Below are 57671 nucleotides of genomic sequence, written 5' to 3'. Positions count from 1 at the left end.
CAGTAGCGACGAAGAGTTATCCATTGTCGAGACTAATCGAACCGCTTTATCCGATAATTCATAGCGTTGTAGCAACTCAATATTACCGATGATTCCATACAGCGGTGTTCTTAATTCATGGCTAACGGTCGCCAAGAACATGGATTTGGCTTGGTTCGCTTGTTCTGCGGCATCCGCGACGTCCTGTAATGATTTCTCCATCTGAACGCGGATGCTGATATCAATCAGTACACAAATCGCTACATCTTCATTTTGATAACGTGAATTCACGAAACTAATCTGTAAATGGGTACCATTCGTCGCCACAACATCAATGTAGTTGCTGGATTTCTGGCGAATAATTGTCAAAATGCGCTGCTTATCATCATCATTGAGCAAACGAAAATAGTTATGAGCAAGCTCATTACTCAGAATATTTCCGCCATCACTTAGTCTTAAGATAATGATCCCAACAGGTGCTGATGCCACAATTTTGTGGTTAAATTGCTCATGCTCCTCCAAGCGAATCGCCGTATTTGCCGCTGGCTCTAACATACGCCGTTCTAATAACCAAATTAAAAAGAAAATCAACGCACCTGATAAAATATTGATCAACAGTGCATAAATGATTGAAGTTTTAAGATTATCGATTAAATACGACGTTGAAATAGAATAAATAACAGTAAGCTGTGAAGGTGCTAAACGTTTCTTGAAAAAAAGTTTTGTGTAATCAGAGTTAAAACCAAAGTAGTTTATTTCCCCTGACGTCAGTAAGGGTGAGTTTTTAATGTTCACATCTGACGAGGTATAAAGGACTGGTTGATTTAAGTTGTTAATTAACGTGATTTCAACCGCTGCATTATTACGCAAATTGAATTGGTTTAAATTAATAGTACGCTCTATACCAATAAATCCAACAATTATGCCTTTCTCATAAATAGGGATCATCAAATAAAGTTGACCATTTGATGGCTGAGAATTGTGAGTGATGGTATATAAATTTCGCTCTTGACCCTGCTGCTTTAATTGCTTGTAGAGACGCGTGTTGTCATAAACGACTTTCTTTAACACGTCGATATCAGAAACCGCAGCACGAATAGAGTAATCCATCATGCAATAACTACCTGTACCAAAGACAAATACGTGATTTACCCCTTGAGGGATCGCAATACTGTCTTTCCAAAACATATTGAGTTGTTCAAAGGCAGAAAGATAGTTTCTCGTTCTTTGCTTAAAGACTTCACAGTCGGCTGTTGGGCTCAAGGGATATAAAGCATATGAGGCAGATGTCGGTAGCGTAATTTCTTCCTGTTGAATACCCATTTTTTGTTGATATTCTTGGTCTTTAAGTTTCTGTTGCCTCGTCATCGAGTGAATTAGACGCAACGTAGCATTGGACTGTTGAATGTAAACTTGCAGATTTTCATAACCGGAATGGAATTGTTGGCGTAGGTCCGATTTATGCTCATTGAATTGCGTATAGAGGAAAAATAGCGTGATGAAAAGCCCCATTCCCCATAGCATAATGCCTAGGACACGAAAAAGATCTCTAGATAATCTGAGGGATGTCTTAAACGAGGGTAAATATCTCAATCCGTTACCTACAAGTACATTATCACTAACCCTGAGTATACTCGATTAACTCAATGAAAAGCGACAACCAATAACTTCCATGTATATTGCCAGTGTAAACATATAAAAACGGGCGGATAATCCGCCCGTTTAATTTGTGTTTTATACTTACTCTTCAGTGTCTACGCTGGTATCAACATCACCGTCAACATCAATACCATCTTCATCGGTATTTTCATCGTCTTCAGTTTCAGCAACACGTTGCAAACCAACCACTTTTTCATCTTCAGCAGTTCGGATCAGAGTAACACCTTGGGTATTACGCCCTACCACACTCACTTCGGAAACACGAGTACGAACCAAAGTACCTGCATCCGTAATCATCATGATTTGGTCTGTGTCTTCCACTTGGATTGCACCCACCACATGACCATTACGCTCGCTCACTTTAATGGAGATAACTCCTTGAGTTGCACGAGATTTCGTTGGGTATTCAGCCTCTTCTGTACGCTTACCGAAACCATTTTCAGTGACCGTCAGAATATGCCCTTCACCACGTGGGATAATTAAAGAAACAACTTTGTCGTTGTCCATTAATTTAATACCGCGAACACCTGTCGCTGTACGTCCCATCGCACGAACCGCATCCTCTGCAAAACGAACGACTTTACCTTGCGCAGAGAACAGCATGACTTCGTTACTGCCATTGGTTAAATCAACACCAATGAGTTCATCGCCTTCATTCAAGTTTACCGCGATAATACCCGCGCTTCTTGGACGACTGAAATCTTGCAGAGGCGTTTTCTTCACAGTACCGCTCGCGGTAGCCATAAAGACATAATAGCCTTCTTCGTACTCACGCACAGGCAATATAGCCGTAATGCGCTCATCTTGTTCCAATGGTAGTAAGTTAACAATTGGGCGTCCACGAGCACCACGGCTAGCTTCAGGCAATTGATACACTTTCATCCAATATAAGCGACCACGACTTGAGAAACACAAGATAGTATCGTGGGTATTGGCAACCAGCAGACGCTCAATAAAGTCTTCTTCTTTAATACGTGCTGCGGACTTACCTTTACCACCACGACGCTGTGCTTCGTAGTCAGACAATGGCTGATACTTCACATAACCTTGGTGAGATAACGTCACAACCACATCTTCTTGGTTGATCAAATCCTCAATATTGATATCTGCGGTATTTTCTGTGATCTCAGTACGACGCGGGTCATTATAAGCATCACGAATTGCTTCTAACTCTTCACGAATGACTTCCATCAAACGCTCTGGGCTACGCAGAATAAACAGTAACTCTTCGATTTGTTTCAGAAGTTCGCGGTACTCTTCCAGCAGTTTTTCATGCTCAAGACCAGTTAATTTCTGTAAACGCAGATCCAAAATAGCTTGAGCCTGTTGTTCAGTCAGGAAATATTGACCTTCATGAACACCATATTGTGGCTCTAACCACTCTGGACGTGCAGCATCATCACCAGCACGCTCTAGCATGGAAGCAACGTTGCCTAAGTCCCAAGAACGAGAAATCAGCCCTGCTTTAGCTTCCGCAGGTGTCGGTGCTTTACGGATCAATTCGATAATTGGGTCGATATTCGCCAGTGCCACCGCCAACGCTTCAAGGATGTGCGCACGGTCACGGGCTTTACGCAGTTCGAAAATAGTACGACGTGTAACAACTTCACGACGATGGCGAACAAACGCGGCAATAATATCTTTCAGGTTCAAGATTTTTGGTTGACCCTGATGCAGAGCCACCATGTTGATACCGAAAGAAACTTGCAGTTGAGTCAGTGAATACAGGTTATTGAGCACCACTTCGCCAACAGCATCGCGTTTAATTTCAATAACAATGCGCATACCGTCTTTGTCAGACTCATCACGCAGTGCACTGATGCCTTCAACACGTTTTTCTTTAACTAATTCTGCAATCTTTTCAATCAAGCGCGCTTTGTTCACTTGATATGGAATTTCGTTGACAATAATGGTTTCGCGACCATTTTTCTCATCAACTTCGACCTCGGCACGTGCACGAATGTACACCTTACCGCGACCTGTACGATATGCATCGATGATACCACGACGACCGTTGATAATTGCAGCTGTCGGGAAATCAGGTCCCGGAATGTGCTCCATCAGGCCTTCAATGCTAATATCTTCATCTTCTATATAAGCTAAGCAACCGTTAATCACTTCCCCTAAGTTGTGAGGAGGAATATTGGTTGCCATCCCGACAGCAATACCGGAAGAACCATTCACCAATAGGTTAGGTATTTTGGTTGGCATCACTTCAGGGATTTGCTCTGTACCATCATAGTTAGGAACAAAGTCTACGGTTTCTTTTTCTAAATCAGCCAGCATTTCATGGGCAATTTTTGCCATACGGATTTCCGTATAACGCATTGCAGCGGCGGAGTCTCCGTCAACTGAACCAAAGTTCCCCTGACCATCTACCAGCATGTAACGCATAGAGAAAGGCTGCGCGAGACGGACGATTGTCTCATAAACGGCGCTATCCCCATGTGGATGGTATTTACCGATGACGTCCCCGACGATACGGGCAGACTTTTTATAGGGTTTATTCCAATCATTTCCCAGTACATTCATCGCAAATAAGACTCGGCGATGTACTGGCTTCAGCCCATCTCGAACATCTGGAAGTGCACGACCGACGATAACGGACATTGCATAATCCAAATAGGAACTTTTCAGTTCTTCTTCGATATTGACTGGGGTGATTTCTCTGGCAATCTCGCTCATGGAACCACTGTCCCTCATAACTTCAGATTCAAAGAGTAAACTATACCACAACTCCCTTATTTAATTAAGAGATAAGAGAAGTGAGTATTTGTCTTTCAAGCTATGTATAATAGCGGAAAAATGAGCTTATGTGTCCGAATCTTGTAGAATTTCAAGCAATAGTCTCTCAAGGATTTTCATATTTGGTCCATAATCCCAATAAATCAACTCACGGGCGGCTATCGTCCCATTACTGATTTAAGCCTATATCTGCATTTTGCAAATTAAATATAGTTCAATAGGTAAAAATAAGTAATGCGCGGATAGAAATAGATATAGGAGTTCCTCAGATGAATGATACCCAAGACCAAACGTATTTAAATGTCGATAAACACGAAATTGAAAAGTTTGAATCGATAGCGTCGCGTTGGTGGGATCTTGAAGGCGAATTTGCCCCACTGCACCGAATTAACCCTCTCCGTTTGGGTTATATCATGCAACGCGTAGACGGTATTTTTGGTAAAAAAATTCTCGATGTGGGCTGTGGTGGTGGGATTTTATCTGAAAGCATGGCGCGTGAAGGTGCAGATGTCACGGGGTTAGACATGGGCGCAGACCCTTTAATGGTCGCTCGGCTACATTCTCTGGAATCAGGGATCCCTGTCGAATATGTTCAAGAAACAGTGGAACAACACGCTGATAAACATCCACAGAGCTACGATATTGTCACCTGTATGGAAATGCTTGAGCACGTTCCTGACCCTGAATCTGTCGTTCGTGCCTGTGCGAAGTTAGTCAAACCGGGTGGGCATGTCATATTCTCCACCATTAACCGTAATAGAAAAGCATGGTTAATGGCTGTCGTGGCAGCAGAATATGTGATGAAAATGGTTCCGAAAGGCACCCACGATGTCAATAAATTTATCCGTCCATCTGAATTAATCAGTTGGGTCGATAAAACGCAGTTAAAAGAACAACATATGATGGGATTACATTATAATCCAATCACCGATAAATTTTGGTTAGGACCTAACGTTGATGTGAATTATATGCTTCACACGGTCAGCGAATAAATAGCAAGCGGTACGTTTAAGAAAACAGCAAACGGTCTCAACTTTACAAAATAATTTTTAGGTTAATGTCGGTAAGTCAATTTTTAGCAACTCCACTTCTCATGCAGCTTACCGACATGATCAATTTTTCTTATCCAGTTGTTATCCACAAAAACTATCAGATTTGTACACTTGATAAAATCACACATTAACATTATCTTGTTATTAGATTCTTAACAAACTACTACATATAGTGGTACTCACAAATTTAATATACAAGTCTCATGATCATCCATCATGAGCTTTTTTACGTTTGGGACCCTCTATTTGTAACCCAACCAAGGTGTACTTGCTCATGAACCAGAGTCTGTTAGTCACAAAACGTGATGGACATAAAGAACGCATTGACCTAGACAAAATCCATAAAGTTATTACATGGGCAGCGGAAGGTCTTAGTAACGTATCAGTTTCACAGGTGGAGTTACGTTCTCAGATTCAGTTTTATGATGGGATCAGAACTTCTGATATTCACGAAACGATGATTAAAGCTGCTGCTGACTTAATCACCGGTGAAACACCAGATTACCAATACCTTGCTGCACGTTTAGCGATTTTTAACCTGCGCAAAAAAGCCTACGGCCAGTTTGAGCCACCAAAATTATATGCCCACGTAAAACATCTGGTTGAAATGGGTAAATATGATAAGCATTTGCTGGAAGACTACACCGAAGCAGATTTCGAGCAAATGGATGGTTTTATTGACCATTGGCGTGATATGAATTTCTCCTACGCAGCGGTTAAACAGTTAGAAGGGAAATATTTAGTTCAAAACCGAGTCACCGGTGAAATCTACGAAAGTGCCCAGTTTTTATATATTCTGGTTGCTGCATGCTTGTTCTCTCATTACCCACAAGCAACCCGTTTAGATTACATCCGCCGCTTCTATGACGCGGTATCAACATTCAAAATTTCTTTACCTACGCCAATTATGGCGGGGGTACGTACGCCAACACGTCAGTTCAGTTCTTGTGTCCTGATTGAGTGTGGTGACAGCCTTGATTCTATCAATGCAACCTCAAGTGCTATCGTAAAATATGTGTCTCAGCGTGCGGGTATCGGTATCAACGCAGGTCGCATTCGTGCACTGGGTAGCCCAATCCGTGGTGGTGAAGCTTTCCATACGGGTTGTATTCCATTCTATAAACACTTCCAAACTGCCGTAAAATCTTGTTCACAAGGTGGCGTACGTGGGGGTGCAGCAACTCTATTCTACCCAATTTGGCACTTAGAGGTGGAAAGCTTACTGGTTCTGAAAAACAACCGTGGTGTTGAAGGTAACCGTGTTCGCCATATGGACTACGGTGTTCAGCTCAACAAGTTAATGTATGAACGCCTGATCAAGAACCAAAACATCACTTTGTTTAGCCCTTCTGATGTCCCAGGCTTGTATGACGCATTCTTCGCAGATCAAGACGAATTTGAACGTTTATATGTGCAATATGAACAAGATGAGACAATCCGCAAATCCAGCGTGAAAGCGGTTGAGTTGTTCTCATTAATGATGCAAGAACGTGCGTCAACAGGTCGTATCTATATTCAAAACGTTGACCACTGCAATACCCACAGCCCATTTGACCCACAGATTGCTCCTGTCCGTCAATCCAACCTGTGTCTGGAAATTGCGCTGCCAACAAAACCATTAAATAACGTCAATGACGAGAATGGTGAAATCGCACTGTGTACGCTGTCTGCCTTTAACTTAGGTGCGATTGAAAGCCTTGATGAATTAGAAGAATTAGCAATCTTAGCCGTTCGTGCGTTAGATGCACTGTTAGACTACCAAGATTACCCAATCCCAGCCGCGAAAAAAGGCTCAATGGGGCGCCGTACTCTGGGTATTGGTGTGATTAACTACGCTTACTACTTAGCGAAACACGGTGTGCGTTACTCCGATGGTAGCGCCAATAATCTGACGCACAAAACATTCGAAGCGATTCAATATTACTTACTGAAAGCGTCGAATGAATTGGCTAAAGAGCAAGGCGCTTGCCCATGGTTCAATGAAACCACTTATGCACAAGGCGTGTTACCTATCGACACTTACAAACGTGAACTCGACAAGTTAACCAACGAACCACTGCATTATGACTGGGAAGCACTACGTGCAGAGATCAAACAGTATGGTCTGCGCAACTCGACGTTGTCAGCATTAATGCCATCAGAGACCTCGTCTCAGATTTCGAACGCGACCAATGGTATCGAACCACCACGCGGTTATATCAGTATTAAAGCATCAAAAGACGGTATCCTGCGCCAAGTGGTGCCAGATTATGAAAACCTAAAAGGTGCTTACGAGCTATTATGGCAAATGCCTTCTAATAGCGGCTATTTGCAGCTAGTTGGGATCATGCAGAAGTTTATCGACCAGTCGATTTCTTCCAATACAAACTATGACCCAACCCGCTTCTCAAATGGAAAAGTACCAATGAATCAGCTGTTAAAAGATTTATTGTTAGCCTATAAGTTTGGTGTGAAAACACTTTACTATCACAACACCCGCGATGGTGCTGAAGATGTTCAGGGGGATCTGGAAGAAGTTGTAGAAAGCGCAGATTCTGATTGTGAAGGCGGGGCTTGTAAAATTTAATAGGGATGGTTATGTCACATTCATACACGATTTTTTCTCAGAAAAAGAATAACCAGTTGCTGGAACCGATGTTTTTCGGTCAGCCTGTAAACGTTGCTCGATTTGATCAGCAAAAATACCCTATTTTTGAGAAACTGATTGAAAAGCAACTCTCATTTTTCTGGCGTCCAGAAGAAGTTGATGTGGCTCGCGACCGTATTGACTACAACGCGTTGCCTGATCATGAGAAACACATTTTTATCAGTAACCTGAAATACCAAACGCTGCTTGACTCTATTCAGGGTCGCAGCCCTAACGTGGCATTTTTGCCACTGATTTCAATCCCAGAGTTAGAAACTTGGGTTGAGACTTGGTCATTCTCAGAAACTATCCACTCACGTTCATACACGCATATTATCCGTAATATCGTGAATGACCCGGCGATCATCTTCGACGATATCGTTGAAAACGAAGAGATCCTCAAACGTGCCCGTGATATCTCTGCGTATTACGATACGCTTATCGAGATGACCAACTATTACCATATGTTTGGTGAAGGAACGCATACCTTTGAAGGTAAGGAAATCACTGTTTCACTGCGTGCACTCAAGAAACAGCTGTATTTATGCTTAATGAGCGTAAACGCTCTCGAAGCTATCCGCTTCTACGTCAGCTTTGCGTGCTCTTTCGCTTTTGCAGAACGTGAACTCATGGAAGGTAACGCGAAAATCATCAAACTGATTGCTCGCGATGAAGCTCTGCACTTAACGGGTACTCAGCATATGCTAAACCTGCTACGTTCAGGACAAGATGATCCTGAAATGGCCGAGATTGCTGCTGAGTGTGAAGAGGAATGTTATCGACTGTTTGTGGATGCCGCAGAACAAGAAAAAGAGTGGGCTGAATATTTATTCAGCGAAGGCTCTATGATTGGTCTGAACAAAGATATTCTGTGCCAATATGTGGAATATATCACCAACATTCGTATGCAAGCAGTAGGTCTGAAATTACCATTTGAAGCGCGCTCCAATCCGATTCCGTGGATCAACGCATGGTTAGTGTCTGACAACGTTCAAGTGGCACCACAAGAAGTCGAAGTCAGCTCTTATTTAGTCGGTCAGATTGACGCTGAAGTTAATACCGATGATTTGAGTGATTTCGAACTGTAATTATGGCAAGTCATAAAATCACCCTGCGTCTTACGCAGGGTGTGCAAGTTCCCTACCATACCGATGTTCACTCAAGTTTATTGGAAGCACTTGAAGACAGCCGAGTCCCCGTTGAATACCAATGTCGAGAAGGCTATTGTGGCTCGTGTCGCGTAACATTACTCAAAGGTAAAGTCGGCTATAAACGTAAACCCATTGCGTTTATTCAAGAAGGTGAAATTCTACCTTGTTGTTGCCACCCACTTTCCGATATTGAAATCGAGTAGCGATGCTAGTAATACTGTGTATCTAGCCATAACATAATAAAAAGCGACTGCTTTGATAACTCGAGCAATCGCTTTTTGCTTATAAAATAATACCCAAAATAATTCGAGTTACAGGTCGGCTGCAAACGAAGCTAGACGGGAAGCACCCGACTAGCTAAGTGAAGCTAACACCCCTGCGGCTTTAAGTATGATGGGGATTTTTATAAATAACCGTACATCGCGGCAAAAATCCATCCAAACACACAGGATACACCTACCCCAATTAAGCCTGGCAGGATAAAGCTATGGTTGATAACAAATTTACCAATACGTGTTGTACCCGAACGGTCAAACTGGATAGCAGCAAGGTCACTTGGGTAAGTCGGTAGGATGTAATAACCATAACACGCTGGCGCAGATGCAATAATATACGCAGGATCAACACCGATACCCAATGCAATTGGTACTACTGCGGCTAATGCTGCAGCTTGTGAGTTAACAAACTTAGAGACTAATAATAAGATAACCGCATAGGCCCATGGGAAATCTTTCACTAATGAACCTAAAGTGCCTTTTATTTCATCCATATGGGCACCGAACATGGTTTCAGCCATCCATGCGATACCATACACGGCAACAATCGCTATCATCCCTGAACGGAACACTTCGTTCTTAGAAATCTGCCCTGGATTGGTTTTACAAATAATAATAATCAGTGCACCCGCCAGCAGCATAAACATCTGAATGACCAGAACCATGGATAATGGTTTACCGTTAATCAATGGCCTTAATTCCGAGAATGCCCCCAGCAATGCCACGACGACGATAGACGCTAAGAAAATCCACATTGCTACCCAGTTGATTTTCGGTAACTTTTTATCTAGTAGCGTGACGCTATCGCCATAAACGTAATCATGGTTTTCAGGAACAGAAATAAACTCTTGAAAAACAGGGTCTTTATCTAAATCCTTCCCACGGAACCAACTAAAGATACCAATGGCTAAAATACCAATTAACGTTGATGGGATGGTAATCGCGAGTAAATCTAAGAATTCTAAAGATTTACCATTGATAGAAACGCCATTTAGCATCGCAACTAATGAAACAACTGCCACAGAAACAGGGCTGGCAATGATCCCCATCTGCGCACCGATACTACTCGCCGCCATCGGTCTTTCAGGGCGAATATTATTTTTGATCGCTGCATCATAAATGATGGGCAAAATGGTATACACCACATGCCCTGTACCACACAAAATGGTTAAGATGCAGGTGACAAAAGGTGCAACAATGGAAATGTATTTTGGATTTTTACGCAGTAAACGTTCTGCTATTTGTAGCATAACGTCCAAACCGCCTGAGGCTTGTAAGGTTGCTGATGCGGCAACAACAGCAATAATAACTAACATGACGTCTACAGGCGGTTTTCCTGGCGGTAAACCAAAACCAAAGACGAGAATAACTAGGCCCACACCACCTAGCAGTCCGAGCGCCATCCCCCCTTTTCTTGCTCCGTAGAACAAGCAGACAAGAATAATGGCAAGTTGAATCATAAAGTCCATAGGTCCATCCTTTATTTATAGGTTTCCACTATTATCCAGATGGTCTTAACTTATTAATTTGATTTATATTAATTTAAAAAACAATATTGTTTTATTTTCATTCGCAATATTTTGCCTCCATCACAATATTTGCCTTTAGTTGCTGCCATAATGCTCAGTTAAATAACATAATGAGTAAAATCAATCTAATACACTCTTATTTTTAACATTTAAAATCTATAAATTTCACATAAATTCCGCTTCATTAACCCGCTTTTACACTTCACGATCAACACACTTTCCGACGCAATCATTAAGGAATCTTGTCTCTTATTTTTAATGTAAATAATACATTACACTAGCTGTAATTCAGATTTGACAGGATAAACGCAATCGCATAATCTGCTTAAATTATTAATAACCCGAATTCAATCAGAGGAATTTGTGAAGAATCGTACCCTTGGCAGTATTTTGATCGTAGCAGGAACAACAATTGGTGCAGGAATGCTAGCAATGCCGCTAGCGGCAGCAGGTGTTGGCTTCACTGGAATAGTCTGTTTATTAATTGGTTTATGGATGCTGATGAGTTACACCTCATTGCTGCTCGTCGAGGTTTATCAACACAATCCTGCCAATATGGGTCTCGGTAGTGTCGCGAAAAAATACCTCGGTCCTGTCGGTCAAATTGTCACTGGCTTGAGTATGCTGTTGCTGATGTACGCTCTGACGACTGCCTATATTGGCGGTGCGGGCGTGCTGATCGCTGATAGCCTATCTTCTTGGTGGGGAATTACTGTTTCGACTCAAAGTGCCATTATTATGTTTACTGTTGTGGGTGGTGCAATAGTCTGTGTGGGTACGCATTCTGTTGATTTCATTAACCGCATTCTGTTTACAGCCAAAACGATTTTCTTAGTGATTATGCTTGCCGTCATGATGCCCCATGCAGAGGCGATTAACTTAAGCACTATGCCGCTAGAAAAAGGTCTTGTATTAGCCGCGGTGCCAGTCATTTTTACCTCTTTTGGATTCCACGGAAGCGTACCAAGTTTAGTCAATTATATGAATGGTGATGTACGTAAGCTGCGTATCATTTTTATTACAGGGAGTGCGATCCCGCTCGTCGCCTACATTTTATGGCAAATTGCAACCCTTGGTGCTATCCCATCCGATACTTTTATGGGTATCTTGGCACAATCTTCCGGATTAAATGGGCTATTAACGGCAATCCGTGATGTCGTCGCGACTCCTCGAGTGAACATGGCTGTTGCACTGTTTATGGACTTAGCATTAGCGACTTCATTCTTAGGCGTTGCGTTGGGCTTATTTGATTACCTTGCAGATTTGTTTAAGCGTAGTAATAACTTTGCTGGTCGCGCGCAAACGACGCTATTAACATTTGTACCGCCGTTACTCGCAGCACTATTCTTCAGCAGCTTTGTACAGGCATTAACTTACGCCGCAGTCGCATTATCTGTCCTCGCATTAATCATCCCAGCACTGTTAACGATACGAGTTCGTAAATTAGAGGCCAAAGGAGTTTATCGCGTCAAAGGTGGCACACCAATTTTAGGTTTAGTTCTGCTCTGCGGTATTGCGGTCATCGCTATCCAATTCGCCATCGTGGCCGGCTTCCTACCGAATGTTGGTTAATCCCCACAAAATTTCACTCATAAAAAAACACCCCAATATGGGGTGTTTTGCTTTTTAAGCTTTTAAAAAAATGTCTCAATCTATTTTTCAAAATAGTTCATGTTGTAGCTAGGCGGCAAACGCGCTAATCCCTAGGAGCATACACAAGTATGTGACTAGGGTTAGCAAGAGCAGCCAACAACGCTACAACGTGAAGTATGAAGAAAAATTAAAAGGACAGGCCGGCACCTACATACCACCCGTCTGCTAACTTCTCATTACGATCATCATGTGCACCTTTCATTTCAATCAGGCGGTAACCTGCATCCACTGAAAGTGGTTTAAATACGGTGTAACGAGCACCAGCTTTCGCTTCCATGTAGGATTTGCTACCTGAAGTCAGTGATTCTGGTGCGCCGTACGCTTCACCATAGAAACTTAAAGATGGCAGAGCTTGCCAGCTTAAACCACCGCCTAACGCTGCAGCCGCACCATTGGAACCATCTTCAGGAGATAAATAGAGTGCTTTACCACCGACATAGGCATTGAATGGTCCTAATGGCAGACCGAAAGTTGCCCCTAGGCTACCTAACTCACCATTGTGGTCACTGCGCGCCCAAGAGCCATTAAAGGCTAAACCTGAACCTTGAGTTCCTAAACCAGCACTTAATTCTGTAAAATGTTCACCCGCGCTGAAATCAGCAGAAATGGCTTGAGCAGCACCCATGTAAAATGCAGAGGTCGCTGCAACAGCTAAAAGAACTTTGCGCATCATTATTTCCTTTATTATTAAAAATTGAAGTATCGTGACGATGTTACGTGATTTACTGCCCACACTCAGTCTTTTTTGCTTAAATTTACGTTAGAACACCTTGTAACGCACAATAAGTGAAATTGATCAGTAGTTTACTTCAATCTCGCCCGCCTTTTTCTGATAAAACCTCGGACTATGATTACAGTGATTGGTCAGAGCGATTAGCTAATTAATTCTTTGCTTATTATACTCTTCATCAAGTTTATTATAGAGATGAAGTGATATTCTACAAATATTCATCCAGTTAGTTACTTTTGTGTAGTCTATAAATCTAATAGCTTGGGAGTATTGTGATGAAAAAAAGAGGTCTAACTACCGCTTCAGGTGCACCTGTTGTGGATAACAATAACGTGATGACTGCAGGTAAGCGTGGTCCGATGTTATTGCAAGATGTGTGGTTTTTGGAAAAGCTCGCCCACTTTGACCGTGAAGTGATCCCTGAGCGTCGTATGCACGCCAAAGGTTCAGGTGCATTCGGTACTTTTACGGTAACCCATGACATTACTCGCTATACTCGCGCTAAATTATTTAGCGAGATCGGTAAGAAAACGGATCTGTTTATTCGTTTCTCTACCGTTGCTGGTGAGCGCGGCGCTGCCGATGCAGAGCGTGATATTCGTGGCTTCGCGATGAAGTTTTATACCGAAGAAGGTAACTGGGATATGGTCGGTAACAACACCCCAGTCTTCTACTTACGCGATCCACTAAAATTCCCTGATTTAAACCATGTGGTAAAACGCTGCCCTTATACCAACATGCGCAGTATGGCGTACAAATGGGACTTTTTCTCTCATTTACCCGAGTCTCTTCATCAGTTAACCATTGATGTCAGTGACCGTGGACTGCCAAGAAGCTATCGCTTCATGCACGGCTTTGGTAGCCACACCTATAGCTTTATTAACGCTAACAATGAACGCTTCTGGGTAAAATTCCATTTCCGCAGCCAACAAGGCATCGAAAACCTGATGGACGACGAAGCTGAAGCATTAATTGGTAAAGATCGCGAAAGTTCTCAGCGTGACCTATTTGAATCAATCCAACGTGGTGACTACCCTCGCTGGAACTTACAAATTCAGATCATGCCGGAAAAAGAGGCATCTACCGTACCTTATAATCCATTCGATTTAACCAAAGTTTGGCCACATAAAGATTACCCATTAATTGATGTGGGTTATTTTGAATTGAACCGCAACCCAGACAACTATTTCTCTGATGTAGAACAAGCGGCATTTAGCCCAGCAAACATCGTTCCGGGGATCGGTTTCTCCCCAGATAAAATGTTGCAAGGTCGCCTATTCTCTTACGGGGATACTCAGCGTTACCGTTTAGGTATCAACCACTATCAGATCCCAGTTAACGCACCACGTTGCCCATTCCACAATTATCATCGTGATGGTGCAATGCGTGTGGATGGAAATAGCGGTAATACCGTCACTTACGAGCCAAACAGCGCAGGAATGTTCCAAGAGCAGCCAGATTACAGCGAACCCCCATTATCCATTGAAGGGGCAGCCGATCATTGGAATCATCGCGAAGACGAAGATTACTTCAGCCAACCGCGTGCTCTGTATGAATTACTGGATGATGCGGAACATCAGCGTATGTTCCAACGTTTAGCTGGTGAGTTGATTGAAGCATCAGAAGAGACACAAAAACGTCAAATTGACCTGTTTAAGAAAGTGCACCCTGAATATGGTGCTGGGGTTGAAAAAGCGTTGAATGCACTGAAATAATCTTGTGTTTTAAACATACCAAGCGCTAGAATTCTCTAGCGCTTTATTTTTTCATACGGTACGTTGAGCCAAAACCCACCGCTTAACTTGCTGGCGAGACACTTTAATTCCCCCCGCTTTCAAGTCAGGGTCTAAACGGTAAAATGCCATCGGAAACTGGTAGGGTGCTAATTTATCTTTTAGCCAATCCGCCAGCATGTTTAAGTCAGTTGATTCATCAGCTTCAATCACCGCAACAGGTCGTTGTCCAAATTGCACATCATCAACCGGAATAATAAAGCTTTGGTGTACATCAGGATACCCATTAATGACTGCCTCAATATCTTCAGGCTGGACACATTCTCCACCACTGATAAACAGATTATCTAGACGCCCTAAAATCTGATATTCACCCTCTATGAATGCGCCTTTGTCATTCGTTTTAAACCAGCCATCAACCCGTTTTAGGGGATGCAGTTGCCCGTCAAACCAATATCCTAATGATTGACTATCTGACTGGATTTGGATTTCCTCATCCACAAGGCGAACTTGCTTACCTTTAAGTGGTAAGCCAACCCCTTTTTTACCATCCGCGCGTTTCGCGCAAACCGTTGACGCCATTTCTGTCATGCCATAGCCACTCCAGCAGACAATGCCATGCGAAGCAGCCAGTTCAGTTAATGTCGTTGGGATCATTGCCCCACCAAGTAGAACTTCTTTTAATGCGACTTGCTCAGGCATTGTATCATTCAGCAATCGCCATAATTGTGTCGGCACTAATGATGCATGACTCACACCTTGTAACGCTTCGGATAATGGTGTTGAACGTACGGCAATTTTTGCCCCTCTGAATAACCAGCGCCACACAATGCCTTGACCAGAAACATGAAATAATGGCAATGAAAGTAACCAACAATCATCTTGTTGATAATTCATGGCATCAAGGACACCTGCTGCGCTATTGAGATGAGCTGAAACACTGTGAACGGCCGCTTTAGGTAACCCTGTCGAGCCAGAGGTTAAAATTAACGTTGCAGGTTGTTTATAGGTATTCTGAAAACAAATAGAAGGAAAATCATCATACTCAGTAAAATGAGCATGCAGTTGATAATCCAAGTGCCGATAATCCGATAACACATTGTGCTCATTCGTAAAATCAATCACTGCGCTAATATCAAGATGCGGAAGTAAGTCATTTAACAACCGCTCAGGAAGACGGGGATTAAGTGGTAACACCCTCACCCCGCAAGCGATCAGTGCTAGCTGGCTGAGTAACAAATCTACCGAATTTTTACCACGTAACGCCACACATTGCCCTTCGCTCACCCCTTGCATGGCAAAGTAAGTCACTAAATCAGCAATATGTTGGTTTAACTCATGCCACGAGACTGATTCAGTGTCAGTCAGTAATGCCGTTGCATTTGGCTGAAGACTGGCCCAGTGCTGCCAAGGCCAGTCAGTGAATGGTGTAATCGTGGATTCTGTTACAGTAGATGGGGTTAACTCTGCCATACAACCGTCAGTTCATCTAACTGTTGAACAGGAATTTGGCACCCAGGCCATGGTCGAATCAACTGAGATTGGATCAGTGAAACAGTGTCTAACCCCGGAATGGTATCAGGCGTCAGCCAATTTGCGATGCGCGCTAACTGAGTTAAACCAAAGCTGGATTCAATGGACGAGCTAATGACGGCCTGCATACCTAACTGATGCGCTTGCTCCACTAAACAACGACAATAACTCAAACTGCCAGTTAGTGTTGGTTTAATGATGATCGCAGCAACACCCGCTTGTGCTTCCACTTTAAAACCGTCTTCTCGTACACTTTCATCCCATGCAATGGCAATGCCGGTATCCGCAGAAAATTGCAAAGACTCCTCTCGGGTTTTGCAGGGTTCTTCAAGAAAAGCAATCCTACTACGGTAATCAGGATTCACATATTTGGCGAAGCCATCCGCTTTTGCCCGAGTCCAACTGCGATTAGCATCTAAACGCAATTTGAGTTCAGGAACGGCTTCCAATAACAAGTTAGCCACCATACCATCACGTACAGCTTCATAGAGCCCCACCTTCACTTTAGCCACCTTTTCCCCTTCCATGGCATCAAGGCTGAGGATTAGATCGTCAGGGTCACCGCTACATAACGGCGCTTTACGATAGTCGGCTTGTTGAGGAAGTTCGCCCGTTAATTCCGCTAACGCGCAGCTACAGCCAAAGGCGACAGAAGGTAAATGGCTTGACGTCATTGTGCCTTCATTCACCCATCCATTTAGCCATGCGATGGTTTCAGCAGTTGCTTCCTCCAATGTTTCACGGCTAAATTCAGGTAAAGGAGAAATTTCCCCCCAACCTTCGCTATCCCCATCTTGTAAACACACTAATAACCCATCTCGAGTTTTCAGTCGTTGATAGCGAAGGATAACGCCTGCCTCCATGGGCAGGCTGAACGAGTAAAGTTTGGCTTTTCTCATTATGGATTACGCTTATATTTAGAGAAATCTGGAGCACGTTTTTCGTTGAATGCGTTACGACCTTCTTGACCTTCATCCGTCATATAGAACAGCATAGTCGCGTTACCTGCTAATTCTTGCAGACCGGCTTGACCATCACAGTCAGCATTCAAGGCAGCTTTCAGGCAACGTAATGCCATTGGGCTGTTTTCCAACATTTCACGACACCAACGCACAGTTTCTTTTTCGAGATCAGCATAAGGAACAACGGTATTGACCAGTCCCATATCTAAGGCTTCTTGTGCATTGTATTGGCGACATAAGAACCAAATTTCACGTGCTTTCTTTTGACCGACAATACGCGCCATATAAGATGCGCCCCAACCGCCATCAAATGAGCCTACTTTTGGACCTGTTTGACCAAAAATAGCGTTATCAGCCGCGATAGTTAAGTCACACATCATGTGTAAAACATGACCGCCACCGATAGAGAAACCCGCAACCATTGCTACCACAGGTTTCGGACAAGTACGAATTTGACGTTGGAAATCTAATACGTTCAAATGGTGTGTGCCGCTTTCATCACGGTAGCCGCCGTAGTCACCCCGGATTTTTTGGTCACCGCCTGCGCAGAAGGCTTTTTCGCCTTCGCCAGTGAGGATAATTGTGCCAACATGGTCATCATAACGCGCATCAGACAATGCTTGGATCATCTCTTTTACGGTCTGTGGACGGAACGCATTACGCACTTCAGGGCGATTAATGGTGATTTTAGCAATCCCTTCAGGGGATTTATGATATCGAATATCTTCAAAACCTTCTGAGCAATCTTGCCACTCAATCGGTGCGTACAATTTTTCTTCGCTTGGATAAATCATTATCAAGTTCCTTTAACCACAGTGTGATAAAAAATGGTGAAGTGCAATCACATAATGTTGGGGGTTTTCCCGATGCGCATTATGCCCTGCATTCTTAATTAGCGTAAACGGCAATGCATATTGTTGCGAAACGCTTCGAAATTTTTGGTCCTTTTCACCGCAAAAATAGCAGTAAGGGACCGATAAATGCATCAAGGGTTCGACTAAAAACGGCTGTTTGGATAATGAGGTATTTTCCAACATATCCGCTACGGCTAAGGGATTATTCAGGGCGCGTAATGCAACCAAATTAGCACGTTGTTCGTCGGTAAGATCGGCAAAAACGGCTTGCTGATACCAGTCATTCAGTACTCGCTCAATAGGTTGGTGGCGAAAACGTTCCGCCCATTGATGATCATGACTCTCACGAGCTTGGCGTTCTTGTACATCCTGTAGACCCACATTCCCACCTTCAATCACCAAGCCTTGTAATCCTTTATGATTTGCAAAGCAGGCAAAATGCATCGCCAAACGAGCACCGAGTGAATAACCAACTAAAACAAACCGTTGAACGGCGTACTGCTCCAGCAAGCGAGACAATTGCTGATTAAAATCACTAAAACCTTGGCAAGTAATGTGACACGAGTCACCATGCCCCGGTAAATCAACGACTAAACGGGGGTAATTAGGGCAAGCCTCCACAATGGATGACCAGTCATCCGCACTTCCCAGCAACCCATGTAGAAACACTAACCAAGATGTTTGGTCATTTTTTTCTTGGCTGGGATAACAGTGCGCGGCTAACACGGCAAACTTTCCACTTCTTGCAGTAATTTTTTCAGAGTGCGAGCCCCTTCATCACCGTCAACCACCAGCTCAACAAGCAGCGTTCCGTGCTGGTTATGCCAAAATTCATCAAGCGTCTCTTTTAAGCTTGTCCAATCTGTCGGGGCGCAATATTGCAGACCAAACATCATCGCAGCTCCAGCAAAACTCACATTTTGAGGCATGCAGTAATAATTTTGTCGAGCCTCAGGTGACGTTGGCAACATGGAGAATATTTGCCCACCATTATTATTCACGATAATCAAGACGCTCGGTGCAGAAGGCTCACGTAATAACGCTAAACTATTTAGGTCATACAGCGCTGAAATGTCACCAACGATACCTAATGTCGGTTTAGCGGTAGCGCGTTGCACCCCTGCCATCGTTGAGATCAGCCCATCAATACCACTTGCGCCACGGTTACTGAACACAGGATATCCTGCCGGTAACTGGGCGAAGGCATCAATTAAACGAACAATTAAACTGTTCCCCACAAAAAGTTGCCCACGAGGAGGAAGAAGATCGGGCAATTGATGCGCGACAGCAGCTTCTGAAAATTGGTTTTTCAACTGTATTTCAATATGTTGTGAAGTACGATTCGCTAAATCAGCAAGATCTGCACACCATGGGCTACGTGGCTGAGTTGGGTGTTGTTCCAACCATCCTTTAATGCTGCACGTGAGCTTGCGCCCCTGATGATTGGCTGGGTCTAAACGTCCCGGTATTGAATCCACTATCCAATACTCTTGGGGATGACATTGACTTTGCCATTGCAATGCGCGTTTTCCAGTCAGGCTTGAACCAAATTGCACCACTAATTCAGCCTCATCTAGCCAAGCCTTAGCGTTCGGGTGCAGTAACCATAAATCAGCACAAGGGTAAGGCTGCCCGGTTTGAGAAAGTACGTCACCAATAAGTGGCCACCCCAATTCGGCAGCCCATTTAGCCACGAGCTCGCCATCACTGCTGCTCATACGCCCAGCGACTACCACGCCTTTTTTCTGACGCCAGAAATACCAATCAGCAACCAGAGCTACAGTATGGGTCAATGGCTCAATCAACCATGGATGGGATGATTGCCACCAATCACCTAAACTTGCCTGCCAGTCAGTATCGCCTTCTGTTTCTCCGTACAATGGCTCAGCAAAAGGGCAATTCACATGGAATGCACCATGTCGCAACTGATTCATCCCATTATCAATCGCAGAAACCAGCCATTTTGCGGAAATATCACGGGTTGGTCTTGGCAACATTAAATTTTCGAAAGGATGACTCGCAAAAATATGAGTTTGGCGAATAGCCTGATTCGCCCCGCAATCAATCAACTCAGGCGGTCTATCGGCGGTGAGAAAAATAACTTTTTCCCCTGTTAATCCAGCTTCAATGAGAGACGGATAGAGATTGGCTACCGCAGTCCCTGAAGTCACAATAACGCCAACAGGCTCGCTACTCGCCTTCGCAAGCCCTAGCGCAAGGTGCCCTAATCCGCGCTCGTCAAAGTGCGTATGGCAATGAAGTTTCGTGTTATTGATCGCTGCCAATGTCAATGGTGTGGAACGAGATCCTGGTGCAATACAGATATTTTTCATTCCGTGACGGGCGAGCGCCTCAATAATTACCTCAGCCCAACGGAGATTAAATGCTGAATTAGACATAATGTGCTCGGTAAATTATTCATGATGCTGAGTGTAATAGGATTAAGAAAAATTTCTTGATCTCAGAACAATTTTTCATGAACTAATTGAAAATAAAAAAGAAATAACCATTTTAGCTATAGGGTTTTTAGTGTGTTTTGAGTAAGGACTTTAGCCCAGCAGCTTTGTTTTCAATTTCTTCCCATTCTTGTTCAGGATCTGAATCTCTCACAATCCCCGCGCCTGAATAGAGCGAAATTTGTCTATTATCAATTTGAGCACAACGCAGCGAAACCGCAAATTCACTTCGATTCAAGCTGACAAAACCTCCCGTTCCCGCATACCATCCTCGAGAAAACGGTTCATGCTGAGCTAAAAACTCACGTGCCACTGAGCGAGGTAAACCACAGACCGCAGCCGTTGGTTGTAAACGTTGTAAACAGTCGCTATCCGAAGGCGTTAATAATGTCGCCGCGATAGAGCGATACAAATGCTGGATTTTTCGAAGGCGGATAACTTTTGCAGATGAAACGTCAATACCTGTAACTGCACCTTGTAGCTGTTGGCAAATATCATCAACCACCACCAAATTTTCATGTTGGTTTTTACTGTCTTCCATTAACCACTTAGCATTTTCAGCCGCAATCACATCATCAGTATGATTTGCGACGGTTCCGGCTAATGCTTCTGAGTTAAGTTGAGTTCCTTGGCGCAAATAAAGGCGTTCTGGCGTCGATGACATAAACCCTGAGTGAGCACTAAAGGCCATCATGAAATGGTAGCAATGATGATTGACCTTTTGGCTGGCGGATAAAAATTCAGCGACAGTAATAGGCTGGGTTAACGATAATTTCGTTTCCCTCGCCATCACGACTTTTTCCATTTTACCTGCGCGCATATCTTGGATAGCGCCAGTTAATCGCTCACACCATTCATCATGATCGGGGATATGTTGCTGCCCAATAATCTCAGTTGATAGTATAGACAACGTATTCGATGTTGATTTCAGCTGCTGTAAAAATGCCATTGCATGCGTTATGTCTTCAGCACCGTCGATGTTTAATGTCACCGTAACGGCGGAACGTAAACGAAATATTTCTAAGCGAGGTAAAAAATAGAATGCGGATTCCCGTTTAAGCGCATCGCTAATCCCTTCACCCACTGCGTTCCAACCATTCAAACCCCATAATCGCATATCCGGCATTTCTGCATGTTCAGCGATAAATTGTTCGGCATCAGTAATGGAATTAAACGATCTTACCGTCCCCAGAGCACTGCACTCTTCGGAACCGGTACGATGATACCAATAAAACTGAGGATAGCTATCTTGGGCTGATAACCATGCTAACCCTGGGAATACCTCTTTCGTGTCCATTTGCCACACTAAACGGGTATATTCGTGAGGATTAAGTACTAATGTCGACAAATGATTCAGAATTTCAGTTAATAATTTATCAATTTTTGTTTTTGTCACTTTAGATTCCCACTGCTACATCACAACGACATCGATTTACTTATAATTATTATATATCGCAATGTAATTTATTAACACATTCATTATTAATGACATAATCCGTTCAAAAAACAGCCACAAAGAGAGCGAAAGTGATACTTTGCAAGTCATTTAAGATCACAAAAATTATTGATTATCAAAATGTTAAGTAAGCTTTTTTCTCGCTATCTCACTTTAAATGAAAATCTCAGAAACAGATAGAAAATATAAAATAGCAATAATTTATATTATAAATTATTTTTATTCTTATCTTTTTTTAGAGGATAGACTTTCTATTTCAGTACTTTTAATTTGAATATAGAAATCTATTTTTTTACATGATTCGCATTTTTACCTGTCTGAATAACGGTAACTAGATTAATTGTTAAATATTAAAAACTACAACCAAGGAGTTATTTTTTAGCGAGGATTTTCATTTTTTAATATCAACGTAAGCTCTACGTTTCTAGTAGGTTATGAACTATAAACTTGAAAGAGTAAATCCTCCTGATCATGACCATTAAAAACTCATTATGATTAGAAAATTACAACTATTAACAATGAAATATTCAAAAAACAAATCGTCATATAAGTGAAAAGATAATTAGTTTTCTAATTTTATCATTCTATCTTCATTCAATTAATTGGAAATCCACAATGAATACTCAGTTTAATTATGACAGAATCATTGAAAAGGAAAGTATTGGTGACGCAACTCTCGCATTATTAACCAATCAAGATTCTCTATCCGCAAGATCAGCGGGTATATTCACCCTTGAAGACCTCATCAGTATTCATCGGCATGTTCAATTCGCATTGGCACTTCCGGTAAAAGACAGTGACATCTTAAAATGGTTTGGCATTAATGATGAAAATAGCGCATCACTTCCTGCAATTGAACTAATGGATATCATCATTGATATTCGCAAGCATGCTAATTCCTGGAATAATGTCGAATTGAAAGTTAAAGAACAATCCGTCGATTTATCGCTAACAAGTCGAAATATCATGCAAACTGGCGGTCAAGTTCTTGAATATATTAATCACATGCCGATTATTAAAAAAATTTCTGATACCTTAGAGGATTTATCTGAAGAAAGTTTAAGTCAGATTACTTATCAAAATGATGACCAACAAATTGCCACTGAACTTTTAAGTATTTTACATTTAATTAAAGGAGATATAAAACAACAGTCAATTAAAACCATTCATATTAAAAATACAGTCTCTGATTTTCGCGCCTATATTACTGGTGGATATCTTTCAGACTATACCCATGTAGAATCATTACTTTTCACTTTAAAAGGACTATATCAACAATTAGAATCTAAAGAGGATCCAAGTAATAATGAGTCATTCTTAAAAGAATTGATTACTTTTAAGAAAAATGAACTGCACCAACTCGAGCAAGAATATAGCCACTTTGTCAAACTCTGCTTTACAGGACTTGCAGGCGGCATTATAGGTTTAATCATCACAGGCAGTATTTTTGGTTCAAAAGCAGAAAATATTCGTCATCGAAAAAATATGCTGATTAAAGAGATTGAAGAAATAAACCATAAATTGCATCAAGAGCAGTTATTACAAAAAACCATTTTCGATATCCAAATTAATTTACAGAAAATTGATGGCTTATTTAAAGATGCTCGTCTCGCAATTGACCATTTAGATTATATGTGGCTGGTGATCCTCACAGAAATCAAACAATCTATTGATATATTTGCAAGGATAAATAATGCAGAAAAACTGATCCAATTTATCACGCAATTCAAACGTATCATCATGTCTTGGTCCGCTATTCAAGACTATTCAATTCATTTGATTAAGCTATTTGACGAGCTACAAATCAGTGAAAAAAATTCACAATAAAAGGCGTTAATATGCATGGTAATCTTGATTTACCTATGTTACCCTCCATTGATATTTATCAATTAAGGTGTATTTCAAATAGTATTAGCTCTTTCAATAAAAATATTCTCAATTATGATTATATCATCTATGGTCGAATTCAAAAAATTGCTGCTAAAGTTGAAAGGCTTAATGAACTCATTCGCAATTCAGTCCCTATTCTGAAAATAAAACTAAATTACATTATAAAGAATGATGCCTATGAGTTACTTACATTAGAGGACAATAATGATGACTACTCAGACATTAGACGGAAGATAGTCATGACTGGCTTTATTGATGACTTATTAGATATTAAATCAGAGTTGGAAAAGCTTATTGCAAAAACCCGCTATGCTCTAGAATCACTACTAGTATTCCATTTAAATGAACCTAATAAATTGAAACATTCTCAATATCTGAAACAAAAAGAATTTTTGGTTAATTCTAAAAATGGAAAACAATCAAAAATTAATGAATTAAACAATCATCTTTCGATTATTCTTGCAGCAGAAGAGATTATCTTAAAGCATAGAATTACAGACTTCTTCGATAAGTATTTTCAGGGTAAAGAGCTAATTGATTCTATTGATATTCAACCCAATAAAAAAGATATTTTAAAAGCCGCTATTAGTTATATACGTAACCTACTCACTATGGTTGATGATGGGCTTGAGTTTTCCCAACTTGTGGATGTCAGAATCTATGTTAGTGACCAAATTATTGAAGCACGTGAAGAAATCAATACGATTGATAATAATATATTTCGGATCTCCCAAATCATAAGCTATGCCAATGATATTAGCCAAATTGAGAGCCACAAACAAACCATTATCACACAGACTGGCGCTTTAAAATCCTATTGGGAATCTTGGTGTGGTTTTATGAGTGAAAAGATATCTGAAGAGTGCCTAAATCTTGAACATATTAAAACCATGAGTCAAATGTTCATGACCTATTTAAATGACATTGAATACCAATATCAACGGCAATTACCGGATTAAAAAAAGCCTCGTTACTGTAAAGTAACGGGGCTTTTACTTGAAGCAGATAAGAACTTAGTTCACTGCCGCCATTGTTAATGTTGCAATATTAATAATCGGTTGTGGCCACAGACCAAACACAATCACCGCAATTGCACACACAGCAGCAAACACTGTGCCTAATGTCATTTTTTCTGGGCCAGTATAACGATCTGCATGCTCTGCATCACGGCTATATAAGCTCGCCATAAAGCGCAGATAGTAGAATAACCCTAATGCACTACCTACCACGATAGCACCCGTTAACCACCACAGTTCCGCATAAACCACAGAAAGAATCGCGTAAAACTTACCGATGAATCCGAGTGTGATTGGAATACCCGCCAGAGATAACAGCATTACCGTCATGACCAACGCTAATACCGGCTTATGCCAGAATAAACCACGGAACGCACTAAAATCATCTTGGTCATCACCACGGTATGGGCTTGAAATCACGCTGACCACACCAAATGCCCCCAAACTTGCCAGTAAGTAGCTCACCAGATAGATAGCAATAGTGACTTGTGCTAATTGAGCATCAACACGCATTGCCACTAATGTCACCAATAGGTAACCCATATGTGCGATGGATGAATAACCGAGTAAACGTTTTGCGCTCTTCTGAGTTAGTGCTAATAAGTTACCAAACAGAATCGAAGCGACTGCAATCACACCGACAACCACTAATAATGTGTCGGTTTGCGCCAGTCCATCTGTATGGGCGATTGGTGCTTCTAAGAAGATACGAACCAATACGGCAAAAATAGCGATTTTACTGCCCGTTGCTAAGAAAGCTGCAACCGGTGCTGGCGCACCTTGGTAAACATCAGGTGTCCATAATTGGAATGGGAACAGCGATAATTTAAAGCCAAAGCCCACAATCATCATTCCTAAACCAACTAAAATCAGCGGAGCATGAACACTGCTATTCGCTAAACTTTGACCGACGACGCTAAAGCTTAAGCTGCCTGATTCTGCGTATAACAAAGCGATACCGAACAGCAGGAATGAAGAGGCTGCTGCGGATAACACCATGTACTTGATACCCGCTTCTAAAGTGCGACTACGTTCGAAGGTATAAGCCACTAAACCGAACAGTGGGATAGAGATCAATTCAATACCGATAAACATCGACGCCATATGGTTCGACATCCCCAGTAACACTCCACCGGTTACTGCAATGGTCAGTAATAAGTAAAACTCTTCTTTGTTATCATTAAAACCTTCTAACCAATGATAAGCAAAGATAGCCGTACCCATACCCGCGATCAGAACCAATCCTGAGTAGAACAGTGCAAAACCATCAACTAACAGCAGTGAAGTCACTGCTCTTGGTAGGAGTGTTTCTTCGCCTAGCTCTGTCGGAAAGGTATAACCGTAAACCCAAATCAGTGAAACTAGCGTTAAAAGAAAGCCAACCACTGTTATCGCGGCACTGGTTAAATGATCGCGCCGCCACGCAATTGACAGCATCACAATCACTGCAGTTAATCCAACGAGGATCAACGGCAGCATTGCTAACAATTCTAAAGGTGTTATTGTCATGGCGAATTACTACCCTTGTGTTGAAAGTGAAGCAGAATACAGGTTATGCAGTGTTTCCATCGAGCCCGCTGATGTATCCAAGATAGGCTGAGGGTAGAAACCAATGATAACCAATAAAGCCGCCAGAACCAGTAGAACACCAAACTCACGGGCGGTTAGCCCTTTCAGTTCAGTGTCTGATTTCGGCGTTCCGTAGTAAGTCTGCTGCATCATCCATAGTGCATAGATAGAGGCAAACACCACACCAAATACCATAATGCAGGTCACTAATGTGAATTGGCTGAAGCTACCGAAGAAGATCATGAATTCACCGATAAAGTTACCTGTGCCTGGCATACCTAACGTTGCTGCTGCAAAGAACAAGGATAAACCCGGTAACCATTTGATGCGCTTCCATAACCCACCCATCATGCGCATATCACGCGTTTGAGTACGCTCGTAAAGCTGACCACTGATAATAATCAGCGCTGCACCGGACAGACCGTTTGTGATCATTTGGACCACAGCGCCTTGATACGCCAGCGTTGATCCTGCGTAGATAGCCACAGTGACAAATCCCATATGAGATAAGCTACTGTACGCCGCTAAACGCTTAATATCTGTCTGTTTAAACGCTAACCATGCACCGTAGAAGATACTGATAACACCCAGTGTCATCGCCACAGGTGTAAATTGCAGTGACGCTTCTGGGAACAGAGGTAACGTAAAGCGTAATAAGCCATATGCCGCTGTTTTCAGCATGATACCGGAGATATCCACGGAACCCGCAGTTGGCGATTGTTCTTGGGTATCTGCCATCCACCCATGGAATGGCACTAATGGCATTTTGACGGCGAAAGCAATAAAGAAGCCCAGCATCAGTAAGAAGCTAGTCGTTCCAGACAGCGCGCTTTCCGTACCCAGTAACAAGTTATAGTCGAATGTCAGCTCACCGGACTCAATAAAGTGAACGATAACTAAGCCAATAATCGACACCAGCATGATCAAACCGCTGACTTGTGTATAGATAAAGAATTTTGTCGCGGCATTCACATGCTGACGGTTACCTGAACCTTTGTGTCCCCAATTCGCAATCAGGAAGTACATCGGAATCAGCATCATCTCCCAGAAGAAGAAGAATAAGAACAGGTCAACCGCAGTAAAGATCCCCATCACACCCGCAATAATCCATAGCAGGTTAAAGTGATAAGCACCTTGGTTTTCTTGCTGTTCGCTCCACGAACTGAGGATGGAGAACGCCCCCATAATGGCCGTTAATACCACCATTAGTAGAGATAACCCATCCACCGCTAGCGAGAAGTTGATACCCAGCGCAGGGATCCACTCAGTTGAGTATGTATTCTGCCACTCTGGAATACCTTGTGGGTTTACCAGCGAATAGTCCCCTTGCAGCCAAAATAGTACTGCGAGGATCAGCGTCGTTCCCATTGTCCCCAGCGCAACCCAACGAGGTGCGCGGTGACTGAATCGGTCAGCCTGCCAGCTTAGCAGGGCACCGATAAAGGGAATAAGTATTAGCCAATATAATTGCATGGCGCAATGTGTCCCTTAATTAAACCAAAAGCAGCAGAGCAAGAATCAGCACTGCACCCAGCCCCAGAGAGGCAACATACCAACGGATCTGACCGTTTTCACTCACTGCTAGCCCTTTATTTGCCCAACGTGAAAGATGTGCAGGGATATTCATCAGTGAGTTAATCGGATCGCTTTCGAGCAACCATGCGATACCTTTGAATGGTTTCACAAAGATAACGTCATACAGCCAGTCGAAGCCCCATGCGTGATACCACCACGTTGAGAAGAAACGACCAATCGCTGTCTTAGCAATCGCATCAACGATAGAACGTCTAAACAGGTAGAGGAACGTCGCAATCAGCAGACCAGCGATAGCAAAACCACCCGAGATAGCTTCGATAAACAGTTTACCGTCTCCAGCTTCCATTGGTTTTGCAGGGAAAACGCCCTCTAATGGCTGATGGATCATCGCACCCACAAAGGTCGCGAGGATAGCCAAAATAGCCAGTGGTACGGTGTGAGTGATGCCTTTAACTTTATGCGCTTTGATTTTTGCTTCACCATGAAACACGATGAAAATCATACGGAAGGTATAAATAGCGGTCATCAGAGCACCGATGATACCTGCCCATAACAGCACAGTTTGTCCATCCACTTTCGCGCCCCACAAGATGGCATCTTTACTGTAGAAACCAGAGGTAAACAGCGGCAACGCTGCCAATGCACTACCACCGATTAACATTACAATATAAACGAATGGAATTTGCTTACGCAGCCCACCCATCTTGAAGATGTTTTGCTCGTGGTGACACGCGATGATCACCGAACCTGCGGACAGGAACAGTAACGCTTTGAAGAAGGCGTGTGTCATTAAGTGGAAAATTGCCGCATCCCATGCTTGAACACCCAGCGCCAAGAACATGTAACCAATCTGGCTCATGGTGGAGTAAGCAAGAACACGTTTGATATCCGTTTGTACCAGTGCAGCAAAGCCTGCAAACAGTAACGTTACTGCGCCTATGACACCCACTAAATGCAGAATGTCTGGCGTTAACAGGAATAACCCATGAGTACGTGCGATTAAGTACACACCTGCCGTTACCATGGTTGCGGCGTGGATTAATGCAGAAACTGGTGTTGGACCTGCCATTGCATCGGCTAACCATGTTTGTAATGGTAACTGAGCCGATTTACCCACAGCACCACCCAGTAACATCAGCGTTGCCCAGTTCAGCATGGATAAGCCTTCTGGTGACAGCTGAGTTGCACGTTGCGCCATTTCGCTGAAGTTTAATGTGCCCAGTTCGTTGTACAGGATAAACATGCCGATAGCCAAGAACACATCACCGATACGGGTCACGAAGAAGGCTTTCATCGCTGCTTTGCCATTTTCTGGGTTGGTGTAATAGAAACCAATCAACAGATAACTGCACAGCCCTACCCCTTCCCAACCGAGATACATCAGCATCATGTTATCGGCCAGCACTAATACCACCATGCTCGCGATAAACAGGTTAGTGTAAGTGAAGAAACGTGAGTAACCTTCCTCGCCACGCATATACCAAGAGGCATACACATGAATAAGGAAGCCCACACCCGTTACCACACCTAACATGGTCAAAGAAAGACCATCGAGGGATAAGCTAAATGGGATAGTGAAATTACCCACAGACATCCAAGTCCATAACATTTGTGGATAAACATACCCAGCTTCATGAGTTAGAAACTCAGAACCAGCATAAAATGCAACTAGAGCGGCGAGACCCACTGAGCCTGCGCCGATAATCGCGGATACATTTTCTGACCAACGACCGCGGGAAAATGCGAGAAGCACAGACCCTAACAGCGGGAACAGAATCGTTAAATAGAGTAAGTTCATTCGCGCATCTCACTGACTTTATCAATGTTCAGGTTTTGACGATGACGATGGAGTTGCAGTAACAACGCCAATCCAATACTCGCCTCCGCTGCCGCCAGAGTGATTGCCAGAATATACATAATCTGACCATCTGGTTGCCCCCAAAAACTGCCCGCGACCACAAAGGCTAATGCCGTTGCGTTCACCATGATTTCCAGTCCGATCAGCATGAAAAGCAGGTTGCGGCGAATAACGAGGCAGCTAAGTCCCATTACGAAAATAATTGCCGCTAAAATCAGACCATGTTGAAGAGGTATCATTGTTTCTCCCCCGCATTACGGCTGTTGCTGACAAGATCAGCACTGTTTTCTGAACGGTCACGACCCACATGGAATGCAACAACCAAACCTGCGAGCAACAATAACGATGCCAATTCAACCGCTAAGACGTAAGGACCAAACAAACTGATACCCACTTCTTTCGCCGTGATAATTGCACCTTCCGTTTTATCTTGGTGAGAAAGGCTAGTGATCCCGTAAACTAAAATGCCCAGTAAAACGGCAGATAGCACTGCGGGACCTATCCACGTTTTCGGTGTTAACCAAGCGCGCTCTTGCTCTTGTACAGAGCGCCCTAAGTTCAACATCATCACCACGAAAACAAACAGAACCATAATGGCGCCTGCGTAAACGATAATCTCCAACGCACCCGCGAAATACGCGCCTAGCGAGAAGAACACCATTGACAGTGCCAGCAGAGAAACCACCAGATACAGTAGCGCATGCACTGGATTGGTATTGGTTATCACCCTCAAAGTTGCTAAAACAGCAACCAGACCGGCGATATAAAAAGTAAATTCCATGAATATCGCTCCTTACGGCAACAGGTCTTTGACGTTGATTGGTTTGGCTTCGTTATCCGCTTCACCTTTATCTTTACCTGCAATCGCCATACCTGATTTACGGTAAAAGTTATAATCAGGATATTTACCCGGACCCGAAATCAGCAGGTCATTCTTTTCATAAACCAGATCCTGACGACGCCAATCTGCCATTTCAAAGTCTGGCGTTAATTGGATTGCCGTCGTTGGGCAAGCCTCTTCACACAGACCACAGAAAATACAGCGAGAGAAGTTCACGCGGAAAAATTCTGGATACCAGCGTCCATCTTCATGTTCCGCTTTTTGCAGTGAGATACATCCCACAGGGCAAGCCACCGCACATAAGTTACACGCAACACAACGCTCTTCACCGTCAGGATCGCGCGTTAGCACGATGCGTCCACGGTAACGGGGTGGCAGATAAACCGGCTCTTCTGGGTACATCTGCGTTTCCCGTTTATCGAACGCATGTAGACCCACCATCCAAATACTGCGTACTTGGGTGGCGAAACCGACCAATAACTCTTTTAATGTCATGGTTCAATCACCCCTTACTGAGCGTTGTATAAAATCACTGCTGCGGTACCCAGCAGGTTAAGCAGTGTCAACGGCAGGCAAATTTTCCAACCGAAAGACATGACTTGGTCATAACGTGGACGCGGTAAAGATGCACGGATCAAGATGAACATCATCATGAAGAATGCTGTTTTAATCGCAAACCACAGGAAAGCAGGCAAGAATGGACCATGCCAACCGCCAAAGAACAGTGTCACAATCAGAGCAGACACTGTCACGATACCGATATATTCACCCACGAAGAACAGACCGAATTTCATACCGGAATATTCAACGTGATAACCGTCGGCAATTTCTTGTTCCGCTTCGGGTTGGTCAAATGGGTGACGGTGACACACCGCAACACCCGCAATCGCAAACGTAATGAAGCCAAAGAATTGTGGGATAACGTTCCACATGCCCGCTTGGGAGTTCACGATGTCAATTAAGTTGAATGACCCCGCTTGCGCGACGACACCCATCAATGACAATCCTAAGAACACTTCATAGCTGACGGTTTGAGCGGATGCACGCATCGCACCCAATAATGAGTATTTGTTGTTACTTGACCAACCTGCAAATAGCACCGCGTAAACAGCCAGACCCGCCATCATCAGGAAGAATAAAATTCCGATGTTCAGATCCGCAACATGCCAAGTCGGGCTGACTGGCACAATCGCAAATGCTAAAAACAGTGAACAAAATGCAATAACTGGCGCCAGCGTAAAGATTTTCTTATCCGCAAACTCTGGGATCCAGTCTTCTTTAAACAGCATTTTGAACATGTCGGCAATCAGCTGCCCCATACCAAATGGGCCAACACGGTTAGGACCGTAACGGTTCTGGAACAAACCGAGAATACGGCGTTCGCCGAGACTCATGTATGCCCCGCAGGTCACGACAACCAGCAAGATGACAACCGATTTAAGGATGGAAATCAGGACTTCCATCACCGCCGGAGAAATCCAATCCATCATGCGCCCCTCCGCAGATTATTCACTGACACGCCAGCCATAACAGGTGCAATTCCCGGCATACCAAGAGGTAAACCGATTTGACCCACTGCAAGGTGCTGGCTGATGCGTACTGGCAGATTAAACGTTTGACCTGCATGGCTAAACTCAGCTTTTACGCCTGCATTTAAGCCCAGTGTCGCCGCATCTTGTGCATTCAACATGATATAAGGCTCTGGCATACGTTGCTGAATCACATCGGCACGTTGTGATGTTTCATCACTGCCAAATAGATGATAGTAAGGTGCAACGACCCATTGAGATTCACCGCCTTGGTAAGCCGCTGGGATCTCAGTGAAGTAAGCCAATTTACTGTCTTTGGAATTGAATAAACGCACGCCTGGGTCACCAAATAACAGGTGTCCACCCACTTCCGCTTGGAACTTGTTCCATGCTTGTGGTGAGTTCCAGCCCGGTGCCCATGCAAATGGAATTTGCTGACGTGGTGCTTTCGGTTGGTTATTCCCTTCCATTGAGAACGCAAATGGTGAGTCGATATCTTGCGGTTGACGCGGTTCATGAACCGATTTGTCCGCCAGCATTGCCGTACGACCGCTGTAACGATGCGGTTCACGCGCCAATTTCTGTCCACGAATGCGGAAAGAGGCTTTTGGTGCGGTATCTCTGATACCTGCAAATTGCGGCAGTGCAGCCACACACTCTTCAATAACGTGATCTAATTGCGACCAATCCGCATCACGTTGCTGCGCTTCAGTTTGCAGTGAATGCATCCAACGCCAGCTTTCGTTCATCACAATGCTGTTATCGTAGTAAGTTGGGTCAAACACTTGGAAGAAACGTTGAGCACGACCTTCTTGGTTGATAAGCGTACCATCTGCTTCAGCAAAACTGGCCGCTGGCAGCACTAATGTCGCTTTATCCATAATGTCAGTGTGCTGGTGGTCTGCCACAATTAAGTGTTTCAATTTCGCTAATGCGCTATTGACGGCATCCACGGTGCTATGACGGTAAAGGTCATTTTCCATCACAATCGCAACATCGGCTTCTTTGGCTTCAATGCGAGCAAAGGCGTTTTCTAACGGCAGTGCGTTCATCATCGCCAGACCAAAGCTATTTGCATGAGATGCGACATAAGACAGACCGACGTTTGCACCTTTCGCTTTCAGCGCAAATGCCACGTTCGCTGCGGCTTCAATCATCGCATCACTAGCGCTATGGCTACCACTGATAATCAGAGGTTTTTTCGCACCTGCTAAGGCCTGAGCCACAGTTTCTACTTTCGCTTTCACATCAGCCGGTAAATCATTCACCGCTGGTGCGTCACCGTTGATCAGGTTAGCAATCGCAAAACCGAAACGCGCTTGGTCAGCCACTGGCGCACGGTAATTGTATGCCGCGACATCATCTAAACGCGTGTCATCCACGTTGGTGATAAACAGTGGATACTTGGCGTGTTGACCAATGTTTTGAATCGCTGCGATTTGCCAGTCAGCGACTTTCTGTGCCGCTGCCATTTCACGGGCTTTGCCCTTCACGGCTTGGCGAACAGACAGCGCCATACGCGCACCCGTCTGGGTTAAATCTTCACCCAGCACTAACACCGCATCATAACCTTCGATTTCACGCAGTGTTGGGGTGTAGATGCCACCATTTTGCAGGATATTTTGCATCAACGATAAGCGACGTTGCTCGTCCGCAGAAATGCCCGAATAGAAGTTTTCCGCACCAACCAGCGCACGCAGAGCATAGTTACTTTCAACGCTCGCACGCGGAGACCCGATACCAATCACTTTTTTCGCTTGATTGATAATCTGCGCACCGCTTTGCATCGCTTCAATTGCTGAAATCACTTGCTGCACGCCATCTTTAGTGAATAGTGCTTGGCGAGGACGGTCTTTGCGGTTTACATAACCATAACCAAAGCGACCGCGGTCACACAGGAAGTAATGGTTTACAGAACCGTTATAGCGGTTTTCAATACGGCGTAGTTCACCATAACGCTCACCTGGGCTGGTATTACAACCGATACTGCATTGTTGGCAGATACCCGGTGCAAATTGCATATCCCATTTACGGTTGTAGCGTTCTGAGTGAGTTTTGTCGGTGAATACTCCTGTTGGACACACTTCGACGAGGTTGCCAGAAAATTCGCTTTCCAGCGTACCGTCTTCAGTACGACCAAAATAGACATAGTTATGCGCCCCATACACACCTAAATCAGTGCCATCCGCATAATCTTTGTAATAACGAACACAGCGGTAACACGCGATACAGCGGTTCATTTCATGACTAATGAAAGGACCAAGATCTTGGTTAACGTGAGTACGCTTAGTAAAACGATACTTACGCATCGTATGACCAGTCATGACCGTCATATCTTGTAAGTGGCAGTTACCCCCTTCCTCACAGACTGGGCAGTCGTGTGGGTGGTTGGTCATTAGCCATTCAACAACACTTTCACGGAATTGTTTGGCTTCTTCATCATCGATTGAGATGTAAGTGCCTTCCGTTGCCGGTGTCATACAAGACATTACGAGGCGACCACGAGTGTCATCTGCGTTTTGATACTGCTTCACCGCACACTGGCGGCAAGCGCCAACGCTTCCCAGCGCCGGATGCCAGCAAAAATAAGGAATATCTAGCCCCAACGATAAGCAGGCTTGTAACAGGTTTTCTGACCCGTTTACGTCATATTCTTTGCCGTCTACATATATCGTAGCCATAGTCAGCATGCTTCCCAAAGGCCCGCGTTAGCAGGCGTTAAACATAAATACGTTCTTCGTTAAAAATTCGTTTAGCGGTTGCTCAATCGCTAAATGCTTACCAACGCTGCTTCAGCAGGTTTGGTTGGATCCCGGCAATCTGCACGATGTTACGCAGATCTTTTTTCGAGATACCCGCTTCGAACTCTCCACGGAAATATTTGATGGCGCTTTGTAATGGCTCAACCGCACCCGGTGCGTGTGCACAGAACGTTTTACCTGGACCTAAGAAACGGCAAAGTTGCTCAAGAGTTTCGATATCCCCTTCTTGACCTTCGCCTTTTTCCAGTGCTTGTAAAATTTTCACGCTCCATGGCAAACCATCACGGCATGGCGTACACCAACCACAGGATTCACGTGCGAAAAAGGTTTCTAAGTTACGCACTAAAGAAACCATATTGATTTCGTTATCCACTGCCATTGCCAGTGCAGTCCCTAAACGGCTGCCCGCTTTTGCAATATTTTCGAAATCCATCGGTAAATCGAGGTGATCGTTGGTCAGGAAGTCAGTTCCTGCACCACCCGGTTGCCATGCTTTGAGTTTTAATCCATCGCGCATACCGCCCGCGTAGTCTTCTAAAACTTCACGCGCTGTCGTACCAAATGGCAATTCCCATAAACCTGGATTTTTCACACGACCTGAGAAGCCCATCAGCTTAGTGCCTGCATCTTTACTCTTACCAGCACTTAAATTGATATACCACTGGTCACCGTGCTCTAAAATCGCAGGAACGTTACAGATGGTTTCCACGTTATTCACGCAAGTCGGTTTACCCCAAGCCCCAGAACTCGCAGGGAATGGTGGTTTAGAGCGTGGGTTTGCGCGGCGACCTTCTAATGAGTTAATCAGTGCGGTTTCTTCACCACAGATATAACGACCTGCGCCCGTGTGCACAAACAGCTCAAAATCAAAACCTGAACCAAGAATATTTTTACCTAACAGACCCGCAGCTTTTGCTTCTTCAATGGCGCGACGTAAATTTCTTGCCGCTTCCACATATTCACCACGTAGGAAGATGTAACCGCGATATGCTTTAAGTGCATATGCGCCAGTAATCATCCCTTCAACTAAAAGGTGAGGAAGTTGCTCCATCAGTAGGCGGTCTTTATAGGTGCCCGGCTCCATTTCATCCGCATTACATAAGAAATAACGCAGTTTCATGTTTTCGTCTTTTGGCATCAGGCTCCATTTCAGACCCGTTGAGAATCCCGCACCACCGCGTCCTTTCAGACCCGCGTCTTTAACGAGATTAACAACTTCATCCGGTGCCATGCCTTTAAGTGCACGCTCAAGACCTTTGTATCCGTTTTTACTGCGATACTCATCTAACCAGACTGGCTGCGCATCATCACGCAGGCGCCAAGTTAGTGGATGAGTTTCTGCAGTTCGGATCACTGGATTAACAGAATTTGTCATGGATACTGCTCCAGTAGCTTTTGAATATTTTCAGGCTGGACGTAACTGTGGGTATCCTCATCGATCATCATCGTAGGCCCTTTGTCACAATTGCCTAAGCAACAGGTTGGCAGCAGCGTAAAGCGACCATCAGCCGTTGTTTGTCCTGGGCGAATATTCAGCTGTTTAATAATTTCAGCTTCTAAGCCTTGGTAGCCGGTAATATGGCAAACAACGCTGTCGCAATAACGAATAATATGGCGACCAACAGGTTGGCGGAAAATTTGGCTATAGAATGTCGCAACCCCCTCAACATCACTTGCGGGGATACCTAAAACATCAGCGATAGCGTGAATTGCGCCATCTTCAACCCAGCCACGGTTCTTTTGCACAATTTTCAGCGCTTCAATCGACGCTGCGCGTGCATCTTCGTAGTGATGTTTTTCGCCTTCAATTTCCGCACGTTCGTGTTCAGTTAACACAAAACCGTGGTTCACTTGCGGTTCAAAGACATTCACAACGTCTAATTGCTCGTGTTTATTTTGTTCATTATGCATGGTTAGCGATCCACATCCGACATTACAAAATCAATACTACCCAGATAGACAATCAAGTCAGACACCAAGCTACCTCGAATAACCGCCGGAATTTGCTGTAAGTGCTCATAGCTCGGGGTACGAATTCGTGTACGATAACTCATGGTGCTACCGTCACTGGTCAAGTAGTAGCTGTTGATCCCTTTGGTTGCTTCAACCATCTGGAATGATTCGTTCGCTGGCATCACCGGTCCCCACGACACTTGTAAGAAGTGGTTAATCAGGGTTTCGATATGCTGCAATGTACGCTCTTTTGGTGGCGGCGTAGTCAGTGGGTGATCCGCTTTAAATGGACCTTCTGGCATATTCTTCAAGCACTGCTCAAGAATACGGATACTTTGACGCATCTCTTCCACTTTGATCATCACGCGGTCATAACAGTCACCGTTGTGAGCGATTGGGATGTCAAATTCAAAGTTTTCGTAGCCAGAATATGGACGCCATTTACGCACGTCGAAATCTACACCTGTTGCACGTAAACCTGCCCCTGTGACGCCCCACGCTAACGCTTCTTCTTTGGTATAAGACGCTACGCCAACAGAACGACCTTTCAGGATGGAGTTTTTCAATGCAGAGGTAACATAAGATTCTAGGCGCTTCGGTAACCAATCGAGTAATTCGCGCAGCAGTTTGTCCCAGCCACGAGGTAAATCATGAGCTACACCGCCAATACGGAACCATGCTGGATGCATACGGAAGCCCGTGATAGCTTCAATCACGTTGTACACTTTTTGTCTATCGGTAAACGCGAAGAAAACTGGCGTCATCGCACCAACGTCTTGGATATACGTACTGATATATAGCAGATGGCTATTAATACGGAAAAGTTCTGACATCATGACACGGATAGTTTTTACGCGATCCGGTACTTCAATACCTGCCAGTTTTTCAACCGCTAAAATATAAGGCATCTCATTGACACAACCGCCAAGATATTCGATACGGTCTGTGTAAGGAATGTAGCTATGCCATGATTGGCGTTCACCCATTTTTTCTGCGCCGCGATGGTGATACCCAATATCTGGCACGCAGTTAATAATTTCTTCACCATCGAGTTGCAGAACAATACGGAATGCACCGTGGGAAGATGGGTGGTTTGGACCCAAGTTAAGGAACATGAAATCTTCGTTTTCATTTCCTCGAGACATGCCCCACTCTTCTGGTTTGAAAGTCAATGCTTCCATTTCCAGATCTTGTTTCTGCTTAGTTAGCACAAACGGGTCGAATTCAGTGGCACGCGCTGGGTAATCTTTACGCAGTGGATGACCTTCCCAGCTTGGTGACATTAGAAGGCGGCGCAGATTCGGGTGACCTTGGAAGGTAATACCGAACATGTCCCAAACTTCACGTTCATGCCAGTTAGCATTAGGGAAAAGAGAAACCACGGACGGCACGTTTAAGTCATTCTCGTTAAGAGCCACTTTCAACATGATATCGCGATTTCGGTCAATAGATATGATGTGGTAGAACACACTAAAATCTGCTTCAGGCAGACCTTGGCGATGGATACGCTGGCGTTCATCGACTCCGTGTAGGTCGAATAACATCACATAAGGTTTAGGCAGTTTCTTTAAGAAATCTACAATTTCCAGTAATTGTTCACGGCGCACCCAAATCACTGGCATGCCAGTACGGGTCGCTTGAACAGAAAAGGCATCCGGGCCAAATTGATTGCGCAGTTCCAGAAGCACAGGATCATTAATGTGATCCTGTGTCTGCCATTCTGGCTGGTTACGACTCGCTTGCGCTATCTGATCTGTCATCATTCTTCACCATAACGCTTGATCAGGTTTATTATTTCGCAACAACATTGCTCTGTTACGCTGTATGGCTAAAAGCCTTAAATTTCGTCTGGGGTACGCAGGTTAGTCACTGCGATACGTTCACCGTGTTTTCTTTCTCTTTCTGACTGCATGTTCGCACGATAAACACCCTGATCACCGACAACCCATGAAAGTGGGCGACGTTCTTTGCCGATGGATTCTTGTAACAGAAGGAGAGCCTGCATATAGGCTTCAGGGCGTGGTGGGCAGCCTGGAATGTACACATCCACGGGAATAAATTTGTCGACGCCTTGCACTACAGAGTAGATGTCATACATCCCACCCGAGTTTGCACATGAACCCATGGAGATAACCCATTTTGGTTCAAGCATTTGGTCATATAGGCGCTGAATGACGGGAGCCATTTTAGTAAAACAGGTTCCCGCAACAACCATGAAGTCGGCTTGACGAGGAGAAGCACGTAGTACTTCCGCACCAAAGCGGGCTACGTCATGAACAGCCGTGAACGACGTCACCATTTCTACATAGCAACATGAAAGACCAAAGTTGTATGGCCACAGGGAGTTCTTACGACCCCAGTTCACCACATCATGAAGTGCATGGGATAATTTCCCCATATACACACTGTTTTCAACTTGCTGCTCAAGAGGATCAGTAACGATTTCTTGAGTTTGCAGTGGGTAACGGTCGTTCTCACCGTTCGGATCTATGCGGGTGAGCGTATAATCCATTGTATATTGCCTCGCTTTTTACTGCGGATGACGATTGCTGATTTTAATAACTTCACTAGGACCTTTAACTGCGCGACGTGAACGGATTGGAGTCCAATCCAATGCACCAACGCGGACCAGATAAAATAATCCCGCCAACAATACCAAGATAAAAATAGCGGCTTCGATGAAACCGACCCAACCCGCTTCGCGGATGGCGACAGACCATGCAAATAAGAACATAGCCTCCACATCGAAGATCACGAAAAACATCGCGACCAAGTAGAACTTGGCTGACATACGAAGACGAGCACTACCGACTGAATCAATACCTGACTCATAGGGAACGTGTTTTGTTCTGGCTTTGGCGCGGCTACCCAAGAAATGACCAGCGGTCAACATGAAAGCGCAAAGACCAATAGCGCCGAGAAGGAATATAGCAAAGCCCCAGTTATGGGCTAACTCTAGGATTGATGTAGACATACTCGTTGCTTACTCATTACTTATGATGCGTAACTGCTCTTTTTAACAACATGGCAGTGTTGCAGCACAATTGCCCAGTTAATCGAGAAGAAAGACCAATATGATCCCCAAACTGCAAGATCACCAAACTAAAATCAGTCTAACGACTGCCGTTTGGTTCGTCCTCTCCCACTACATTTTATTTTGCTCAAATGAACAAAATAACCCGTACTTATTACAAAAAATTCACACACAAAAAACATCAGCGAAACAAAAAGTACTCATTATCTGCTAAAACGTGTCAGTGTTACTATACACAAATAAACACGCAAAGTAGTCTAACTGATTATTCGTTTTTACTACACCATTATCTCAGGAAAAACCTGTCTTAACAGACGAAAAAATGTGCTTTTTATTTGATCTAACGCACAGATTTATTGAAAAAATACTCAATTTGTTTACATAACATCCGAATTTAATTTAAGAGGCAATAACGATTTTTTATTCATCATGCCCACTAAGCCACTGAGTACTCTCAGCTATTTTATCAATTCAGCAAAAAATTATTGTTAACGACGTAACAAATCGTTAACTAACTAATGAATTTCATGTTATGCCATATACATCACAATTATTTCATGCTCTTACGCGTTAATCCATACTTAATAAGTGGGTAATACGTGTGTTTTATCACCTATTGAACAGAAACTTTGTTCACTTTTTTATCATCTCACTCTTAAGTAAAATATCGTACGACTAAAATTGACTTAAGTCTCTATTAACCACTTGATGAGTAAGGAGAGAAAATTGGCATTAAGATCATTTTGATAACAATCGAGAGGCAGTATTGCGCAGAGGAAAAAGCAATAAGTAAAAAATAAAAACGGCCGAATCAGACACACTGATCCAGCCGGATAAACATAATACTGTTTTGCCACTTACCCTTGATAAAAAACCTATTTTATCGATAAGGACAAAGAGTGATCTTATTGACCACTGTTCTCTACTTGCTCAGCCGCAGGGGCTACTGCATAAGGGATTTTTTTGTTTTCAATCGCGCTAAAGACGGTAAGCACAAAATCTTTTTGCTCATCCGCATTTTTGTATAACCAGTATTGGATATCTGGTAAACGCGGTAAACCATCCGCTTCACTCAAAATACGAAGATCCGCATTTTGCATTTCCATTGGACGTGCCGTCACACCGACTTCAGCATTCACAGCAGCGCGAACAGCTGGCAATGATGCCGCTTCATACGCCACATGCCATGGTAAACCAGCCTCATCTAATGCATGAGTACATAATTTACGGTATGGGTTAGTTTCATCCATCACTACCAATGGAATCGGTTCATTTGGGCGTAACTGAAAATCTGGTGCACTGTGCCATAAAATAGGAACAGTTCTTAATGCAGTTTTCGGGTGTTGAGGAATACGGCTCGTCGTTAAGGCTAAATCAATTTCGTGGTTATCTAACATTGATTCAATAAACTGAGCACGTTTAATTCGAACTTCTACCGCGATACGTGGAAAAACGGAAGCGATACGGTTCAATAAAAATGGGAGTAAGATATCGACTGTGTCATCGGATGCTCCGATGCGTAATTCACCATCTGCATCGTTATACGTTAATGATGCCGTTGCATCATCATTGGCGCGTAGAATTTGTCTCGCATAACCGAGCAATTGTAAACCATGGGCAGTTAATAGCTTATTACGCCCGTGGCGTGCAAATAATTCACGACCAACTAATTGTTCTAAACGTTGCATCTGCTGACTAACAGCGGACTGAGTACGACATACTGCGGCAGCGGCAGCGGCGAAAGTGTTAAGATCAGCCACTGCGACAAATGTGCGTAGTAAGTCGAGATCTAAGTTCATTATGGGACGATTGGAATTTATCATCGTACATTCTCTTTATATAATTTTATGATACCTGGTGTTTCTGCTCTCCTCCGTGAGAATCAGCGAGTCTTAAAAATGATCCAACTTTTTGCATTTCTAATCCATAGATCTGCATTTATTGTATTCAAATACTCTACATTGCTATACCTATCTGATAATTAACTAAAGTCACTTTAATTATCTAAATAGCATTTTAAGTTTCTATCAATAAAGCGGGCGCTGATTAACAAAAAGCGCAATAAACCCGCAATAATTGAATAGGACTAAATAGTAACATATTTAATGTAGTTGCAATTATTTTAATGTAAGCTCTTTATGTAACATATGATGTAAATTAACAATTTTATTAATTATCAATACGCTAAACATTATAAACACGTTTCCATTAAGAATATTCTTATTAAAATAATCAATATTGCTAACAAAAAAAGCCAAAAACTATCAAAAATCCCCCGACCAATAGTTAAATTTATTTCTAGTTTAATGATTTAAGATTCAAACTTACAGAGTGATACAATTTTGACACGTTTGTCATAGCGCCATTTTTTTACTTTTCCACTCCAAAACAGCGATAATTATCAGAATTAGATTCCAACTTAACAACCACAACCAGAATCAACATCTAACTTATTCAATACTTTAAGATAGCATATATCTGATTCATGTCTAAACCAACCTTTTGCACCAAAAATTATCTAGCATCTTCAAAAGCTTCCGAGGGAGGAGTACAGTAGATAACAACGCCGGAAATCCCCTATCATCGCAAGCCCGTTAGGGTAATGAGAGAACCATGAACAACATACTGAAATCCAATAAGCTCGATAATGTCTGCTATGACATTCGTGGGCCAGTTTTAAAAGAAGCAAAGCGCTTAGAAGAAGAAGGCAATAAAGTCTTAAAACTGAATATTGGTAACCCGGCACCGTTTGGCTTTGAAGCACCTGATGAGATCCTCGTTGATGTCCTGCGCAATCTGCCAAGCTCGCAAGGTTACTGTGATTCAAAAGGCTTATATTCAGCGCGTAAGGCCATCGTACAACATTACCAAGCCCGTGATATTCACGATATGACGGTTGAAGATGTGTATATCGGTAACGGCGTTTCTGAACTTATCGTTCAAGCTATGCAAGCACTGCTTAATAATGGCGATGAAATGCTGGTGCCTGCTCCTGACTACCCACTTTGGACCGCAGCGGTTTCCTTATCGGGTGGTAACGCAGTGCACTATATGTGTGATGAACAGCAAGGCTGGATGCCTGATCTTGACGATATTCGTAAAAAAATCAGCCCACGCACCCGTGGTATTGTCATCATCAACCCGAATAACCCAACAGGGGCGGTGTACAGTAAAGAACTGCTGATGGAAATTGTCGAAATTGCCCGTCAACATAGCCTGATTATTTTCGCTGATGAAATCTACGATAAAATTCTGTATGACGATGCGCAGCACCACTCTATTGCAGCACTGGCACCTGATTTACTGACAGTCACGTTCAATGGGCTATCAAAAACCTATCGCGTTGCAGGTTTCCGCCAAGGATGGATGGCGATAAACGGCCCGAAAAAACACGCTAAAGGCTATATTGAAGGCTTAGAAATGTTGGCCTCTATGCGCTTGTGTGCAAACGTTCCGATGCAGCATGCTATCCAAACTGCGTTAGGCGGCTATCAAAGTATCAGTGAGTTTATCCAACCAGGTGGACGCTTATATGAACAGCGTAATCGTGCATGGGAATTGATTAATCAAATTCCAGGCGTCTCTTGTGTTAAACCACAAGGTGCCCTGTATATGTTCCCTAAAATTGATATTAAACGTTTTAATATTCACGATGACCAAAAAATGATCCTTGACTTATTACTACAAGAAAAAGTGCTATTAGTCCAAGGAACCGCATTTAACTGGCCAGAGCCTGACCATTTCCGTATCGTGACACTACCTTATGCTGATGATTTAGAAATGGCTATCAATAAGTTTGGTCGTTTCTTAGAAAATTATCGCCAATAATATTGGCGGCTTGGTGAAAAATAAAAATAGCCCGATATGGGCTATTTTTATAACTGAAAATTTAATATCTAAATATGAGGCTCTTTATTGGATAATCAAATAATGGAAATTAAATAAACAGCCGCTAAGAAAAACAACACCAATATTACTGGGAAATATTTCATTTCATCCTCGATCAGTTTAATTATCTACCTCTCGATTATAGTGACTAAAAATATCAAATCAATTTATTATTGGATGATAACTTGTTTACTCTTGCACGTCTTATTTAGATAATTGAGTATGGACACTCTCAATTTAACTTTTTTATTTCATTCTTTTTTGATCATTTCATTGCATGATTATGAATCGAATATTAATTATAGCCAAACTTGATTCATACTGTCAGAACAACGATCTCCACTGTCTAGAACTGTGTAAATTCGTTTAGACTCGCCATTGACTCCAACAATTACATGCCCCTCCGTCGGACTTCCCGTTTCATCAATAGAACAATCATACATAGGTTCTGAGCGATAACGTGTATTGTCTTGAGTCACAATGTCTAAAATCCAGTAATCTCGCGGCTTTCCAATACCCCTTTGATAAATAAACTCCATTGCATTTTTAATAATCGCCCCTTGAGGTACATCCTTTAGTTCAACAGTGGATGTTCGTAATGATAAGTGTGTAAGTTTCATCAATTTTAAGGGCTCTCCCCAAAAGTTCTCTAATGTAACCGTACCTTTTGCTGATAACGCGACTTCCATATAATCTCCTCGATGCTATTGAATTGATGCTTGGATAATTAATGGGAATTTTAATGCATTTCTTCCTATACTTAATTCATTTAAAACATTAGCTTTCATTAAGTTATATTCACTTATTCAAAATAGAAGCGCTTAATATTAAATATAAATTTACTTGTATCTGATGTATGATTTTCACATATGATTATTTCAATCAAGGAGGAGTTATGAGTTACTTTTTTGCCCATCTTGCTAGAATGAAACTCATTCATCGCTGGCCCCTAATGCGTAATGTGCGTACTGAAAATGTGTCAGAGCACAGCCTACAAGTCGCGATGGTGGCACATGCACTCGCAATCATTAAAAACCGTAAATTTGATGGTAATGTTAACGCCGAAAAAATTGCACTATTCGCCATGTACCATGATGCAAGTGAAGTCATCACAGGTGATTTACCCACGCCAATTAAGTACCATAATCAGCAAATTGCCCATGAATACAAAAAAATAGAAAAATTCGCGCAGCAAAAATTACTGGATATGTTACCTGAAGAACTGCAAGAGGATTTTAAATGCTTGCTGGTGGAAGATCTTCAATCTGAGGAAGAACATTTTATTGTAAAACAGGCTGATACCTTATGCGCCTATTTAAAATGTTTAGAAGAACTATCTGCTGGCAATAGCGAATTTAAGCTCGCTAAAAAGCGCCTTGAAAAAATGCTCGCTGAGCGCAATAGCCCTGAAATGGAATATTTTATGAAAACGTTTGTCCCGAGTTTTACGCTTTCATTAGATGAAATCAGCCACTAACTAAACAAAATATAAGGAATGGCATATGCCATTCCTACTTTTAACATCCTGTTCAGCTTGATGTACACTTCCACTTACTCATCTACAATATCGTTTACTTAGATGTTCGTGATTTTTACCATAAAACATGATGAGTCATTCATGCTTTATTTTCAATTGAAACAGGATAATGGACGTATAAATTTTCAGATTCGCCATTGATGCCAAGAATCACTTTTCCTTCATCGGCTCTTGTCATCGAGCAATAAAATTTGCTCTTTGTATGATAGCGTTTTCCATCTTCTGTTGTTATATCTACATACCAGTGATTATAAGAATCCTCGGTATCTAGCTCGTAACTGAACCACATAATATTATCTATCTTTATTTTATCGGATATATCATGATAAATAGTATACGCCATTTTATTTCATTCTGAATTAAAGCTATTTATTATAAAACTTCAATCAATTCTGTCTTGCATCCTGATGATGATGAAAATGCGATATATAATGTTTTCGCCGTACCATTCACACCAATAATTGCATCTAAAGAATCATAGAAGGCATAAGAACAACGAAATCTATCTTTCGTTCTAAAAACTCGCCCACTTTTAGTATGCATGGTCATATCCCAATAGTCATACCGATCCAGCTGTCCCATAGCCGTTCGTATGAAAAACACTTTTTTTAGCTCTGTTCGATCCGCAATATTTGATAATTCAACTGTTGTTAACATATGTCTCGTTTTATCAATCATACCTGAAACATAATGTTCTAATCGAACAGAAACTAATTCTTCACCCCAATAGTTTTCGAAAGTACAAAAACCATCATTTCCATAAACTACCACTTTCTCTTTTGTTATTTCAGTATTCATTATTACCTCACCATAATTATCTGTTAATTTTAAGGAATGTTCCGGTAATAAAAATAACAATATTCTGCAGGTAGGCGGTAATGGATTAAATATTACGAATTGATCTTTATCATCATGGGTAGTAAGTTTTATTGAGTTTAATAGCGCCTTAATAAAGTAGGCGCTATTGATTTAATTAGAATGGGAACAAAATAGGGATCACAGCCACACTGATAAACATCACGATAATCGTAAAGGGAACTCCCATCTTTAGAAAATCGGCAAACTTATATCCACCAGGTCCGAGCACTAAGGTATTGACAGGAGAAGAAACCGGTGTCATGAATGCGGCGGATGCCGCGATACCAATGACCATAGCGAATGGCAGTGGCGAGACTTCCATTTGACGCGCTGCGGCAATCGCAATGGGGGCCATTAATACTGCGGTTGCAGTGTTAGAAATAAATAACCCAATGGTGGCACACAAGATAAACAAGCACAGTAACATCACATGAGGACCTAATCCACCAGCGACCTTCATCAGTGCATCTACCGCTAGGGCTATCCCCCCGGTTTCCTGTAAAGCGATAGCAAATGGCATCATACCAACAATCAAAATAATGCTCGGCCAGTGAATCGATTTGTACGCGCTTTCCATATCAATACAGCGAAATTTCCCCATTAATAAGCAGGCAATTAACGCTGCAATAAAGTTAGGGATTTCATTGGTAACCATCATCGCTACCATGAGCGCAAGGCAAAATAACGCATGAGGGGCTTGCGAAGCAGCTGGGGCTACCGCCTCAACTTCAGCGGCTAAGTTCAATACAATAAAATTACGCGGTTTGGTCGATAGAATACGGATCAATTTCCAATCACCGATGACCAGCAAAATATCCCCTAAGCGCAGAGGCTCATCCACTAGTTTGCCATCAAGGGCCTTTCCATCGCGGCGTATCCCCACGACGTTTAAACCATATCGGGTACGAAATTTAATCTCTCGTAAACTTCTACCCAATAATTCTGAGTCTGGGTTCATAGACACTTCCGCCATCCCCACATCCCTTGATTGTTCGGAAAAATAATCTCCACGCAAGATCATTGGCTCAAGGAGTTGTTCACTACAAAATTGACGCAGCTCATCGTCAGTCACTGAAATATCAATCAGCAAAACATCGCGCTCGCGTAGCTCAGTCCCCCCCGTTGCACTCACCATCACACGACGAAACTTGCGCCAGCGTTCAATCCCTACCACGTTCGCGCCGTAACGGGAACGCAAATGAAGTTCATCAAGCGTGTGTCCAATCAGTGAAGACCCTTTACGAATAGCTAACCGACGGGCACGCCCCGCCAGTTTATAATCGCGGATCAAATCACGGAAACTACGCTGATATTTTACGGGTTGTTTATCGGGTTCATTGCTTCCTAGCCAGCGACGAGTCAGCCACATATAACCAATGCCCGCCAATAAAATGAGGAGTCCAATCGGGGTAATTGAGAAAAATTGAAAACTGGGTAGCCCTTCACGAACTAATTCGCTATTCACGACCATATTGGGTGGCGTAGCGACTAACGTCATCATGCCACTGATCAGACCGGCAAAGCCTAATGGCATCATTAATCGACTAGGGGATGTTTTCATCCGTGCAGCAACACTGAGCACGACGGGAATGAAGATGGCGACAACGCCAGTAGAACTCATGAATGCACCGAGTCCCGCCACCGTCATCATTAAAAAGACAAGCATTTTACTTTCGCTGCTGCCTGCAACTCGGACGAGCCACTCCCCCATTTGGTAGGCAATTCCGGTACGAACCAGACCATCTCCGATGACAAACAGAGCGGCAATCAATAAAACGTTAGGATCCGCAAAACCCGCGGTTGCCTGCTGTAATGTCAATGTATCACTCAATACAAATGCAACAATGACTAATAAGGCAACCACATCCATGCGGATTTTATTGGTCGTAAATAGAACAACCGCGATCAATAGTAGGGTTAATACCCACAGCAATTCTCCGTTCAAAATATCCCCTTTCGACGAAAAAAAACAGGCTAAAGATTTTAGTTAGTTAACCATGTTTTTAAGAGGATTTCTTTGATTAGATCGTAATTAGGCGTTTTTCGATACGAAAAGCTCAAAATAGCCGTTATTGTCAGGTCCAGTCACGGAGATTTGCTCTAATGTACTAATAATCGCAGAGATTTCATCTCGTCGAGGCATACCTTCTGGTGCATGAACAGCAATCACTTGGCAACCTGCACTTAGCGCAGAATGAATACCCGCGGGCGCATCTTCGAAAGCGATGCAGTCTTCAGGTGGGAGAGACAGGCTTTTCGCCCCTAATTGGAAAGGTTCTGGATCTGGTTTACCTTTAGAGACTTTTTCAAAAGTGACCCAATGTTTAGGTTCAGGCAAGCCGGCGGCGGCTCGGCGTCCGTGAGCGATTGGCACTGTTCCTGATGTCACAATCGCCCAAGGCGCACCTAATTTATTCAGTGAAGATAACAGCGCTATTGCCCCTGGCAGCGCAACAACGCCGTCCATATCTTCACTTTCCATTTTTTCTAACCAACGAAAATGGCTTTGTAGCTCTTCTTCGCTTGCATTAGGTAAAAAATGACGCAATGTCGTCATCGCAGGTTTTCCATGGATATAATCGATAATTGCTTGCTTATCCTCACCAATTCTATCGCCAAATAAACACCAACAGCGCTCAACAACAGCGAGTGAATCCGCCAATGTTCCATCGAGATCGAATAAAAAACCTTTTGCTTTTAACTTCACATTGAACCCTTTTATTTACCTAATGCAAATATGCTCTGTGTTTTTACCTAAAATACGGTTACGCATTTAAAATCTGAGAAATCTCGACCGCTGAAAGATGATATTGACGAGGGCAAGCTTGCCAAATTTTCAGCATTCTTAAATATTTATCCCACATTGGCGTTTGAGAGTTAAAACCGTGAGTACCGCTGTCAAAGTGCGTATAACGCCCTTCGGTATTCACCATAAAGCGTACATAGCTCAGATAACGAGCCTCTGTCGCCGCATCAAAGCCTAAAAATTGCACACGGCGCTCATCGACTCCATGTTTATCTTCCATGTTGCCGTAGGAAACCTGCAATGCATGGTACATTTCCATCACATCAATGACAGTACGGCACGTTTGTTCACTCAACTCACCAAAATCTCTATCCAGTTCGCGCATTTGCAAACCGAATCCACGCTCAACTATCGTTTGAAGACGACGGTAACGCTCTGCGTTATCAGGATCTAGCATGGTCATCATTTTATATTGATTGGATATAATTAAGCGTTCAGCGTTGGTCATTTCCATCACAGCTCTCCATAAATAATTTACTGCCATCTTCGCATTCAATGTTAATAATGCACAGATGAAATATCATTTTTATTGATCTAAACAACTATTTTGTATTAGTTATTGTTAAATAGAGCTTTGTTGTTAGACCTGACTTTAATTAGGATCAAAAATAATGTTAGATATCTTCCATAAAAGTGTGATCTAACTGCTTGAACGCTTTTTTCAATAATTCGGCTAGCGCCAGATAGTCCGGCTGTTGTTCGATAGGCGCCATTGCAATTCCCGCTTCAGTAAATTTATCGCGGATTTCATAAAACCAACTCAATAACCCTGCAGGTAATGGCGTAACAGCACGTTTGCCTAACCACCATAACCCTTGCATTGGCAAGCTACAGGCGAATAGCGCTGTGGCAACCGCAGGTCCTAACTGCCCACCTAAGGCGATTTGCCAAGCGAGCGTAAATATTGCAATTGGCGGCATGAAGCGGATCCCAAACCGGATCGCTTTATTGATACGTAGCTCAGGAAACAGCGGTGTTAGCTTTTTTTCCATAGGAAAAACCTTCAGATAGTGATTCCCTAATCTGAATCGTTTAAAAAAACCTGGAGGGGTACTTTGTATTGTGCTCATCAATAAATTTCCTACTACCATCACAAAAACAATATCAATCTTTGGCTAGCTTACGTCAAATTGAGTATGAACGCACACTCAGTTTTTAAGTTCATTTTCACAAATTTAGCTTTAATCCAGCTAACTTAAATGAAACCCACTATTCTAGTGAATGCATAACTTACCGCTATAACTACACTTTATATGGCATTTATGATTTTAATCAACCAAACGCCCTATTTTTAAAAAAAACATATAAAATATAAAATAGTTTTAGTAGAATCGACCGCAATTAGAATGACTACCGGGCTATGTTGCTTAATAGTTCTCTTTAATAAGTAAACAACAGTGATATATTGGGGCTCTGCACGTTATTTCAACACGATGCCGTGACTTATTTTTCACAGTTATTTAACAGCATTACGTAACGTTTGCTACAGAAAACCCTGTAAAATCATCGACCCATGTTCTTTTTTGCACATATCATGATATCAATCATGAATTGGTCGGATATAAATACGCTAGGCTCTAGCGACTTACATTTTTCAACTAAGTCTGTGTGTCCTGATAACGGGCTTCACAACATCAACTAAGATAGGTATTTCCATGTCAAGTAAGCTGGTACTGGTTTTAAACTGCGGTAGCTCCTCACTGAAATTTGCAATCATCGATCCGACTAATGGAGATGAATTTCTATCAGGTTTAGCTGAATGTTTTAATTTGCCTGAAGCTCGTATTAAATGGAAAATGGACGGCGAAAAACATGAGGCGCCTTTAGGCGCAGGTGCTGCGCATAGCGAAGCATTAAATTTCATCGTGAATACTATTCTTGCGGCGAAACCTGAACTGTCTGCTCAAATTTCGTCTATCGGTCACCGTATTGTTCACGGCGGCGAAAAATTCACGTCTTCTGTGGTGATCGACGATGAAGTCATCGCAGGTATTAAAGCGGCAATCCCATTTGCACCTTTACACAACCCTGCTCACCTGATCGGTATTGAAGAAGCAAGAAAATCCTTCCCTCACCTGATCGGTAAAAACGTCGCTGTATTCGATACTGCATTCCATCAGACAATGCCTGAAGAAGCTTATCTGTATGCACTGCCATACGAATTATACTCAGAGCACAGCATTCGTCGTTATGGCGCACACGGAACTAGCCACTACTATGTTTCTCGTGAAGCAGCGAAAAAACTGAACAAACCAGTTGATGAACTGAACGTTATCACTTGCCATTTAGGTAATGGTGGTTCAGTATCAGCAATCGTAAACGGTAAATGTGTTGATACATCAATGGGTTTAACTCCATTAGAAGGCTTAGTAATGGGTACTCGTAGCGGCGATATCGACCCTGCGATTATTTTCCATTTACATGATTCATTAGGCATGAGCGTTGACCAAATCAACAAAATGCTGACGAAAGAGTCTGGCTTACTAGGCTTAACGGGTGTGACTAGCGACTGCCGTTATGTTGAAGATAACTATGGCGCCAAAGCGGATGCAACCCGCGCAATGGATGTATTCTGCCACCGTTTAGCAAAATATGTTGGTGCGTACAGTGCGCTGATGGAAGGACGCCTTGATGCGATTATCTTTACTGGTGGTATCGGTGAAAACTCCGCACAAGTTCGTGAAATCACATTGAAGAAATTAGCTATTCTTGGTTTCGAATATGACCACGAGCGCAACTTAGCGGCACGTTTCGGTAAAGAAGGTGTCATCACCACCGATAACAGCCGCCCAGCACTGGTTATCCCAACGAATGAAGAGTTGGTGATTGCCCAAGATGCTGCACGCTTAACAGCATAAAGACTTTCTTGCCGCCAGCCTTATGCTGGCGGTACTGCTTTAGAGTAACCAAAAAACGAGGTTCCCGTGTCCCGTACAATTATGCTAATTCCTACTGGCACCAGCGTTGGTTTAACCAGCGTCAGTCTGGGTGTCGTTCGCTCAATGGAACAAAAAGGTGTCCAGCTGAGCGTATTTAAACCAATCGCACAACCACGCGTTTCAGGTAATAAAGACCAAACCACCGAAGTTTTACGTTCACACTCCAGCATCACGACCATTGTTGAACCTTTAACAATGGAATATGTTGAATCTCTTCTGACATCATCTAAAAAAGATATTTTGATGGAAGAGATTGTGGCTCGCTACCACGAGCACACCAAAAATGCAGAAGTCATCCTGATCGAAGGTTTAGTCCCAACGCGCAAGCACTCTTTTGCTCAATCATTGAACTACGAAATTGCGAAAACCTTAGGCGCAGAAATTGTTTTCGTTACCGCGCCAGGCAACAGCTCAATTCAGCAAATGCAAGAACGTTTAGAGCTGGTTCGTAACGAGTTCGGTGGTCAACGTAATGAAAATATCATCGGGGTTATCGTTAATAAAGTTAACGCACCTGTTGATGATCAAGGTCGTACTCGCCCTGACCTGTCTGAAATTTTCGACGATTCGACCAAAGCGACGGTGGCTAACATCGATGCGAAAGCGCTCGAATGTTTGAATCTGCCAGTATTAGCGACGATCCCTTGGAACTTTGACCTGATTGCCACCCGTGCAATCGATATGGCAAAACACTTAAATGCACAAGTAGTTAACGAAGGTGAAATCAACACTCGCCGCGTTAAATCAGTAACCTTCTGCGCACGTAGCATTCCACACATGCTGGAACACTTCCGCCCAGGTTCACTGTTAGTGACTTCCGCAGACCGCCCTGACGTACTGGTTTCAGCCTCTTTAGCCGCAATGAACGGTGTAGAAATCGGGGCTATCTTATTAACAGGCGGCTATGATATCGATGCACCTATTCGCAAACTTTGTGAACAAGCATTCGAAACGGGCTTACCTGTGTTTATGGTGAACAGCAACACATGGCAGACTTCGCTGAATCTGCAAAGCTTCAGTCTTGAAGTACCTGCTGATGACCATGAGCGTATCGAGAAAATTCAAAACTATGTGGCTCGCCACATTAGCAGTAACTGGATTGAATCTCTGGTTGCTGATTCTGAACGTCCAAACCGTCTGTCTCCTCCAGCGTTCCGTTATCAGTTAACTGAACTGGCTCGTAAAGCAGGCAAACGTATCGTCCTGCCTGAAGGTGATGAGCCACGTACCGTTAAAGCGGCATCGATTTGTGCTGAACGTGGTATCGCGACCTGCGTATTGTTAGGTAATCCTGATGATATCCGCCGTGTTGCAGCATCTCAAGGTATCGAATTAGGCGCTGGTATCGAAATCGTTGACCCAATTAAAGTTCGCGAAGAATATGTTGCGCGTTTAGTTGAGCTGCGTAAGAGCAAGGGCATGACCGAAGTGGTTGCTCGTGAACAATTGGAAGATAACGTTGTTCTGGGTACATTGATGCTAGAAAAAGGTGAAGTAGATGGACTGGTTTCTGGTGCGGTTCATACCACAGCAAACACCATTCGCCCACCATTACAGTTAATCAAAACTGCACCAGGTAGCTCATTAGTCTCTTCTGTATTCTTTATGCTGCTGCCAGAACAAGTCTTTGTTTATGGTGACTGTGCAATTAACCCAGATCCAACTGCTGAGCAACTGTCTGAAATCGCGATCCAATCTGCCGATTCAGCAAAAGCCTTTGGTATTGAACCTCGTGTTGCGATGATTTCATACTCAACGGGTAATTCTGGTGCGGGTAGTGATGTTGAAAAAGTTCGTGAAGCTACGCGCTTAGCACAAGAAAAACGCCCAGATCTGATGATTGATGGTCCGTTACAGTACGACGCGGCGGTTATGGCTGATGTAGCAAAATCTAAAGCGCCAAACTCACCTGTTGCGGGTAAAGCCACTGTATTCATCTTCCCTGACTTGAACACCGGTAACACCACTTATAAAGCCGTACAACGTTCTGCGGACTTAGTCTCTATCGGTCCAATGCTGCAAGGTATGCGTAAACCAGTTAACGACTTATCTCGTGGTGCTCTGGTAGACGATATCGTTTACACCGTTGCACTGACAGCAATTCAAGCTGCACAAAACGAAAACGCATAATTTTCGTTATTAGGCATTACGTTAAAAGGTCAATCAGGAAACTGATTGACCTTTGTTTTTTCATCGCTATTTGAAAATAACATTTTCCCTTTTTCATATCATGATCCTCTATGTTTTCACAAGAATATTGAGGATGGTTATGATTATCCCCCAAAGAGTCAGTATTAAGTTTAAACAGATAAAATTAACTGACCATTTTAAAGATACTGCTAAAAATGAGTTTTCCCGTAATATAATCGGCATTAAAAATATTCAAGAAGCCGAAAAAGGTGTTTGTTATGGATTAACACATGCTTTCTTATTTTATGCTCATGCAAATGATGAAAAAACATATATAAAAAATCTGGCGCGCGCATTAAATAAAACACATAACGCCAAGGGAAACATTCGCCATTATCACACTTTTTTAAATGATGCTTTTTGTCAAATAATTGATAGACAAAAATTAATTGATTATAGTCTACATATTGACCACGCCATAAAAAATTTTGATTTTTCAAATGACAGCAATGAGTTAAAACAAAGAAATATGCTTAATTCTATCAATGCAGTACTTTTTAAAAACGGTGCCTTATTACTGAATAATATAGGGGAAGATAATGCTATTAATTTAAAAAAATTATTACATCAATTATATTTTTATACCTATTCCACATCGAAAAATGCCAAGAAGAACGTATTAAAAGGAAAAAGTCATTTTGAACTTAATTTAATGAAACTAACAGCTCGAGAAATTAAGAAAAAATGTTCTAATTTTACACTAACTGATTTATCACAGGTCGGCATTAAACCGTTTTTTGAACTGGTTAAAAATCACCAGAAAAAAATCATTAAGCATCAAATAACACAAAGAAATAACCAATATAATATAAAGTATGACACCTATACGATTATTGATAACAATGTAAAATTAAATCCACAAAATTATATAACCTTTGAAGAATTTAAACAGCGAATTAATAATCGACTACAACAACAAAAGGATACCATTTGTGATTTTCTAACGAAAGATCATGCTATGGGGATTACGATTAAACATATCAACAATAAAATCATATTCAAGTTCTTTGAACCTAATAAAGGCCTTTATATAACAGCGAAGAAGAAAAATTTTTTTAGTCTCATTGAAAAAATAATATCTCAGCAAGAATGCTTAATGAATGAGAAAAATGAGCCAATCATCGAGGTTAATACCTCCTACGCCGATAAACTTCATCAATATCCGCTGCCGAATAAAATCAACAAGCCAAAATTTTATAAATCATAAAATATAAAAGGACTACCTTGGTAGTCCTTTCTTCTAATATCCGAGCTTACTCTGGGCTGGAACAGCTAATCGCTTTATCCGCTTCATTATTGCGCGTTAACCATAATGACAGTGCTTTAAGTGAATCAGGCGTGAATTCATCACAACGTGCTGTAATCTCTTTTGGCGTTAGCCAGCTCACCTCAACCACTTCGCTTTCTTGTAATGCGAAAGGACCATGACTCACACAACTAAACAGCCCACCCCATACTCGGCAGATTTCGTTTTCATAATAGAAGGTACCATGTTCCGCAAAAGGAACACCCGCAATGCCCAGCTCCTCTTCAGCTTCGCGCTTAGCTGATTCAAGAATATTTTCATCTTGCATCACTACGCCCCCAGCGGTTGCATCCAAAAGTCCAGGGTAAAAATCTTTAATGTCAGTTCTTCTTTGCACCAAAATTTTACCCATACCGTCATGTACCACGATATACGTTGCGCGATGACGTAAATTTTCAGCCCGCATTTGGCGACGGGTTGCTTGAGCTATCACATTATTATCTTCGTCAACAATATCCACCCACTCGACGAATTCGGTCTGTTGTTCCATCCTGAAAACCTTATTTAACTTGCCCAACGAAATACTTTGATACAAGGTATTCTTTTCACTTATACGTTGCAAGGGATCCTAAGCAAATTTGTGCTTTGTCTCCCTCATAAAAATCAACACATCCCTTTAAGATATAGCACAAAATTCTTTTTTTTGAACCGTTAACTGAAACCCAACAATTCTTATTTGCAAATGCTATAGTTAACTCAAACTAGATGGTAAAAATCGGATTATTTAGAGCGTTATAACGCTTTAAATAGAGGGGATAAAAATGAGAATACTAATAACAGGCGGAACAGGGTTAATTGGTACCCAACTGGTTCAAGCGTTAGTGATGCATTCACATCAGGTCACGGTATTAAGTCGCTCACCACAAAAAGTATACAGTCTATTTTGTAAAGCGGTTGAATGCTGGACAACCCTCAGCGATAGAAAAAATCTCAACGAATTTGATGCAGTCATCAACCTTGCCGGTGAACCCATCGCAGAAAAACGCTGGACGACCGCACAAAAACAAATCCTCTGTGAAAGTCGCTGGAAAATAACCCAACAGTTAACGGATTTGATTAAAGCCAGTGAAACCCCACCGAATGTATTTCTTTCTGGATCTGCTGTTGGCTATTACGGCGATCAAGGTCAGTCTGTAGTGACTGAATCAGACCAACCCCATGACGAATTTACCCATCAGTTAGCTGCACGCTGGGAAGCCATTGCCCTCGAAGCCCAATCAAGCAAAACGCGCGTTTGCCTATTGCGTACTGGATTAGTTTTATCCCCTAAAGGTGGTCTACTCGCCAAAATTCTGCCTATTTTCAAAATGGGGGCAGGTGGACCGATTGGTCATGGAAAGCAATATATGCCGTGGATCCACATTAACGATATGGTAAAAGCGATTTTGTTTTTAATGGAAACACCGGATTTATCAGGTCCGTTTAATATGACGTCGCCTTATCCTGTCCATAATGACCAATTTGCTGCCATGATGGGAGATGTACTCAATCGCCCTTCTTTCGTGCGCACGCCCGCTTTCGCCGTAAGAGGCGTGCTTGGTGAATCTGCCACTTTATTATTAGGGGGACAGCAAGCCATTCCAAAACGCTTAGAAGAGGCTGGCTTTGCATTTGAATTTATTGAACTGAGAATTGCTTTGGAAGATTTATTAACACCAACACCGTGATTATTTAGCGCCCTGCCAACGGGTGAACAAATCATGGTCGAGCTGAATATCAAACTGGTCAAGTACGCGATTCACGGTTTGATCGACAATATCTTGAAT

Annotated in this window: 47 protein-coding genes (2 of these 47 running past the window's edge); 14 read left to right on the top strand and 33 right to left on the bottom strand. The window is 42.8% G+C overall.

The annotated features are described in order from the left end of the window. Together rcsC and gyrA are read right to left on the bottom strand one after the other, a co-directional pair. Window positions 1–1572, bottom strand: the 5' portion of a protein-coding gene (gene rcsC / locus PR766_RS01040; RefSeq protein WP_154636400.1) for a two-component system sensor histidine kinase RcsC. The gene continues 1284 nt to the left of window position 1, outside the view; the window shows 1572 of its 2856 coding nt (coding positions 1–1572); it begins with the start codon at window positions 1570–1572; its stop codon lies beyond the left edge, outside the window. 147 nt (window positions 1573–1719) lie between these two features. Then, window positions 1720–4323, bottom strand: a complete 2604-nt coding sequence (gyrA, locus tag PR766_RS01035) for a DNA topoisomerase (ATP-hydrolyzing) subunit A (RefSeq protein ID WP_154636399.1) — start codon at window positions 4321–4323, stop codon at window positions 1720–1722. Between the two features lie 329 nt (window positions 4324–4652). On the opposite strand from gyrA, the gene ubiG reads away from it, so the two are divergent. The 4 genes from ubiG to yfaE all read left to right on the top strand — a co-directional run bounded on the left by ubiG (window position 4653) and on the right by yfaE (window position 9415). After that, entirely contained in the window at window positions 4653–5375 is a 723-nt protein-coding gene (gene ubiG, locus PR766_RS01030; RefSeq protein WP_006660311.1) for a bifunctional 2-polyprenyl-6-hydroxyphenol methylase/3-demethylubiquinol 3-O-methyltransferase UbiG, read from the top strand. Between the two features lie 334 nt (window positions 5376–5709). Beyond that, a complete protein-coding gene (gene nrdA, locus PR766_RS01025) occupies window positions 5710–8001 on the top strand; it encodes a class 1a ribonucleoside-diphosphate reductase subunit alpha (RefSeq protein WP_154636398.1) in 2292 nt (763 codons plus the stop codon). A gap of 11 nt (window positions 8002–8012) precedes the next feature. Then, window positions 8013–9149, top strand: coding sequence for a class Ia ribonucleoside-diphosphate reductase subunit beta (gene nrdB / locus PR766_RS01020; RefSeq protein WP_006661379.1), 1137 nt, complete (start codon window positions 8013–8015; stop codon window positions 9147–9149). Window positions 9150–9151: 2 nt separating this feature from the next. Continuing rightward, window positions 9152–9415, top strand: a complete 264-nt coding sequence (yfaE, locus tag PR766_RS01015; protein ID WP_036961183.1) for a class I ribonucleotide reductase maintenance protein YfaE — start codon at window positions 9152–9154, stop codon at window positions 9413–9415. A gap of 200 nt (window positions 9416–9615) precedes the next feature. Here the strand turns inward: yfaE and PR766_RS01010 are convergent, their stop codons facing one another. Then, entirely contained in the window at window positions 9616–10956 is a 1341-nt protein-coding gene (locus tag PR766_RS01010) for an anaerobic C4-dicarboxylate transporter (RefSeq protein WP_006660307.1), read from the bottom strand. Window positions 10957–11439: 483 nt separating this feature from the next. Between PR766_RS01010 and tyrP the strand changes: the two genes are divergently transcribed. Continuing rightward, window positions 11440–12588 carry a tyrosine transporter TyrP gene (tyrP, locus tag PR766_RS01005; RefSeq protein WP_230304703.1) on the top strand — a complete coding sequence of 383 codons (1149 nt, stop codon included), beginning with the start codon at window positions 11440–11442 and terminating at the stop codon, window positions 12586–12588. A 208-nt stretch (window positions 12589–12796) separates the two neighbouring features. On the opposite strand, the gene PR766_RS01000 is transcribed toward tyrP, so the two are convergent. Then, window positions 12797–13339, bottom strand: coding sequence for a YfaZ family outer membrane protein (locus PR766_RS01000; RefSeq protein WP_006661376.1), 543 nt, complete (start codon window positions 13337–13339; stop codon window positions 12797–12799). A gap of 335 nt (window positions 13340–13674) precedes the next feature. On the opposite strand from PR766_RS01000, the gene PR766_RS00995 reads away from it, so the two are divergent. Further along, window positions 13675–15114, top strand: coding sequence for a catalase (locus PR766_RS00995; RefSeq protein ID WP_006661375.1), 1440 nt, complete (start codon window positions 13675–13677; stop codon window positions 15112–15114). 51 nt (window positions 15115–15165) lie between these two features. Here PR766_RS00995 and menE read toward each other — a convergent pair whose 3' ends face one another. The 6 genes from menE to PR766_RS00965 form a co-directional block, all read right to left on the bottom strand. Beyond that, on the bottom strand, window positions 15166–16605 hold the full coding sequence (gene menE, locus PR766_RS00990; RefSeq protein ID WP_154636397.1) for an o-succinylbenzoate--CoA ligase: 1440 nt from the start codon (window positions 16603–16605) through the stop codon (window positions 15166–15168). Continuing rightward, window positions 16593–17564, bottom strand: coding sequence for an o-succinylbenzoate synthase (gene menC, locus PR766_RS00985; protein WP_006661373.1), 972 nt, complete (start codon window positions 17562–17564; stop codon window positions 16593–16595). The genes menE and menC overlap by 13 nt, the downstream gene beginning before the upstream one ends. Next, window positions 17564–18421, bottom strand: coding sequence for a 1,4-dihydroxy-2-naphthoyl-CoA synthase (gene menB, locus PR766_RS00980; protein WP_006660301.1), 858 nt, complete (start codon window positions 18419–18421; stop codon window positions 17564–17566). The genes menC and menB overlap by 1 nt, the downstream gene beginning before the upstream one ends. Window positions 18422–18433: 12 nt before the next feature. After that, complete coding sequence (menH, locus tag PR766_RS00975) at window positions 18434–19207, bottom strand: 2-succinyl-6-hydroxy-2,4-cyclohexadiene-1-carboxylate synthase (RefSeq protein ID WP_224050407.1); 774 nt, start codon at window positions 19205–19207, stop codon at window positions 18434–18436. Further along, complete coding sequence (gene menD, locus PR766_RS00970; protein ID WP_006660299.1) at window positions 19201–20880, bottom strand: 2-succinyl-5-enolpyruvyl-6-hydroxy-3-cyclohexene-1-carboxylic-acid synthase; 1680 nt, start codon at window positions 20878–20880, stop codon at window positions 19201–19203. Before menD ends, menH begins: the two co-directional genes overlap by 7 nt. Before the next feature lie 127 nt (window positions 20881–21007). Then, complete coding sequence (locus tag PR766_RS00965; protein ID WP_230086839.1) at window positions 21008–22333, bottom strand: isochorismate synthase; 1326 nt, start codon at window positions 22331–22333, stop codon at window positions 21008–21010. A 675-nt stretch (window positions 22334–23008) separates the two neighbouring features. Here PR766_RS00965 and PR766_RS00960 point away from each other — a divergent pair. Next, entirely contained in the window at window positions 23009–24220 is a 1212-nt protein-coding gene (locus PR766_RS00960; protein ID WP_036966141.1) for an alpha-xenorhabdolysin family binary toxin subunit A, read from the top strand. A gap of 11 nt (window positions 24221–24231) precedes the next feature. Beyond that, a complete protein-coding gene (locus PR766_RS00955; RefSeq protein ID WP_154636396.1) occupies window positions 24232–25242 on the top strand; it encodes an alpha-xenorhabdolysin family binary toxin subunit B in 1011 nt (336 codons plus the stop codon). A gap of 54 nt (window positions 25243–25296) precedes the next feature. Here PR766_RS00955 and nuoN read toward each other — a convergent pair whose 3' ends face one another. The 14 genes from nuoN to PR766_RS00885 form a co-directional block, all read right to left on the bottom strand. Further along, window positions 25297–26808, bottom strand: a complete 1512-nt coding sequence (nuoN, locus tag PR766_RS00950) for an NADH-quinone oxidoreductase subunit NuoN (protein ID WP_006661368.1) — start codon at window positions 26806–26808, stop codon at window positions 25297–25299. Between the two features lie 9 nt (window positions 26809–26817). Continuing rightward, entirely contained in the window at window positions 26818–28341 is a 1524-nt protein-coding gene (gene nuoM, locus PR766_RS00945; RefSeq protein WP_006660294.1) for an NADH-quinone oxidoreductase subunit M, read from the bottom strand. Window positions 28342–28360: 19 nt separating this feature from the next. Further along, the gene (nuoL, locus tag PR766_RS00940; protein ID WP_006660293.1) at window positions 28361–30202 is read right to left on the bottom strand and encodes an NADH-quinone oxidoreductase subunit L; all 1842 of its coding nucleotides are present in this window, start codon (window positions 30200–30202) and stop codon (window positions 28361–28363) included. Continuing rightward, on the bottom strand, window positions 30199–30501 hold the full coding sequence (gene nuoK, locus PR766_RS00935) for an NADH-quinone oxidoreductase subunit NuoK (RefSeq protein WP_006660292.1): 303 nt from the start codon (window positions 30499–30501) through the stop codon (window positions 30199–30201). The genes nuoL and nuoK overlap by 4 nt, the downstream gene beginning before the upstream one ends. Beyond that, complete coding sequence (gene nuoJ / locus PR766_RS00930; RefSeq protein ID WP_006660291.1) at window positions 30498–31043, bottom strand: NADH-quinone oxidoreductase subunit J; 546 nt, start codon at window positions 31041–31043, stop codon at window positions 30498–30500. Before nuoJ ends, nuoK begins: the two co-directional genes overlap by 4 nt. A gap of 12 nt (window positions 31044–31055) precedes the next feature. Then, window positions 31056–31598, bottom strand: a complete 543-nt coding sequence (gene nuoI / locus PR766_RS00925; RefSeq protein ID WP_004259834.1) for an NADH-quinone oxidoreductase subunit NuoI — start codon at window positions 31596–31598, stop codon at window positions 31056–31058. A 14-nt stretch (window positions 31599–31612) separates the two neighbouring features. Next, window positions 31613–32590 (bottom strand): NADH-quinone oxidoreductase subunit NuoH, encoded by a 978-nt coding sequence (gene nuoH, locus PR766_RS00920; RefSeq protein ID WP_006661367.1) that lies wholly within the window; start codon window positions 32588–32590, stop codon window positions 31613–31615. After that, window positions 32590–35322, bottom strand: a complete 2733-nt coding sequence (gene nuoG, locus PR766_RS00915; RefSeq protein ID WP_036962981.1) for an NADH-quinone oxidoreductase subunit NuoG — start codon at window positions 35320–35322, stop codon at window positions 32590–32592. The genes nuoH and nuoG overlap by 1 nt, the downstream gene beginning before the upstream one ends. A gap of 88 nt (window positions 35323–35410) precedes the next feature. Then, complete coding sequence (gene nuoF / locus PR766_RS00910; protein ID WP_006660288.1) at window positions 35411–36769, bottom strand: NADH-quinone oxidoreductase subunit NuoF; 1359 nt, start codon at window positions 36767–36769, stop codon at window positions 35411–35413. Further along, on the bottom strand, window positions 36766–37305 hold the full coding sequence (gene nuoE / locus PR766_RS00905; protein ID WP_006660287.1) for an NADH-quinone oxidoreductase subunit NuoE: 540 nt from the start codon (window positions 37303–37305) through the stop codon (window positions 36766–36768). The genes nuoF and nuoE overlap by 4 nt, the downstream gene beginning before the upstream one ends. Before the next feature lie 2 nt (window positions 37306–37307). Beyond that, window positions 37308–39110, bottom strand: a complete 1803-nt coding sequence (gene nuoC / locus PR766_RS00900) for an NADH-quinone oxidoreductase subunit C/D (protein WP_006660286.1) — start codon at window positions 39108–39110, stop codon at window positions 37308–37310. Window positions 39111–39184: 74 nt separating this feature from the next. Then, entirely contained in the window at window positions 39185–39859 is a 675-nt protein-coding gene (locus tag PR766_RS00895) for a NuoB/complex I 20 kDa subunit family protein (RefSeq protein WP_004912254.1), read from the bottom strand. An 18-nt stretch (window positions 39860–39877) separates the two neighbouring features. Next, the gene (locus PR766_RS00890) at window positions 39878–40321 is read right to left on the bottom strand and encodes an NADH-quinone oxidoreductase subunit A (protein WP_036962979.1); all 444 of its coding nucleotides are present in this window, start codon (window positions 40319–40321) and stop codon (window positions 39878–39880) included. Between the two features lie 965 nt (window positions 40322–41286). Beyond that, window positions 41287–42204: a LysR family transcriptional regulator gene (locus PR766_RS00885; RefSeq protein ID WP_006661364.1), complete on the bottom strand. Its 918-nt coding sequence runs from the start codon at window positions 42202–42204 to the stop codon at window positions 41287–41289. A gap of 790 nt (window positions 42205–42994) precedes the next feature. Between PR766_RS00885 and PR766_RS00880 the strand changes: the two genes are divergently transcribed. Then, on the top strand, window positions 42995–44209 hold the full coding sequence (locus tag PR766_RS00880) for a pyridoxal phosphate-dependent aminotransferase (protein WP_006660281.1): 1215 nt from the start codon (window positions 42995–42997) through the stop codon (window positions 44207–44209). Between the two features lie 359 nt (window positions 44210–44568). Here PR766_RS00880 and PR766_RS00875 read toward each other — a convergent pair whose 3' ends face one another. Next, on the bottom strand, window positions 44569–44889 hold the full coding sequence (locus PR766_RS00875; protein WP_154636395.1) for a hypothetical protein: 321 nt from the start codon (window positions 44887–44889) through the stop codon (window positions 44569–44571). 275 nt (window positions 44890–45164) lie between these two features. Between PR766_RS00875 and yfbR the strand changes: the two genes are divergently transcribed. Then, window positions 45165–45746: a 5'-deoxynucleotidase gene (gene yfbR / locus PR766_RS00870; protein ID WP_036978907.1), complete on the top strand. Its 582-nt coding sequence runs from the start codon at window positions 45165–45167 to the stop codon at window positions 45744–45746. 139 nt (window positions 45747–45885) lie between these two features. On the opposite strand, the gene PR766_RS00865 is transcribed toward yfbR, so the two are convergent. The 6 genes from PR766_RS00865 to yfbV form a co-directional block, all read right to left on the bottom strand. After that, window positions 45886–46149 (bottom strand): hypothetical protein, encoded by a 264-nt coding sequence (locus PR766_RS00865; protein WP_006660278.1) that lies wholly within the window; start codon window positions 46147–46149, stop codon window positions 45886–45888. A gap of 29 nt (window positions 46150–46178) precedes the next feature. Then, window positions 46179–46604 (bottom strand): hypothetical protein, encoded by a 426-nt coding sequence (locus tag PR766_RS00860; RefSeq protein WP_006660277.1) that lies wholly within the window; start codon window positions 46602–46604, stop codon window positions 46179–46181. A gap of 175 nt (window positions 46605–46779) precedes the next feature. Then, on the bottom strand, window positions 46780–48609 hold the full coding sequence (locus PR766_RS00855; protein ID WP_036962977.1) for an SLC13 family permease: 1830 nt from the start codon (window positions 48607–48609) through the stop codon (window positions 46780–46782). An 87-nt stretch (window positions 48610–48696) separates the two neighbouring features. Then, a complete protein-coding gene (locus PR766_RS00850) occupies window positions 48697–49371 on the bottom strand; it encodes a sugar phosphatase (RefSeq protein WP_036978904.1) in 675 nt (224 codons plus the stop codon). 58 nt (window positions 49372–49429) lie between these two features. Next, window positions 49430–49924: a YfbU family protein gene (locus PR766_RS00845; RefSeq protein ID WP_006661359.1), complete on the bottom strand. Its 495-nt coding sequence runs from the start codon at window positions 49922–49924 to the stop codon at window positions 49430–49432. A gap of 160 nt (window positions 49925–50084) precedes the next feature. Beyond that, the gene (gene yfbV, locus PR766_RS00840; protein ID WP_006661358.1) at window positions 50085–50540 is read right to left on the bottom strand and encodes a terminus macrodomain insulation protein YfbV; all 456 of its coding nucleotides are present in this window, start codon (window positions 50538–50540) and stop codon (window positions 50085–50087) included. A 585-nt stretch (window positions 50541–51125) separates the two neighbouring features. Here yfbV and ackA point away from each other — a divergent pair. From ackA to PR766_RS00825, 3 genes are all read left to right on the top strand, one after another. Beyond that, window positions 51126–52328 carry an acetate kinase gene (gene ackA, locus PR766_RS00835; RefSeq protein ID WP_154636394.1) on the top strand — a complete coding sequence of 401 codons (1203 nt, stop codon included), beginning with the start codon at window positions 51126–51128 and terminating at the stop codon, window positions 52326–52328. A 66-nt stretch (window positions 52329–52394) separates the two neighbouring features. Continuing rightward, complete coding sequence (gene pta / locus PR766_RS00830) at window positions 52395–54539, top strand: phosphate acetyltransferase (protein WP_230086838.1); 2145 nt, start codon at window positions 52395–52397, stop codon at window positions 54537–54539. A gap of 139 nt (window positions 54540–54678) precedes the next feature. After that, entirely contained in the window at window positions 54679–55806 is a 1128-nt protein-coding gene (locus tag PR766_RS00825) for a hypothetical protein (protein WP_154636393.1), read from the top strand. Window positions 55807–55852: 46 nt separating this feature from the next. Here PR766_RS00825 and yfcD read toward each other — a convergent pair whose 3' ends face one another. Beyond that, window positions 55853–56395: an NUDIX hydrolase YfcD gene (gene yfcD / locus PR766_RS00820; protein ID WP_006660269.1), complete on the bottom strand. Its 543-nt coding sequence runs from the start codon at window positions 56393–56395 to the stop codon at window positions 55853–55855. 271 nt (window positions 56396–56666) lie between these two features. Between yfcD and PR766_RS00815 the strand changes: the two genes are divergently transcribed. Further along, complete coding sequence (locus PR766_RS00815) at window positions 56667–57572, top strand: TIGR01777 family oxidoreductase (RefSeq protein WP_006660268.1); 906 nt, start codon at window positions 56667–56669, stop codon at window positions 57570–57572. Here the strand turns inward: PR766_RS00815 and PR766_RS00810 are convergent, their stop codons facing one another. Next, window positions 57573–57671 carry the 3' portion of a UbiX family flavin prenyltransferase gene (locus tag PR766_RS00810; protein WP_006660267.1) on the bottom strand. It continues 474 nt past the right edge of the window, so only the last 99 of its 573 coding nucleotides appear in the window; its start codon lies off the right edge, out of view; its stop codon occupies window positions 57573–57575.

The organism is Providencia sp. PROV208 (genome assembly GCF_028479465.1).
GTDB classification, from domain to species: domain Bacteria; phylum Pseudomonadota; class Gammaproteobacteria; order Enterobacterales; family Enterobacteriaceae; genus Providencia; species Providencia alcalifaciens.
This window is presented reverse-complemented; position numbering and strand designations above follow the sequence as displayed.

Bases quoted from the DNA above. Each gene is read 5' to 3' on its own strand.
- PR766_RS00845 (WP_006661359.1), bottom strand. From the start codon at position 49,924: ATGGAAATGACCAACGCTGAACGCTTAATTATATCCAATCAATATAAA.
- PR766_RS00890 (WP_036962979.1), bottom strand. From the start codon at position 40,321: ATGTCTACATCAATCCTAGAGTTAGCCCATAACTGGGGCTTTGCTATA.
- yfbR (WP_036978907.1), top strand. From the start codon at position 45,165: ATGAGTTACTTTTTTGCCCATCTTGCTAGAATGAAACTCATTCATCGC.
- nuoG (WP_036962981.1), bottom strand. From the start codon at position 35,322: ATGCTGACTATGGCTACGATATATGTAGACGGCAAAGAATATGACGTA.
- PR766_RS00995 (WP_006661375.1), top strand. From the start codon at position 13,675: ATGAAAAAAAGAGGTCTAACTACCGCTTCAGGTGCACCTGTTGTGGAT.
- nuoI (WP_004259834.1), bottom strand. From the start codon at position 31,598: ATGACATTAAAAGAGTTATTGGTCGGTTTCGCCACCCAAGTACGCAGT.
- menC (WP_006661373.1), bottom strand. From the start codon at position 17,564: ATGAGAAAAGCCAAACTTTACTCGTTCAGCCTGCCCATGGAGGCAGGC.
- PR766_RS00815 (WP_006660268.1), top strand. From the start codon at position 56,667: ATGAGAATACTAATAACAGGCGGAACAGGGTTAATTGGTACCCAACTG.
- yfbV (WP_006661358.1), bottom strand. From the start codon at position 50,540: ATGAGCACAATACAAAGTACCCCTCCAGGTTTTTTTAAACGATTCAGA.
- yfaE (WP_036961183.1), top strand. From the start codon at position 9,152: ATGGCAAGTCATAAAATCACCCTGCGTCTTACGCAGGGTGTGCAAGTT.
- PR766_RS00875 (WP_154636395.1), bottom strand. From the start codon at position 44,889: ATGAAACTTACACACTTATCATTACGAACATCCACTGTTGAACTAAAG.
- nuoK (WP_006660292.1), bottom strand. From the start codon at position 30,501: ATGATACCTCTTCAACATGGTCTGATTTTAGCGGCAATTATTTTCGTA.
- menE (WP_154636397.1), bottom strand. From the start codon at position 16,605: ATGGCAGAGTTAACCCCATCTACTGTAACAGAATCCACGATTACACCA.
- PR766_RS00860 (WP_006660277.1), bottom strand. From the start codon at position 46,604: ATGAATACTGAAATAACAAAAGAGAAAGTGGTAGTTTATGGAAATGAT.
- tyrP (WP_230304703.1), top strand. From the start codon at position 11,440: ATGCTAGCAATGCCGCTAGCGGCAGCAGGTGTTGGCTTCACTGGAATA.
- nrdA (WP_154636398.1), top strand. From the start codon at position 5,710: ATGAACCAGAGTCTGTTAGTCACAAAACGTGATGGACATAAAGAACGC.
- nuoH (WP_006661367.1), bottom strand. From the start codon at position 32,590: ATGGATTGGATTTCTCCGGCGGTGATGGAAGTCCTGATTTCCATCCTT.
- PR766_RS00825 (WP_154636393.1), top strand. From the start codon at position 54,679: ATGATTATCCCCCAAAGAGTCAGTATTAAGTTTAAACAGATAAAATTA.
- nuoC (WP_006660286.1), bottom strand. From the start codon at position 39,110: ATGATGACAGATCAGATAGCGCAAGCGAGTCGTAACCAGCCAGAATGG.
- nuoN (WP_006661368.1), bottom strand. From the start codon at position 26,808: ATGACAATAACACCTTTAGAATTGTTAGCAATGCTGCCGTTGATCCTC.
- nuoM (WP_006660294.1), bottom strand. From the start codon at position 28,341: ATGCAATTATATTGGCTAATACTTATTCCCTTTATCGGTGCCCTGCTA.
- nuoL (WP_006660293.1), bottom strand. From the start codon at position 30,202: ATGAACTTACTCTATTTAACGATTCTGTTCCCGCTGTTAGGGTCTGTG.
- nuoJ (WP_006660291.1), bottom strand. From the start codon at position 31,043: ATGGAATTTACTTTTTATATCGCCGGTCTGGTTGCTGTTTTAGCAACT.
- menB (WP_006660301.1), bottom strand. From the start codon at position 18,421: ATGATTTATCCAAGCGAAGAAAAATTGTACGCACCGATTGAGTGGCAA.
- PR766_RS00880 (WP_006660281.1), top strand. From the start codon at position 42,995: ATGAACAACATACTGAAATCCAATAAGCTCGATAATGTCTGCTATGAC.
- PR766_RS00955 (WP_154636396.1), top strand. From the start codon at position 24,232: ATGCATGGTAATCTTGATTTACCTATGTTACCCTCCATTGATATTTAT.
- PR766_RS00885 (WP_006661364.1), bottom strand. From the start codon at position 42,204: ATGATAAATTCCAATCGTCCCATAATGAACTTAGATCTCGACTTACTA.
- PR766_RS00895 (WP_004912254.1), bottom strand. From the start codon at position 39,859: ATGGATTATACGCTCACCCGCATAGATCCGAACGGTGAGAACGACCGT.
- PR766_RS00960 (WP_036966141.1), top strand. From the start codon at position 23,009: ATGAATACTCAGTTTAATTATGACAGAATCATTGAAAAGGAAAGTATT.
- nuoF (WP_006660288.1), bottom strand. From the start codon at position 36,769: ATGACAAATTCTGTTAATCCAGTGATCCGAACTGCAGAAACTCATCCA.
- ubiG (WP_006660311.1), top strand. From the start codon at position 4,653: ATGAATGATACCCAAGACCAAACGTATTTAAATGTCGATAAACACGAA.
- menD (WP_006660299.1), bottom strand. From the start codon at position 20,880: ATGTCTAATTCAGCATTTAATCTCCGTTGGGCTGAGGTAATTATTGAG.
- gyrA (WP_154636399.1), bottom strand. From the start codon at position 4,323: ATGAGCGAGATTGCCAGAGAAATCACCCCAGTCAATATCGAAGAAGAA.
- nuoE (WP_006660287.1), bottom strand. From the start codon at position 37,305: ATGCATAATGAACAAAATAAACACGAGCAATTAGACGTTGTGAATGTC.
- PR766_RS00865 (WP_006660278.1), bottom strand. From the start codon at position 46,149: ATGGCGTATACTATTTATCATGATATATCCGATAAAATAAAGATAGAT.
- yfcD (WP_006660269.1), bottom strand. From the start codon at position 56,395: ATGGAACAACAGACCGAATTCGTCGAGTGGGTGGATATTGTTGACGAA.
- nrdB (WP_006661379.1), top strand. From the start codon at position 8,013: ATGTCACATTCATACACGATTTTTTCTCAGAAAAAGAATAACCAGTTG.
- PR766_RS01000 (WP_006661376.1), bottom strand. From the start codon at position 13,339: ATGCGCAAAGTTCTTTTAGCTGTTGCAGCGACCTCTGCATTTTACATG.
- ackA (WP_154636394.1), top strand. From the start codon at position 51,126: ATGTCAAGTAAGCTGGTACTGGTTTTAAACTGCGGTAGCTCCTCACTG.
- PR766_RS01010 (WP_006660307.1), bottom strand. From the start codon at position 10,956: ATGGACTTTATGATTCAACTTGCCATTATTCTTGTCTGCTTGTTCTAC.